This window comes from Coleofasciculus sp. (genome assembly GCF_046565525.1).
Classification (GTDB): Bacteria; Cyanobacteriota; Cyanobacteriia; order Cyanobacteriales; family Coleofasciculaceae; genus Coleofasciculus.
The window spans coordinates 1-57,671 of record NZ_JBKHUP010000036.1; the positions used below are offsets into that span (position 1 = coordinate 1).

At 46.5% G+C, this 57,671-nt stretch carries 50 protein-coding genes and 4 pseudogenes; 37 read left to right on the plus strand and 17 right to left on the minus strand.

Features of this window, described 5'->3' with window-relative positions:
* The 4 genes and pseudogenes from ACLGGO_RS14560 to ACLGGO_RS14575 form a co-directional block, all read left to right on the plus strand.
* A pseudogene (locus tag ACLGGO_RS14560) lies at nt 1-644 on the plus strand (hypothetical protein); the annotation flags it as partial.
* 148 nt (nt 645-792) lie between these two features.
* Nucleotides 793-1,275, plus strand: coding sequence for an NAD(P)H-quinone oxidoreductase subunit N (gene ndhN / locus ACLGGO_RS14565; RefSeq protein WP_446335797.1), 483 nt, complete (start codon nt 793-795; stop codon nt 1,273-1,275).
* A 203-nt stretch (nt 1,276-1,478) separates the two neighbouring features.
* Complete coding sequence (locus tag ACLGGO_RS14570; protein ID WP_446335834.1) at nt 1,479-2,084, plus strand: vWA domain-containing protein; 606 nt, start codon at nt 1,479-1,481, stop codon at nt 2,082-2,084.
* A 253-nt stretch (nt 2,085-2,337) separates the two neighbouring features.
* Nucleotides 2,338-2,790 carry a salt stress protein, Slr1339 family gene (locus ACLGGO_RS14575; RefSeq protein ID WP_446419841.1) on the plus strand — a complete coding sequence of 151 codons (453 nt, stop codon included), beginning with the start codon at nt 2,338-2,340 and terminating at the stop codon, nt 2,788-2,790.
* Between the two features lie 47 nt (nt 2,791-2,837).
* On the opposite strand, the gene ACLGGO_RS14580 is transcribed toward ACLGGO_RS14575, so the two are convergent.
* The gene (locus tag ACLGGO_RS14580) at nt 2,838-3,626 is read right to left on the minus strand and encodes a 2-dehydropantoate 2-reductase (RefSeq protein ID WP_446419842.1); all 789 of its coding nucleotides are present in this window, start codon (nt 3,624-3,626) and stop codon (nt 2,838-2,840) included.
* Between the two features lie 60 nt (nt 3,627-3,686).
* Complete coding sequence (locus ACLGGO_RS14585; RefSeq protein WP_446419843.1) at nt 3,687-4,877, minus strand: RNA-guided endonuclease InsQ/TnpB family protein; 1,191 nt, start codon at nt 4,875-4,877, stop codon at nt 3,687-3,689.
* Nucleotides 4,878-4,913: 36 nt separating this feature from the next.
* On the opposite strand from ACLGGO_RS14585, the gene ACLGGO_RS14590 reads away from it, so the two are divergent.
* Nucleotides 4,914-5,057 (plus strand): ribbon-helix-helix protein, CopG family, encoded by a 144-nt coding sequence (locus ACLGGO_RS14590; RefSeq protein WP_446419844.1) that lies wholly within the window; start codon nt 4,914-4,916, stop codon nt 5,055-5,057.
* A gap of 208 nt (nt 5,058-5,265) precedes the next feature.
* On the opposite strand, the gene ACLGGO_RS14595 is transcribed toward ACLGGO_RS14590, so the two are convergent.
* On the minus strand, nt 5,266-6,789 hold the full coding sequence (locus ACLGGO_RS14595) for a DUF1565 domain-containing protein (RefSeq protein WP_446419845.1): 1,524 nt from the start codon (nt 6,787-6,789) through the stop codon (nt 5,266-5,268).
* 172 nt (nt 6,790-6,961) lie between these two features.
* On the opposite strand from ACLGGO_RS14595, the pseudogene ACLGGO_RS14600 reads away from it, so the two are divergent.
* From ACLGGO_RS14600 to ACLGGO_RS14615, 4 genes and pseudogenes are all read left to right on the plus strand, one after another.
* Nucleotides 6,962-8,180: pseudogene (locus ACLGGO_RS14600) on the plus strand (RNA-guided endonuclease InsQ/TnpB family protein).
* A gap of 183 nt (nt 8,181-8,363) precedes the next feature.
* Nucleotides 8,364-9,443 (plus strand): thiamine phosphate synthase, encoded by a 1,080-nt coding sequence (locus tag ACLGGO_RS14605; RefSeq protein ID WP_446419846.1) that lies wholly within the window; start codon nt 8,364-8,366, stop codon nt 9,441-9,443.
* Complete coding sequence (gene thiS, locus ACLGGO_RS14610) at nt 9,440-9,661, plus strand: sulfur carrier protein ThiS (RefSeq protein WP_446353681.1); 222 nt, start codon at nt 9,440-9,442, stop codon at nt 9,659-9,661. The genes ACLGGO_RS14605 and thiS overlap by 4 nt, the downstream gene beginning before the upstream one ends.
* Nucleotides 9,662-9,886: 225 nt before the next feature.
* The gene (locus ACLGGO_RS14615; protein WP_446335803.1) at nt 9,887-10,837 is read left to right on the plus strand and encodes a DUF1517 domain-containing protein; all 951 of its coding nucleotides are present in this window, start codon (nt 9,887-9,889) and stop codon (nt 10,835-10,837) included.
* A gap of 134 nt (nt 10,838-10,971) precedes the next feature.
* On the opposite strand, the gene ACLGGO_RS14620 is transcribed toward ACLGGO_RS14615, so the two are convergent.
* Entirely contained in the window at nt 10,972-11,559 is a 588-nt protein-coding gene (locus ACLGGO_RS14620) for a TetR/AcrR family transcriptional regulator (RefSeq protein ID WP_446419847.1), read from the minus strand.
* Between the two features lie 316 nt (nt 11,560-11,875).
* Between ACLGGO_RS14620 and ACLGGO_RS14625 the strand changes: the two genes are divergently transcribed.
* The 3 genes from ACLGGO_RS14625 to mtnA are packed head-to-tail and all read left to right on the plus strand — an operon-like array spanning nt 11,876 to nt 14,224.
* A complete protein-coding gene (locus ACLGGO_RS14625; RefSeq protein ID WP_446419848.1) occupies nt 11,876-13,105 on the plus strand; it encodes an NAD(P)/FAD-dependent oxidoreductase in 1,230 nt (409 codons plus the stop codon).
* Nucleotides 13,102-13,227 carry a hypothetical protein gene (locus tag ACLGGO_RS14630; RefSeq protein WP_446335807.1) on the plus strand — a complete coding sequence of 42 codons (126 nt, stop codon included), beginning with the start codon at nt 13,102-13,104 and terminating at the stop codon, nt 13,225-13,227. Before ACLGGO_RS14625 ends, ACLGGO_RS14630 begins: the two co-directional genes overlap by 4 nt.
* A complete protein-coding gene (gene mtnA / locus ACLGGO_RS14635) occupies nt 13,169-14,224 on the plus strand; it encodes an S-methyl-5-thioribose-1-phosphate isomerase (RefSeq protein ID WP_446335808.1) in 1,056 nt (351 codons plus the stop codon). The genes ACLGGO_RS14630 and mtnA overlap by 59 nt, the downstream gene beginning before the upstream one ends.
* A gap of 482 nt (nt 14,225-14,706) precedes the next feature.
* Here mtnA and ACLGGO_RS14640 read toward each other — a convergent pair whose 3' ends face one another.
* Nucleotides 14,707-16,431 (minus strand): flavin monoamine oxidase family protein, encoded by a 1,725-nt coding sequence (locus ACLGGO_RS14640; protein WP_446419849.1) that lies wholly within the window; start codon nt 16,429-16,431, stop codon nt 14,707-14,709.
* Between the two features lie 235 nt (nt 16,432-16,666).
* Between ACLGGO_RS14640 and ACLGGO_RS14645 the strand changes: the two genes are divergently transcribed.
* Nucleotides 16,667-17,233 (plus strand): PEP-CTERM sorting domain-containing protein, encoded by a 567-nt coding sequence (locus ACLGGO_RS14645; RefSeq protein WP_446419850.1) that lies wholly within the window; start codon nt 16,667-16,669, stop codon nt 17,231-17,233.
* 417 nt (nt 17,234-17,650) lie between these two features.
* Here the strand turns inward: ACLGGO_RS14645 and ACLGGO_RS14650 are convergent, their stop codons facing one another.
* Nucleotides 17,651-20,830 carry a beta strand repeat-containing protein gene (locus ACLGGO_RS14650; protein WP_446419851.1) on the minus strand — a complete coding sequence of 1,060 codons (3,180 nt, stop codon included), beginning with the start codon at nt 20,828-20,830 and terminating at the stop codon, nt 17,651-17,653.
* A gap of 676 nt (nt 20,831-21,506) precedes the next feature.
* Entirely contained in the window at nt 21,507-21,899 is a 393-nt protein-coding gene (locus ACLGGO_RS14655; protein ID WP_446419852.1) for a hypothetical protein, read from the minus strand.
* A 102-nt stretch (nt 21,900-22,001) separates the two neighbouring features.
* Here ACLGGO_RS14655 and ACLGGO_RS14660 point away from each other — a divergent pair, with 102 nt between their 5' ends.
* Nucleotides 22,002-22,169, plus strand: coding sequence for a hypothetical protein (locus ACLGGO_RS14660; RefSeq protein ID WP_446419853.1), 168 nt, complete (start codon nt 22,002-22,004; stop codon nt 22,167-22,169).
* Nucleotides 22,170-22,176: 7 nt separating this feature from the next.
* Here ACLGGO_RS14660 and ACLGGO_RS14665 read toward each other — a convergent pair whose 3' ends face one another.
* Together ACLGGO_RS14665 and ACLGGO_RS14670 are read right to left on the minus strand one after the other, a co-directional pair.
* Nucleotides 22,177-22,401 carry a helix-turn-helix transcriptional regulator gene (locus ACLGGO_RS14665; RefSeq protein ID WP_446419854.1) on the minus strand — a complete coding sequence of 75 codons (225 nt, stop codon included), beginning with the start codon at nt 22,399-22,401 and terminating at the stop codon, nt 22,177-22,179.
* Nucleotides 22,402-22,420: 19 nt separating this feature from the next.
* Entirely contained in the window at nt 22,421-22,663 is a 243-nt protein-coding gene (locus ACLGGO_RS14670) for a helix-turn-helix transcriptional regulator (RefSeq protein ID WP_446335816.1), read from the minus strand.
* 301 nt (nt 22,664-22,964) lie between these two features.
* Here ACLGGO_RS14670 and ACLGGO_RS14675 point away from each other — a divergent pair, with 301 nt between their 5' ends.
* A complete protein-coding gene (locus tag ACLGGO_RS14675; RefSeq protein ID WP_446419855.1) occupies nt 22,965-23,447 on the plus strand; it encodes a hypothetical protein in 483 nt (160 codons plus the stop codon).
* Between the two features lie 114 nt (nt 23,448-23,561).
* On the plus strand, nt 23,562-23,813 hold the full coding sequence (locus ACLGGO_RS14680) for a hypothetical protein (protein WP_446419882.1): 252 nt from the start codon (nt 23,562-23,564) through the stop codon (nt 23,811-23,813).
* Here the strand turns inward: ACLGGO_RS14680 and ACLGGO_RS14685 are convergent.
* Nucleotides 23,714-23,959, minus strand: coding sequence for a helix-turn-helix domain-containing protein (locus ACLGGO_RS14685; RefSeq protein ID WP_446419856.1), 246 nt, complete (start codon nt 23,957-23,959; stop codon nt 23,714-23,716). The genes ACLGGO_RS14680 and ACLGGO_RS14685 overlap by 100 nt on opposite strands.
* Before the next feature lie 263 nt (nt 23,960-24,222).
* Between ACLGGO_RS14685 and ACLGGO_RS14690 the strand changes: the two genes are divergently transcribed.
* The 4 genes from ACLGGO_RS14690 to ACLGGO_RS14705 all read left to right on the plus strand — a co-directional run bounded on the left by ACLGGO_RS14690 (nt 24,223) and on the right by ACLGGO_RS14705 (nt 28,421).
* The gene (locus tag ACLGGO_RS14690) at nt 24,223-24,492 is read left to right on the plus strand and encodes a hypothetical protein (RefSeq protein WP_446419857.1); all 270 of its coding nucleotides are present in this window, start codon (nt 24,223-24,225) and stop codon (nt 24,490-24,492) included.
* A 161-nt stretch (nt 24,493-24,653) separates the two neighbouring features.
* Nucleotides 24,654-24,839: a hypothetical protein gene (locus tag ACLGGO_RS14695; protein WP_446419858.1), complete on the plus strand. Its 186-nt coding sequence runs from the start codon at nt 24,654-24,656 to the stop codon at nt 24,837-24,839.
* A 217-nt stretch (nt 24,840-25,056) separates the two neighbouring features.
* Complete coding sequence (gene proS, locus ACLGGO_RS14700; RefSeq protein WP_446419859.1) at nt 25,057-26,862, plus strand: proline--tRNA ligase; 1,806 nt, start codon at nt 25,057-25,059, stop codon at nt 26,860-26,862.
* Between the two features lie 20 nt (nt 26,863-26,882).
* Nucleotides 26,883-28,421 carry a hypothetical protein gene (locus tag ACLGGO_RS14705; RefSeq protein WP_446419860.1) on the plus strand — a complete coding sequence of 513 codons (1,539 nt, stop codon included), beginning with the start codon at nt 26,883-26,885 and terminating at the stop codon, nt 28,419-28,421.
* A 30-nt stretch (nt 28,422-28,451) separates the two neighbouring features.
* Here the strand turns inward: ACLGGO_RS14705 and ACLGGO_RS14710 are convergent, their stop codons facing one another.
* On the minus strand, nt 28,452-28,649 hold the full coding sequence (locus ACLGGO_RS14710; RefSeq protein ID WP_446419861.1) for a hypothetical protein: 198 nt from the start codon (nt 28,647-28,649) through the stop codon (nt 28,452-28,454).
* A gap of 311 nt (nt 28,650-28,960) precedes the next feature.
* Between ACLGGO_RS14710 and ACLGGO_RS14715 the strand changes: the two genes are divergently transcribed.
* The 7 genes from ACLGGO_RS14715 (at nt 28,961) to ACLGGO_RS14745 (ending at nt 41,649) form a co-directional block, all read left to right on the plus strand.
* Complete coding sequence (locus ACLGGO_RS14715) at nt 28,961-30,823, plus strand: NAD(P)H-quinone oxidoreductase subunit F (RefSeq protein ID WP_446419862.1); 1,863 nt, start codon at nt 28,961-28,963, stop codon at nt 30,821-30,823.
* A 306-nt stretch (nt 30,824-31,129) separates the two neighbouring features.
* Nucleotides 31,130-32,644 (plus strand): NADH-quinone oxidoreductase subunit M, encoded by a 1,515-nt coding sequence (locus tag ACLGGO_RS14720; protein ID WP_446419863.1) that lies wholly within the window; start codon nt 31,130-31,132, stop codon nt 32,642-32,644.
* 127 nt (nt 32,645-32,771) lie between these two features.
* A complete protein-coding gene (locus tag ACLGGO_RS14725; protein WP_446419864.1) occupies nt 32,772-34,094 on the plus strand; it encodes a CO2 hydration protein in 1,323 nt (440 codons plus the stop codon).
* A 443-nt stretch (nt 34,095-34,537) separates the two neighbouring features.
* Nucleotides 34,538-37,861: a PAS domain S-box protein gene (locus tag ACLGGO_RS14730; protein ID WP_446419865.1), complete on the plus strand. Its 3,324-nt coding sequence runs from the start codon at nt 34,538-34,540 to the stop codon at nt 37,859-37,861.
* Nucleotides 37,862-38,122: 261 nt separating this feature from the next.
* Entirely contained in the window at nt 38,123-39,148 is a 1,026-nt protein-coding gene (locus ACLGGO_RS14735) for a cytochrome c oxidase subunit II (RefSeq protein ID WP_446419866.1), read from the plus strand.
* A 66-nt stretch (nt 39,149-39,214) separates the two neighbouring features.
* The gene (ctaD, locus tag ACLGGO_RS14740) at nt 39,215-40,900 is read left to right on the plus strand and encodes a cytochrome c oxidase subunit I (protein WP_446419867.1); all 1,686 of its coding nucleotides are present in this window, start codon (nt 39,215-39,217) and stop codon (nt 40,898-40,900) included.
* A 116-nt stretch (nt 40,901-41,016) separates the two neighbouring features.
* A complete protein-coding gene (locus tag ACLGGO_RS14745; protein WP_446364775.1) occupies nt 41,017-41,649 on the plus strand; it encodes a cytochrome c oxidase subunit 3 in 633 nt (210 codons plus the stop codon).
* A gap of 547 nt (nt 41,650-42,196) precedes the next feature.
* Here the strand turns inward: ACLGGO_RS14745 and ACLGGO_RS14750 are convergent.
* The gene (locus ACLGGO_RS14750) at nt 42,197-42,697 is read right to left on the minus strand and encodes a hypothetical protein (RefSeq protein WP_446419868.1); all 501 of its coding nucleotides are present in this window, start codon (nt 42,695-42,697) and stop codon (nt 42,197-42,199) included.
* Between ACLGGO_RS14750 and ACLGGO_RS14755 the strand changes: the two genes are divergently transcribed.
* A complete protein-coding gene (locus tag ACLGGO_RS14755) occupies nt 42,696-42,821 on the plus strand; it encodes a hypothetical protein (protein WP_446362339.1) in 126 nt (41 codons plus the stop codon). The two genes, ACLGGO_RS14750 and ACLGGO_RS14755, sit on opposite strands and share 2 nt — an antisense overlap.
* Nucleotides 42,822-42,877: 56 nt before the next feature.
* Here ACLGGO_RS14755 and ACLGGO_RS14760 read toward each other — a convergent pair.
* Nucleotides 42,878-44,260, minus strand: a pseudogene (locus ACLGGO_RS14760) (tetratricopeptide repeat protein); the annotation flags it as partial.
* Nucleotides 44,261-44,636: 376 nt separating this feature from the next.
* Here ACLGGO_RS14760 and xth point away from each other — a divergent pair.
* Nucleotides 44,637-45,431, plus strand: coding sequence for an exodeoxyribonuclease III (xth, locus tag ACLGGO_RS14765; RefSeq protein WP_446419869.1), 795 nt, complete (start codon nt 44,637-44,639; stop codon nt 45,429-45,431).
* A 203-nt stretch (nt 45,432-45,634) separates the two neighbouring features.
* On the plus strand, nt 45,635-46,510 hold the full coding sequence (locus ACLGGO_RS14770; protein WP_446419870.1) for an SDR family oxidoreductase: 876 nt from the start codon (nt 45,635-45,637) through the stop codon (nt 46,508-46,510).
* Here the strand turns inward: ACLGGO_RS14770 and ACLGGO_RS14775 are convergent.
* From ACLGGO_RS14775 to ACLGGO_RS14785, 3 genes are all read right to left on the minus strand, one after another.
* Nucleotides 46,453-46,848 carry a hypothetical protein gene (locus tag ACLGGO_RS14775; RefSeq protein WP_446419871.1) on the minus strand — a complete coding sequence of 132 codons (396 nt, stop codon included), beginning with the start codon at nt 46,846-46,848 and terminating at the stop codon, nt 46,453-46,455. The genes ACLGGO_RS14770 and ACLGGO_RS14775 overlap by 58 nt on opposite strands.
* Before the next feature lie 337 nt (nt 46,849-47,185).
* Nucleotides 47,186-48,904, minus strand: a complete 1,719-nt coding sequence (gene hflX / locus ACLGGO_RS14780) for a GTPase HflX (RefSeq protein WP_446336215.1) — start codon at nt 48,902-48,904, stop codon at nt 47,186-47,188.
* Nucleotides 48,905-48,983: 79 nt separating this feature from the next.
* Nucleotides 48,984-49,106 carry a hypothetical protein gene (locus tag ACLGGO_RS14785; RefSeq protein ID WP_446336202.1) on the minus strand — a complete coding sequence of 41 codons (123 nt, stop codon included), beginning with the start codon at nt 49,104-49,106 and terminating at the stop codon, nt 48,984-48,986.
* 108 nt (nt 49,107-49,214) lie between these two features.
* Between ACLGGO_RS14785 and ACLGGO_RS14790 the strand changes: the two genes are divergently transcribed.
* The 7 genes and pseudogenes from ACLGGO_RS14790 to ACLGGO_RS14820 all read left to right on the plus strand — a co-directional run bounded on the left by ACLGGO_RS14790 (nt 49,215) and on the right by ACLGGO_RS14820 (nt 55,695).
* The gene (locus ACLGGO_RS14790; protein ID WP_446419872.1) at nt 49,215-49,913 is read left to right on the plus strand and encodes an MBL fold metallo-hydrolase; all 699 of its coding nucleotides are present in this window, start codon (nt 49,215-49,217) and stop codon (nt 49,911-49,913) included.
* 78 nt (nt 49,914-49,991) lie between these two features.
* A complete protein-coding gene (locus tag ACLGGO_RS14795; RefSeq protein WP_446419873.1) occupies nt 49,992-50,531 on the plus strand; it encodes a rhodanese-like domain-containing protein in 540 nt (179 codons plus the stop codon).
* An 88-nt stretch (nt 50,532-50,619) separates the two neighbouring features.
* Nucleotides 50,620-51,476 (plus strand): annotated as a pseudogene (locus tag ACLGGO_RS14800) (sulfite exporter TauE/SafE family protein).
* 121 nt (nt 51,477-51,597) lie between these two features.
* Nucleotides 51,598-51,900: a hypothetical protein gene (locus ACLGGO_RS14805; RefSeq protein ID WP_446419874.1), complete on the plus strand. Its 303-nt coding sequence runs from the start codon at nt 51,598-51,600 to the stop codon at nt 51,898-51,900.
* Between the two features lie 456 nt (nt 51,901-52,356).
* A complete protein-coding gene (locus tag ACLGGO_RS14810) occupies nt 52,357-53,256 on the plus strand; it encodes a ricin-type beta-trefoil lectin domain protein (protein ID WP_446419875.1) in 900 nt (299 codons plus the stop codon).
* Nucleotides 53,257-53,472: 216 nt separating this feature from the next.
* A complete protein-coding gene (locus ACLGGO_RS14815) occupies nt 53,473-53,799 on the plus strand; it encodes a hypothetical protein (RefSeq protein ID WP_446419876.1) in 327 nt (108 codons plus the stop codon).
* A gap of 249 nt (nt 53,800-54,048) precedes the next feature.
* The gene (locus ACLGGO_RS14820) at nt 54,049-55,695 is read left to right on the plus strand and encodes a GspE/PulE family protein (RefSeq protein ID WP_446419877.1); all 1,647 of its coding nucleotides are present in this window, start codon (nt 54,049-54,051) and stop codon (nt 55,693-55,695) included.
* A gap of 459 nt (nt 55,696-56,154) precedes the next feature.
* Here the strand turns inward: ACLGGO_RS14820 and ACLGGO_RS14825 are convergent, their stop codons facing one another.
* Nucleotides 56,155-57,618 (minus strand): glycosyltransferase family 39 protein, encoded by a 1,464-nt coding sequence (locus ACLGGO_RS14825; protein WP_446419878.1) that lies wholly within the window; start codon nt 57,616-57,618, stop codon nt 56,155-56,157.
* Between the last annotated feature and the right edge of the window lie 53 nt (nt 57,619-57,671).

Below are 57,671 nucleotides of genomic sequence, written 5' to 3' on the forward strand. Positions count from 1 at the left end.
TCGATCTAAATCCTAGTTCTATCGGTTGGGCTTATGTTGATGGTCAAGGAAATTTAAAAGCTCAGGGAACTCTTCCTGTTCAGACGGGTTTACCCACAGGTAAACAAGATGCTCAAATTGTAGATGTTTGTTTGAAATTGGCAGCTTTAGCCAGGGATTTGAAGATCCCTATTCTGTGCGAAAGCTTAGATTTTTCGACAAAGAAAGCTCAATTACGAGAGCGTGGAAAAAAATATGCTCGAATGCTTTCTGCCTGGGCATACAGTCGTTTTTATCAGATTTTGTCATCGATTTTATCCAACCGAGGAATAACTCTTTATTTGTGCAATCCAGCTTACACGAGTTTGATTGGATTGGTTAAATATAGTCGAATGTATGGACTATCGGATGATGTGGCTGCGGCCCTAGCAATTGCCAGAAGAGGAATGAATTTGAGTGAGAGATTGCCGCGCTCTGTGTCCGCCTATCTCGGAGTGAATCCGAGAAAGCACGTATGGAGCGCTCTATATCAATTTAATAATTTTATTGGTCGATGCCCTGTAGTCAATCGTAGACACGATTACTATAGTGTCTCTAACTGGGAGCCATTGGTTAAGGCTGATATCGAGCAACAATGCCGGGTATCAGCCAAGCGTAAGCGTTAACGGTTATCGACCAAAAGTTACACCGTGGACTTATACCAAGGCAGAATTACTTATGGGTAGGTTTGTCTAGGTTTTTAGAAGCGGTAATAAAGGCTATATAATTGGCTGATAAGAATTAACAAAACTTAAGGCGGAATCGGAGAAATAAATGGCACTGATCACCACCGGAAAGACGTTTATTAGGGATTTAGAACAGTCCGGCGCATTGGCATTATACGCTCCCTTAGAGGGAGGATTTGAAGGGCGTTATCGGCGACGACTGCGGGCGGCGGGTTATACGACGATTTCTTTCTCCGTGAAAGGATTAGGCGATCCAGCCGCTTATTTGACGGATGTTCACGGTGTCCGTCCACCGCATCTGGGCAAGAAAACAATTGGTCAAAGCGCTGCTGTGGGTCCGGTTTACTTTGTCCCGCCTATCCTGACGTATCAATTGGAAAATCTACCGGCTAAGTCGAAAGGGATGGTACTGTGGCTAATCGAGGGCGCTAGTCTGTCCCGCCAAGAAATTGAATATTTCATCACTTTACCTAAGCAGGAGAAGCGTGTGAAAGTGGCGCTTGAAATGGGAGGCGAGCGCTATTTCCGTTGGCAGCCGCTTCAGGAGACTGTATCCCAGTGGGCATCCTAACGCGGTAGAGACGTTGCAGGCAACGTCTGTACAACTTAAAAGGGCGGGCGCTCCTCTAGGAAAACGGTTTGTGCCAAAATGTTATCGGGAAAACCCGCCCCTACAGTCCGGCTCCCGAACTGTCGCCACCTTACAGTTTGCGATCGCCGATTTGTGGGTTTGATAATCTTGAGAAGGACTGTAGTAGATTTGGGAACGTTTTTATGCTAGAGAAACGAGATTATACCTTAATCATTGATAAAAGCGGCAGTATGTCCATTCGGGATCAGTATTCTGGGAAAAGCCGCTGGGATGTTATGCAAGAGTCTACCCTGGCTTTAGCGAATAAATGCGAAGAATTTGATCCCGATGGTATCACCATTTACCTCTTTTCTGGTCGTTTCAAACGCTATGACGGTGTGACGGCTAATAAAGTTATCCAGGTATTCCAGGAAAATGAGCCATCAGGGCGCACTGACTTGGCATCTGTCTTGCAGGATGCCCTTAACAACTATTTTCAGCGTAAGACTAGCGGTCAGACGAAGTTGAATGGTGAAACCATACTGGTGGTTACCGATGGGGAACCCGATGACCGCAAAGCTGTGATGAAGGTGATTATCGAAGCGTCACGCAAAATGGATAAGGATGAAGAGTTAGCCATTTCCTTTATCCAAATTGGCAGTGATTCTCAAGCAACGAAGTTCCTCAAAATTCTTGATGATGAACTCGAAAGTGCTGGCGCAAAATTTGACATTGTGGATACAGTAACCATTGAGGATATGGAGGATATGACCTTAACAGACGTGTTGCTCAATGCTGTAATCGATTAGGCAACCAAGTTTAGTGGGTTTTCTGACACAGGGGGTGCATTTACCTCATCTGTGAGTATTATGCCGTCTCCTGGTGGAGTATCCGATCCTTAACTCAGGCGATCATCGAGAGCAGGTGTCAAGGGATTCCGTGTCAGAGTGGGCAAAAGCAAAGCGGATTAGAATAGAAGATATACAGGACATGACCTTTTGGGATGTGTCCTTCACTATAATTGTTGATAACAACATCTCTCGTCACTGAGAGTCTAGTCTTATGGCAGAATCCCTTGATGACTTATTAGCCCAAATCAAAACAGAATATCAAGAAAAAGATCAGGGAAAACCCCCTGAAAAAAAACCTCTGTTGGATGATGACGACTTGAAGTCGCCCCCAACGAATTCGTCCACGTATCAACCCATTTCCTCATCCCCATCCTCGCGATCGCCTGTAGAAGATAGTATACTCTCAGAATTGAAGGCTGAGTTTGAGGAGAAAGAGCACGAAGCCCAACGGAAACGACAGCAGCAACTGCAAGAGGAACAAATCAAGGCAAAACAGCGACAACAGCGCAAACGGGAAGCCCTGAAGCAACAAGCCCAAGAATGGTTAAATAATTTAAAGCCCCATTCTGAGGAAGGGCTTTGGTTTGAAGAGTTTTCTTATAGCTATCCCTCCAAACTCGAAGCCGCGATGGATTATCTGCAAGCGCTGCGGGAAACTCCTTGATCGGGAGATGAGGGAGCTTGTAGAGGCGTTCCGCTGAAACGTTGATATTAATCACCAATCGTGATATTTCTGGTATCTAGGAATTTTAATTGTTGATAGAGTATGGTTATTTGGGGAACCGCAACCCCAACCGTTTGCGCCGCCCGGATTGGGTTGCCAAACATGGCTTCGACTTCCAACGGACGATGACAATCATAGTCGATCTTCATGCTGGTACGATAGGGTTTCATCTTCATCGTATAATCCAGCATCTTTTGAACAAAACTCTCTTTTATCTCTAAACCATACCCCGCCGCCCCGGCTACAACTTCTCGCATCAGTTGTTCCGTCATCTGATACCCATGACTATCCTTCATAATTGCATCAGTTGTGGCATCTAATACGACAGATAGACCATTACAGGGAATATTCCACACCAATTTCTTCCACCGGGAAAGGAATAAATTCTCAGAAAGCTGAATCGGAATATTGGCTTGCTCAAAGTCAGCCGCAATCTGACGCATTGTTGGGGTAATTCCTTGGGGTTGGTGGTTTTTGCTGTATGCGCCGAGCTGGATTTGACCATAATCAAGGTGATGAATTTGACCCAAACCAATTTTATTTGAACAGACAAAGCAGAGTCCCCCTAAAACTTCCACGGTTTCCCCAACTATGGCAGCAATTTCAGGTTCAATCCCTAAGCCATTTTGCAAGGTGAGAACTACGGTTCCAGCTTTGATAAGAGGCGGAAGCAGGTGAGGAAGGAGATGATTTTGGGTGGTTTTTAGGGCGATTAATACGACATCACTTGGGGGCATATCTTTGACATGGTTGTAGGCATTCACCTGGGTTGACATCCTCACCGCCCTACAAGGACGGTGATTCCCTACCAGTCGAACAGCTTTAACTGCACGTACTCAAGGGTGGGTTGACGGCTCACCACACACTGCCTCATCCGAGGTCTTACACGCACTCCCCGTCCGTTTAGAGTCGTGGGTCTGCCCGACCCCGACTTTTGCTCGAAGCCCTGCTTGTTCTATATTGACCGAGGCATTATCGTCTCGGTCATGTTCTACGCCACAGTTAACACAGACAATTGTCCTGACTGATAGGTCTAACTTCCCCCATCGGTACCCACACTCAGAACAAACCTGGCTGGTAGGTTCCCATCGGTTGATAACTCGAAAGTCCCGGTTGTGCTTGTCGGCTTTGCCTTCACACAATGACCGAAATTCATACCATCCAGCTTGGCTAATTGCCCGTGATAATTTGCGGTTTTTGACCATACCGCCAACGTTTAAGTCTTCTAAGGCAATGACTTGGTTTTCGTCTACTACCTTAGTGGACAGCTTGTGCAAAAAATCCTTGCGCTTATCCCGTATTTGGGCGTTAAGCTTGGCTACTTGAACCCGCATCCGTTCTCGCCGCTTGCTCCCCTTTTGCCGCTTAGCTAGTCGCCGTGAAGAGCGTTTCAGCTTGCGATAGAGAAGGGAACAGTTCGGGCTATCTATTCTTTCCTTGTTACTACAAGACGCAAAAACCTTTAACCCTAAATCAATCCCAATGGACGGATTCTTGGGCGGTTTGATTTCCGGTTGTATCTCTACAACAAAGCTGAGGAAGTACCTGCCAGCGCAGTCTTTAATCACCGTAACCGAGCTTGGTTCAGACGGTAGAGGGCGTGACCACTTGGTTTTAACTTCCCCGATTTTGGCTAGGTAGACTTTGGTGGCTTTGACTTTAAATCCACCCCTAGTAAACCGCGCCGTCTGACGATTAACTCGCCGCTTAAACCGTGGTGGGTTTACCTTTTTTCCTTTGCGCTTGCCGGAGCGGGATTGAAAGAAGTTTTTGAAGGCTACCCCCAAATCAGCAACCGATTGTTGCAGGGGAATAGCCGACACCTGTCCCAGCCACGCCCTGTCTTCAGTTTTCTTAGCCTGGGTGATGCATAGCTTCTGGAGTTCACTATTTTTGGGTAGCTTATCCGACTGCTTACACAACGCTAGGGCATCATTCCAGACTACCCGTACACAACCAAACAGTCGCGCCAATGACTGACGCTGACCAGGGGTGGGATAGATTCGGAACTGGTATCGGCTTTTCATGTTACTATGATAACATATTGCAGCCAATATTAAGCCATGAAGCATTTATCGATTAGATGTTCTGACGCGGAATTTGAACGACTAAGGCGGTATTGCGCCCAGACAGAAAGGACGCAAAATGATGTGCTAAGAGAGTTTATTCGGAACTTGCAAACTACCGATAAAAAGTCGCCCTTTTAGGGCGAGGCTTTAGACCCTATTTTCCGGTAAGGGTTTGAGTCCTGTTTACCCAATCTACCCTAAGTCTGGCATCCTGGGAATTTCTGGGGAAGCAAAGGTGCGATCGCACTTTCCTTTTCCCCTTCATCCCCTAACCCCAACTTCAATCCGCAACAGAAGAGGAAGCATCACTCCCCGTCTCCAGATTATCCCCTGTCCCCGTTAACAATTAGTCCTGAAGGGTTTCTATAGTAACGGTTAATCCCTGCTCCTTAAGCAAATCCAGAATCTGTTGGGCATTTTCGCGGCTAATAAATAATCCCACTTGCATCATCAACGTCCCATTGTAAGAAGTACGGAATGATCCAGGAATCAGCGATCGCACCAAGGTTTGTTGATCGTCAGTTTTGGCGGCGACTAATACCCGATAGCGCCCTCCCTGTAGGGTTTTTGGGGGCTGTTCCTGGGGAATAGCGGGTGGATTGTTGCTATTGAGTACGGGAACAGAATCCCGGCGGGGGAACTCTGGAGAATTAACCGTGACATCTCCTATTTCAGCTTCAGGTTCAGAGGCGGCTGGTGTGGACGTATCGGGTATCTCTGTCTCGGTTGGCGAGGGGACAGAAATATCGATGATCTGGGGAACAGTTGCGGCTGGTGTCGCTGGATTCGTTGGGTTCTCTTGAGACTGGAGACTAGAGGGAACCGGAAAAGACGCGGCGGAAATGGAATAGGTTGAGGGGGATAGGGCTGTTTGAGCCATGGCTGCGGGTTGAGTCTCGGTTAATTCTTTGGGATTCGCCGCCGATAGGGTTGTTCCGTTGGAGGGGAATGTGGTGGGGAGTATTTCTAACTGGGAGATACTCCTATCGGGTTCAACGATGGGGGAAACCTGTTCAGGAGTTGGGGAAGGATTCGCCGTGGTTTCAACGGGTTGAGATACCGATTCCGTTTCGGCAATACTTGGAGTCGTGGGGGATTCAGCTGGGGTTGAGGGAAGGTTGCGACTCAATTCCAAGCTAGGGTTATCCCGGTCAATAAACACATTTTCCCGTACATCTGCCTGTAATGTCCCCGCCACGAGAATACCCTCGCCACCATTGTTATAAAAGTAATTGCTGCGAATGGTTGGCGCACTATTTCCCTTCACCACAATTGCGGCGCTGGTATTTTCTGTAAAGGTATTATCCACCACCACCGGTGAACTTGATTCAATCCATAACCCATACCCTTGAGGATTGGGATTAGTAATCGTCACCCCGGTTACCGTAGCGGGGTTAGCTGCCAGAATAGTAATATTCTGCTGGGATAGGGTGGGACTCTCAAATAGACCTCCCCCTTGGATAATAATATTCTCCCCTCTAGTTCGGGGATTCCCTTGCAACGTGACGCCGGGGGGCAAAATCAAGGGAAAGGTTTCGCCGGTTTGGAAACTATAGATACCGGGCGCTAATCTTATCACCGTATCCGGTTGAGCCACTTGTAAAGCTTTGGCAATGGTTTTGAACGGGGAATCCATATTACCATTACCATTAATATCATCCCCAGTCATGGGGTTGACCAACAACACTGGGGTGTCTTGCTGATTCTGGGCAACAAGTCCCTGGGGAATCAAGGTTAACTGTGCCATAGCTTGGGGCAAACCCAGAGGAGTCAGGGTGATGCAGCCGAGAGAAACCACAGCAAGCGCACCGAACCCACACCGGACTAAGTGTGGGTGGCGAAACTGTTGAATTGGGTAGGGCTTAATCATTTCCGGCGCTGTGAATCTCAACCTCATGTTTTGAGTTTACAGTAAAGCGATGGTGAAAGCCCCCGCGTTTTAACCGGGGGATGAAACCGAGCTCGGCGTTCAGCCCAGCAACTTGAGTTGCGAGTGTGAGCTTGACTAGGGTATAATTCTACCCTAAGCTCAACGCGGTAAAATGATTGTCTACGAGGGTAAGCTAAAAGGTAAAGAGTATCAGTATAGAAGGCTCGATGAAGCCATTCGTACTGGTCTTTTTATTCGTAACGCTTGCCTTCGCTACTGGGAAGATGGTCAGGCTAAAACTCGTAATGACTTTTCTAAGTATTGTACGATTCTTGGTAAAAGCAAAGAGTTCCCCTGGGCGGGAAAGTTAAACTCCCAGGCTCGACAAGCCATGTCTGAGCGAACTTGGGCTAGCATTGCCAGATTCTTGGAAAACTGCAAAAAGAAAACCCCAGGGAAGAAAGGCTATCCCAAGTACAAGAAAAACCGCCTTAATCATGGCTCCGTAGAGTACAAAACATCCGGATGGAAGCTATCAGAGAATCGTGACTCGATCACGTTCACTGACGGGTTTAAAGCAGGGACATTTAAGCTCTATGGGACTCGTGACCTTAACTACTACCAAAAAAGCCAAATCAAACGAGTTAGAGTAGTTCGCCGCGCCGATGGGTACTACGCTCAGTTTTGTATCGACCATAACCGAACTGAGGAGAGAAAGCCAACGGGTAACACCATCGGGTTAGATGTGGGACTGAATCATTTCTATACCGACTCAAATGGCGAAACCGTTGATAACCCTAGATTTTTGAGGAAGTCAGAGAAACAATTAAAACGCCTCCAGAAGCGGGTATCTAAGAAGAAGAAGAAGGGGCAACCACAATCTAATAACTACAAGAAGGCTAAACAGAAGTTAGCCAAGGAACACTTGAAAGTTAGTAGGCAGCGTAAAGACTTTGCGGTAAAGACTGCATTGTGCGTAGTCCGGTCTAACGACTTGGTAGCTTATGAAGACTTGCAAGTGCGAAATATGGTCAAAAATCACCACCTAGCTAAATCGATTAGCGATGCCGCCTGGTCTGAATTTAGGCGGTGGATTGAGTATTTCGGGAAAGTGTTTGGGGTGGCAACGGTTGCCGTTAAGCCTCACTACACCTCCCAGAACTGTTCTAATTGCGGTTGTGTGGTGAACAAATCACTATCAACTCGAACACATAAATGTAAGTGCGGATGTGTTTTAGACCGTGACTGGAATGCTGCCATCAATATACTCAAGGAAGCACTTCGTACGCTCCGGGCATACAGGAACGCTCCAGGAATACTGGATAAACGCTTCGGGACAACTCGCCCTCTTCTGCATTGACTCTCGTCAATGCAGTAAGGTGATTGGATGAACGAAGAATCCCCCGTGCTTTCAGCCGGGGGAGTGTCAATGTACTTAGTTGCATTAGAATAACGAATCAACAACAGTTCTACAATTATGGAAAATTTCCAACACTTATGAACCACATCATACTCGGTCAAGAATTAAAAGCCGTCACCCTGTTAGGATAAGAAATAACGTGGAGCAGTTGGCGATGAGCGGGTACAACGGTTGGATGGGTCAAGAACCAGCAGTTTGCCGGATTTTAGATGCGAATTTAGACCGAGCCAGAGAAGGCTTACGGATTATAGAAGAGTGGTGTCGCTTTGGTCTAAATAGCGTGCAGATGGCAAGTGAATGCAAGCAGATGCGCCAAGAACTTGCCCGTTGGCATAGTCGAGAGATTCGCGCCGAACGGGATACCCCTGGTGATCTAGGGACGGAACTGTCTCATCCCCAGGAAGAACAACGTGCCAATATCCAACAAGTTTTGCAAGCCAACCTCTGTCGGGTTCAGGAAGCCTTACGGGTACTAGAGGAATATGGTAAACTGTATAGCCCCAGTATGGGAGTCGCTTGCAAACAAATGCGCTATCGGGTCTATACCCTAGAGAGTCAGTTGCTCATCTACCACCGCTATCAACTGCTGAAGCGATCGCAGCTTTATTTAGTCACCTTACCCTCAGACCAACTCTTACCCACGGTAGAAGCAGCGCTACAAGGGGGAGTGACGTTAGTTCAGTATCGGGAAAAGGGGGCTGAAGATTTGGTCAGACTCGCTCAAGCCCAGAAACTGCGCCAGATGTGCCACCATTACGGGGCATTATTTATTATGAACGATCGCGTGGATTTGGCTCTGGCGATTGATGCCGATGGCGTTCATTTAGGACAGCAGGATATGCCCATTGCTGTAGCGAGAAAACTCCTCGGACCTCATCGGATTATTGGTCGCTCTACCACAAATTCTGACGAAATGCAACGGGCAATTGCAGAAGGCGCCGATTACATTGGCGTAGGACCTGTTTATGAAACCCCCACCAAAGTCGGCAAAGCGGCGGCGGGTTTAGACTATGTGCAGTACGCGGCACAAAAGGCATCAATTCCCTGGTTTGCGATCGGTGGCATTGATCCGAATAATATTCATGAGGTCTTAGGGGCGGGAGCAAAAAGAGTCGCGATCGTGCGTGCGATAATGCAAGCGGAACAACCAACATTGGTTACCCAGTATTTCCTCTCTCAACTCACCAAAGAACAAAACCTGCGTCGTATTGAAGCCAGTACTCCTCAATTATGACCAACACTCGCGATCAAATTACTCTACAAGTGAATGGTGAATCCCGTACCTGTGCGGCTGACACCAAATTGCCTCAGCTTTTGGAACAGCTTGACCTAAATCCGCGCTTAGTGGCGGTTGAGTACAATGGTGAGATTCTCCACCGCCAGTTTTGGTCAACGACTCAGATTAAGGAAGGGGATCAGCTAGAAGTGGTGACGATTGTCGGTGGTGGGTAGGGGAGCACTATCCTGTTCCCTGACAAATGACGAATCGGTAATCTCGACTCTTAGGATGTTTGAGCTGATGAAAGAGAGCGATACAGTGGAAGTGTAGTCATTCATACCCACCCAGCTTGAGGTGATTCGTCTTCCTTAGTTTAGATTCAGGAGTGGAAAGAGACTGCAGATGGCTAATGTAAGCAGTTGGAAACTCACCTCAGTTGGGATAGTCTTAATTAACCTATGCGTAACCATCCTTTTTCAAAGCTCAAACCCCTTTTAAAGTCTCTGCTCGTTTTTGGTCTCATTTTTACCTTAGTCCTGGGGAATGCCAGTGACGCCTTAGCTGCTCGCAGTGGTGGTAGAATTGGTGGCGGTTCCTTCCGCGCTCCGAGTCGCACCTATTCTCCCCCTGGTGGAGGGTATCGCGCTCCCGGTGGCGGTTATGGATATGGTGGGCGAGGAATTGGTTTTCCCTTCCTCTTACCCTTCTTCGGCTTCGGTGGTATGGGTAGTCTGTTCGGGATTCTGATCTTCTTTGCGATCGCGAATTTCTTGGTACAGTCTTTCCGTCGTCTGGGTGAAGGAGGCGGAAATGATATCCCTAACACGATCAATCCCAAGGTTTCCGTGGGACGCTTGCAAGTGGGTTTACTTGCCAGTGCGCGTAATCTTCAGCAGGAACTTGACGAGTTAGCTCAACAAGCTGATACCGATTCACCTCAAGGACGAGCGCAAGTGCTGCAAGAGTCTACTTTAGCCTTACTACGCCATCCTGAATACTGGGTCTATGGTGCAGCGCAATCCCAACAGATTGCTTTAGACGCCGCCGAAGCCCGGTTTAATCAGCTCTCTTTAGCAGAACGCAGTAAATTTGCCGAAGAAACCTTATCTAATTATGAGGGTCAACTTCGCCAAGGGACTGCCAAAGCGGCTGAAGGGAATGGAGCCTTGGTTGAATCTCAAGCTCCCGGTGAATACATTATCGTCACCCTTTTAGCCGGCGTACAAGGGAAGCTGGAATTACCCACCATCAATAGTTCTGATGACTTGCGTCAAGCCTTGCGTCAGATAGGTGGTGTGTCAAGCGAGCGCTTATTGGCAATTGAAGTCCTCTGGACACCCCAAGCCGAAGGCGATACGTTAACCTCAGATGATGTATTAGCGGAATATCCTGATCTGAAACTGGTTTAACTCACATCTTGCACCGAGAGTCAGTAAGCCCGAAACCCGATGAGGAGTTCAAACTACCGGTTTTGGGCTAAGAGTTCAAGTTCATTCAAATGGACTCAAACTCTTATCTAGTTGTCTTTAGACAACTTTCGCTTTTAGCCTTGGGTTTCAACCCAAGGCGGTTTAACAAAGTCAACTAACTGGTTAATTAAACGGTCTTGTTCTATTGACAAAATTGACTTTCCTTGCATTACTTCTTGAAAAAGTACCAAAGAAGACATAGAACTCAAAAAAATATAAGCAGTCAACTCCGGATCACGAATTTGCCAGTCCGGATGGGACTCAAAATACTGCTTCAGACTATGACTTTCTTCCCCAATCACCCGGCGGATAAACAATTGTGCCAAGTGAGGAAAATGACCCGATTCAGCAATCAATAAACGTAGAAACGCCCCGTACTCTGGATGATTCATTTTCAATAGAAATGCCTCTGCCAGTCTGCGTAACCCTATTGCTGGCTCATCAGACAGTTCAGACTGGAACTCTGGCTGAAACTGCTCATCAATGAACTGTTCCACCAATTCGATAAACAATCCTTCTTTGGAGTGAAAATGATTGTAAATGGTATGCTTAGATACGTCTGCCTCGGTGGCTATCTGATCCATACTTGTTTCCCTGTAGCCATGCTGGATAAAAAGTTGCATAGCGGCTTGGGCAATTTGCTCACGTTTAGATGGTTTCATAAATAATTATGGAATGGTTCATTTGATACTCAGTGGCGTTTTGCAGCCCAAACGTCCCCTCCTAAAGGTAGAAGGAGGGATCAGGTTTGTCATTCAGGACTGAGTAATAGTTCAACTGATCATCGAGGATGTAACGTTTCCTCATCCCCGATTTCCAATCCTCTTTGAAAGCAGTAACAAATGGACAGGGTAAAGGAACAAGATGGAAAGGAAGCCTGTTTTACCTTCACCCTTTGCCCAAAAAAATTAACGGTTACCGCTAAAATTGCAACCTGGTATGAGAGACTGGACTCATGACACCCTTTACTAATATAGTATGCGAAATTTCGATGTTGTCGTAGTTGGCGCAGGTCCAGCCGGGGGACAATGTGCGAGGTGGTTAGCTAAATCCGGTTATCATGTTTTGTTGGTCGAGCAGCATGAAACCTTTGAAAAAAATGATTTTTCGAGTGCGGCTACGCCATTAGAAACCTTAGAAAAATTTGACTTGCCTGAGGATGTTGTCGGTAGTTTTTGGCAGAATTTGGTGATTGTTACCACTAATTTAACCCGAAATTGGGATTCTCCGCAAACCTTAGGGGCTGTCTTAAATTTCGCCAAGTTGAGAAAATTCCTGGCTGATGAGGTTAAATCTTGTGGCGGTGACGTTTGGCTGGGATATCGATATATGAAATATGCCCAAAAACAGGGCGAGACGTTGGTTGAACTGAAGCCGCGAGGGGGTGAACCCATTACTGTCACCACTCAGGTGCTGGTGGATGCGACAGGACCGGCTAGAGCACTCATTTATAGGAAAGAAAGCGAGAAACCTGCGTTCCTCAAGCCGTCTGGAATTGAATATTTAATTGAAGTCTCAGACAATGATTATGAGAAGTATGCTAATTCCCTCTGGTTTTTCTTGGGGCATAAATGGATGCCAAAAGGCTATTCTTGGATATTTCCGATGGAGAAGCCTCAGTTAAAGGTGGGGGCGGCATCCTATCGATTAGACCACAAACTTATTAAGCAAACGGAATCGATTCGATATTATATTGATTTACTGATTCACGAGTATATACAAGCCAAAGACTATAAAATTATCGATATTCATGGGTCAACCCTACATTATTCCAGTGGACTTCAGGATATTTACTATCGCGATAACATTATTGCCATTGGAGATGCGGTATCAATGGTAAACCTTTTGGGCGGTGAAGGGATTCGCCATGCCATGCATTGTGCTGAAATAGCTGGCAAGCATATTCAGAAGTACTTAAAGGGTGAATCAGCCAGTTTTCAGGATTATCAAAAAGAAATATATCAGAAATTTTCCCGGAGCTGGAATTTGTCAGAAAAGATTGGCATGAAACGCTATTTAATTGAAAGCGACCAAAAAATTGATGAAGGTGTATCTTATCTGGCGCCTCTAGAGACTCAAGAGATGATGGATATCCTGTTTTACTATAAATTTGAGAAACTCTCCAAGAGCTTGATCGTTTACCTGATGCGAAAAATTAGATCATGGTGGAAAGTTAAAGGGCAAGGACAAATGACAAAGGACAAATGACAAAAGACCAAAGCAGGTTAAACTATACTCAGTTTCCCTGGTTCGTTAACTCCCTTAGTAACTATGCCCAACAATCCGGTGTATCCCATCGTTTGGCGCGACGATCGCGTGCTACTGATTGACCAAACCCGTTTACCCCAAAACTATGCCGTCGTTGAAATTAAGTGCTGTGAGGATATGGCACGGGCAATTAGAACCATGATTGTCCGAGGGGCGCCGGCGATTGGTGTGGCGGCGGCTTACGGGATGTACTTGGGGGCGCGAGACATTAAAACAGACGATCGCGAGACGTTTTTAACTGAACTCGAAGAGGTTTCCAAACTCCTGCGTCAAACTCGCCCGACGGCGGTGAATCTATTTTGGGCGATCGCGCGGATGTTGAAAACTGCCCATGAAACCATTGGTTCAGTGGATCAGTTAAAAACCGCCCTGCTGGAAACCGCCCAAGGGATTCAGGTTGAAGATTTACAGATCTGTAACGCGATCGGGGATAATGGGTTGGCGGCGATGCCCGCGACTCCAGAAAAATTATGTATTCTTACCTATTGTAATGCTGGTTCCCTAGCCACAGCAGGCTATGGTACCGCCTTGGGGGTGGTGCGTTCAACGTGGCGCCAGCAGCGGTTAGCCAGAATCTATGCTTGTGAAACTCGTCCTCGGTTGCAAGGGGCAAAACTGACGGCTTGGGAATGTGTGCAAGAGGGAATCCCGGTAACGTTGATTACCGATAATATGGCAGCCCATTGTATGAATCGGGGATTGATTGATGCAGTGGTGGTGGGTGCAGACAGAATTGCCGCAAATGGGGATACGGCGAATAAAATTGGCACCTATAGTGTGGCATTACTCGCCAAAGCCCATAATATTCCTTTCTTTGTCGCCGCCCCTCTATCTACAGTTGATTTCGAGTTGCCCACAGGGGATTTAATTCCGATTGAAGAACGCCATCCCTCGGAAATTTATCAAGTTGGTGAGACGGTGATTTGTCCCACGGGTGTGGAGTTTTATAATCCGGCGTTTGATGTCACGCCAGCGGAGTTAATTTCAGCCATTATTACCGAAAAAGGAGCGATGCGTCCAGAGGAGTTGCAGCAGTTTCGCGTGAAGCAGTTGGCTTAATGGTTGGCTTGACAGGTGCTGGGTGAAAATGGTGCAAGATTATCGGTACACTTGAGAACTCGATGCCGTAAACGAATTCATTCAAGCTATCCGCACTCGTTGAGGGTAATTGTAATCTGGAATATAAGTAGTCGGACAAAATTAATAATTTTGACAATTTTAGAAGAAGGGTTGGACTTTAGACTAATGTCACAGATAGCGGTAAGTTTACAAAAATTTTCGAGCAACCACCCTATATGTGGTGTAGTTTTGAATTTAGTCTAAACTCCAGTAATAAGGGACGATGGAAAATTAGTCCTGGCAGTAGTAAGGCAAGATTAGCGATGAAAAATGAACTCAGTTTCAGCATGGTTTCCGCTTCTATCTACATTCACTGAAAATCGGAGCAAGGGAAGCAGGGGAATCAGGGGGAGCTGGGGAAGAGAAAAATAGGTAATCTTCTACCGGGAAGGGAATAGGAAGTTTGGATGGAAGCAGAAATCTTACCGACGCGGCTGAAGTGGCTGAAGCTGCTGTAGACGCTGTTGCCGTTGTTGCCGCCGCTGTTGCCGCTGCTGGCGATCAAACGGACGGAAGCGATCGCGCCTTAGGGGTACGCGGTTGACTCGAGTTCTGGGTGAAGCCCCGGCTAGATCTGCCAAGATTTCCTCAGCCGCACGTTCACCCGTTTCACAACCCCCTTCCATATAGCCTTGATATTCCAGGGAAGTGTGTTCGCCAGCAAAAAAGAGATTACCGACTCGTTCTCCTTCTGCGCCGTACATCTGAGTCCATTGTCCCACCAAATAGCACGAATAAGACCCACGGCTATATTGCTCACCGGGCCAGTAGGAGCGGACAGCTTTACCTGGAATCCGAGTGGCACTAATACCAGGGAAAATCTGCTCTAATTGCGGTAATAGTCTTCGGGCGTGAACTTCAGGCGTTGCTGTTCCGATCGCTAAGCCTTGGCGTCCTCCAGGTAAGTTAACGAGCAAGCCAGCACTCTGGGATGTAGAGATACTATGACTCACCTCGTTTATAGTTTGAAACCCTAGGTCAGCATAGACATTGCCGATGGATTCATAACGGGTTCGCCAAATTTTTTCCGTGTAGCCCGTGATTAATCTAGAATTCGTGCCATAGCCAATACTATTAATAGCTAACTGTTTCACTGGCGGTAAATCTACGTCCAGCTCAATGGTGCGTAGTACGCTAAATGGCAAAGTCAGCACAATCCGTTCATAGGTGCGCTCATCAGTTCTACCCCCAGATCTTAATCCTACCCGGTAACGGCCATCTGAGCGGCTCCTGATTGATTCTAAAACCGTCCCTGTTTCCACAGAACGCCCCAATAACTGTGCCAGTCGCCGGGGAATTTGCTGATTCCCTCCCTCAATGTAGAAACGCTCGTCACTTGTACCTAAAAGACTAAATTCACCCGGTTCAGTGCCGATCAAATACAGGAGATTTAAACAGGATTGTTCTTGGGCTTCTCGACCATATTCCACGGTGTAAGCCACCTCAATGAGCCGTTGGATTAGAGGTGTTGCACCAACACCTGTTAAATACGCGCTAATTGAAAGATTATCTAACGTTTTTATTGCTGGAAAGATGGTCGTGTAGTTTTCAAAATTGTCGATCGCCTCTAAATCGGCGTTCATCTGTTCCGCAACAGGTGCAAATTCCGTGATAATTTGCGCGATCGGAACTTGGCGTCCTTCAAAGAAGTAAATTTCTGGTATCAATCCTTGCTCACTGAGTTGTCGATCAACCAGGTTAAACCCAAGTTCTGTTGCCAGTTTTTTTATGTAAACGTGATCAGTATTGATAAATTCTCCACCCAGTTCTACCAGAAATGGGGTATCGATGGCATTAGGCACAGTCCGAATCCGACCGCCGACTTGGTTCCTCGCCTCAATCACATTCACGGGAACCCCAGCTTGCTGCAAGCGATAGGCAGCGGTCAATCCAGCAATTCCTGCACCCACCACCAAGACGGGGGATACACCAGGTTGTGCCACAGCACGATGCCCATCCCGCCGAAAAGTCGTAGCCGCAGCGGCTCCAGCTAAGGCTAAACCACCTTGTAACAAACGGCGACGAGATGTTTTCGTTTTCAGGTTCAGGTTGCCAATCACCTCAGCAGGGGGAATACCTGTTTTTCGGGATATCTGAGCAATTTTGTAGGCTTGACGCAGGATTTTGATCAGGGGAGATTTAGCCATTTTTTACCCTTACCTGTTTTAAATTTTTTTGATTCAGTTTTGATATTTATTAACTATATGGGCGTAGAGGAACACTTGTACATCCCGATTTTGTAAAGATTTTTGACCCTTTTATGAAGATTTTGTAAAGACTTGTTCTCCACCAGCCGTTATGGTGTTAAAGCTTTACGATAAAACAAATACACAGATTTAAGTTTTCTATCAGATTGCAACAGAGCCAAACTGGAGGAATAGGGTGAAGAACTACCAAAAATTAGCGATTGTTACTGCTGGATTAGCTTTGAGCTTTGCCGCAATAGAGGCTAACTCGGCACAAGCGGCGATCATTACCTACGATTTCACGGTGGATGTGACCACAGGTCTGTTGACCGATACCCAATATCAGGGATTTTTCAGCTACGATGACTCGACTTTAAACGGAAGTGGGGTCGAATCGGTGGGAATTGCAGAGGGATTGTCGATTTCCTTTGACTTTTTGGGGGTTACCTATACCGAAGCTGATGACAATCTAGTTGACTTTGGTTTTCCCTTTGTCGAATTTAACCAGGGAAGCCTAGTGGGATTGCAATATACAGTCTCGAATGGCGCTATTTTCTCCATATTTGGCGACAACCCAACTGGTTTGGGAGGAGGAGACGAGTTTAACTATATCGATGAAACCTCCTTTGAGGTGGGCAATGGCAATGTAACCTACTCCTTGCGTCCCCCCTCGGCTTCTGTTCCAGAACCTAGCGCTGTTTTAGGGCTTGGCATTTTGGGTTTTGGCTGGTTGGTAAGAACAAAGTTTAGGGTTCATCGTTGATTGTTAATGGTTCATCGTTGATTGCGGATTGCTATGAACCATGAACCATGAAGCTAGCTTAGTGTTTAAGGACTAGGTGCAATTCCCCATATACGAAAAACCTCAGCGCTTTCTGTGAAAGGCTGAGGACAAGTATCAGGGTGTATGCTTTTCTCCTTCAGGCAGAGTTATTTGGTTGATGACTGCATCTGGAGTCTTGCTACTTTTATAATGACTTATAAGCTATACGATCTTCTAGATCAGTTCTGGCACACTTCGCTGCTGATCTGAAACTGATCTTGACAAAATGGTCATTTGTTTTTCGTCATTGGTGGTTGGGGATTGGGCGAAGCATTCGCGTTGAGACTTTGGTAGAAAACCGGTAGATTTGGGCGCGAATGCTTCGCCCCTACGAATACCCCATCTCCCCTTCTACCTTCAATTACACTGGGGAACGGGGGTAAAATCATCCTGGCTGGGGGCAAAATTAATGGTTCCTGTATTACTTTGAGGGAGATTATCGAGATTAACGACCTTGAATGTGCCATCATTGCGCTGAAGCTGGAACTCTGTCGTGCTAATATTCTCAGTTAGGGCTAGGCAGAACGTGCGATCGCTATTGAGTACGGCATTAAATCCTGGGATAGCATTTTTGTCCAAAATTGTCAACTCAACATCAGCAATCGTTTGAGCATTGCCATTCCCTTGCAAAAATATACCTTGACCAACATTATCGGTAATCGTAGTATTATTGATCCGATAATCCTGCACCGCGACAGCATTTCCCTGGACAAAAATACCCTGACCCCCATCAGTTCCACTGGTAGGAATTGTACCCCTAATTGTACTGGTTTCAATGTCAAACTCTTGTCTGCTATTATTATTCGCGGATACAAAAATTCCCTGCCCAGTGCTATTAGTAATCTGAACATTGCTAATCTGAAACCGTTGCTGAGATTGCTGTTCTAGATTCTCTTCATCCCCATTCGCCGCGACAAAAATACCTTGACCCTGACTATCACTAATTTGGACATTATTAATCGTGAAGTCTTGTTGAGCAATACTATTAGCTTGGACAAAAACAGCTTGACCCCCACTGTCTAGAGCATTCAATTTTGTGCCATCAATTGTACTATTTTTAATCTCAAAGTTTTGAGAGCCATTATTATTAGCACTCATAAAAATACCCTGACCTGTACTATCAGTAATCTGGGCATCTGTGATGCCAAACTCTTGCCGCGACTGAACGCTGAGGTCGTTTGCATCCCCATTCGTGGCAACAAAAATACCCTGTCCAGCATTATTGGTTATCGTGGGACTATTAATCTGGAACTCCTGGACTGCCAAACGGTTACCTTGTACAAAAATCCCCTGTCCGCCTTCGCCTTGGGCATCGAGTCCAACATTCCTAATCGTGCTGCTGTCGAGATTAAAGACTTGTTCACTGTTATTGTTCGCGGCAATAAAAATACCCTGACCCACGGTATCACTAATTTGAGTGTTATTGAGTTGAAACTCCTGTCTTGATTGGGCAGTTAAGTCATTTTCATCGCCATTAGTAGCAATTAAAATACCTTGTCCAGCGCTATTGGTAACTGTGGTACTGTTGAGGATAAAGTCTTGAACCGCGACGCGATTTCCCTGAATAAAGACACCTTGACCCCCATCCCCATTACTGTCGGGGCGAGTCTGGTTAATTGTACTGGCATCAATATTAAAGCTTTGTTGACTGTTATTATTAGCCGCAATAAAAATCCCCTGTCCTGTACTTTCGCTAACGGTGGCATTGCTGAGGTTGAAATCTTGGACAGATTGCTGGGTTAGGTCATCTTCATTCCCATTTGCCGCGATAAAGATGCCTTGACCTGCACTTTCCGTAACCGTTAAGGTATCTAGGGTTAAGATTTGCTGGGCGCTGGCATTGGCTTGCAGAAAAAGACCTTGACCCCCATCCCCATTTGCATCGAGGGCGGTGTTACTAATGCTTGTGTTAAAAACCTCAAAAGTTTGGCGACTATTATTATTAGCAGCCAGATAAAATCCTTGACCAACACTATTACTAATTTGATTATTGGTTGCGGTTAATTGCTGTTGCACCTCGCCGGAGGCTTGAATAAAAACACCTTGAGCGCCACTATCACGAATTTGGTTACTATCGAGGGTGAGTTCTTGTTGAGTGGTTCCCGAAGCTTGAATAAAAATGCCCTGCTGACCGCTATTTGTGATACTATTACGGGCGATAGCACTGGTTCCGGTGACATCGATGAGACTAATCCCTTGTCCTGTGGCGTTAGCGATGCGGTTATCTTGAATCGTCACATTCTCAATATTCGCGCCTTGGATACCGTTGCCGGTGACATTCGCGATCGCAAACCCAGTAAGGGTGGTATTATTTCCTAGGGTCACCGTTCCCGTAACCGTGGGAAACTGACCGCTTCCAGATAAAGGTAACTGCACCGTACCCAGTTGCTGAGTATCAATCCGTTGGACTGAACCTGCTGAGAGTACCGCTACCCCATCAGCTAGCTGAAAACCCTCCATCTCGGAAGTTGTACCCACCTGTACATAGACAATCTCATTAGCCCCAGCCACACTCAATGCATTCTGCACTGTACCAAAGGGCGTTTCAAACGTACCATTTCCTGTACTCATCCCCAAGGTGACATGCTGAAACTGCCAAGGTTGACCGGTTTTGGGGTTTATCGCCGCGACTTGTCCATTTTCCGTTTGTTCATCAACAATAATAGTTGCAATACGTCCCACCGATTCTCCCATACGCGCCAAAGCGCTGGCGGGTTCAACCCCACGGGGGCGGGTTCCGGGGAAGGTTGCGCCTAAACTAAGGACAATCCGAGTGTCAAAAATTTGATCAGTTTGCACCGATAAGCCCAGATTCAGATAATCCGTGGGATGTGCTTCCAAGCGCCCTCGAATCCCAATGGTATTATCGGTTCCCTCCCCACCGTAATAATAAACCCCCGCATATCCCCGTAAATCTCCTTCCCCCAGTCGCAACAACCGTCCCCCCGCTTCAATATCAAATCCAGCCATCGCCGCTTCAAAGTGCTGGCGATGATTGAGGAGTAAATTATTCTGCCCAAATCCGCGCAGGGAGAACGACTCATCCACCTTTTGGCGGCGTTCACCGACTGGCAAATAAGCATTCACTCGCAAATCCCAATCCTCTCCTAGTCGTTCAAACCCCGCACCAATTTGGTGAAAGATGCTGTTTCCTGTATCACGGGTATCGTAGGAAAGGTAGCCTCCCAAAATCCGGTTTTGAGAGGAATTGTAGAACCGTTGTCCGAGGAGGATAGTTCCGCCCATCGTGGAGTCGGTTAACAGGCGTAATTGTCCCTCTAGAAATGTTAGGGTACTTCCGGGATTCTGAGTAATCGGAACAAAGCCTTCCAGACTAAAAAATGGGTCTTGATAGCCTGCGCCTTCAGTGGTAAACTCACCGCCTATACGGGGTAAAACTCTCAAATCTGTGGCAGTTCCCTGAGTTGGTAAACGTGGCGCATCGATTTCAGACTCAGGCATTTGGGCGATGACAGGGGACGTTAACCCTCCAGAAAATAGTAATCCAACACAGAGGGCTTGAGCGGAGATTTTCATTAATTAGAGGGTGATTACAATCGTCACCCCCTTTTACAGGTATTGGTTTTGAGAATCCGGTAAAGGGGATTCTGGTTTGAAGTTCTGTTAAGTTACATTGCTAAAAAAAAATCCCCGAAAGGGGACTTGTCCAAGGGTGGGAAAAAGATTTCATCTATGTTTTTATTATGGATGTAATTTGCCGGAGTTGTGTATAGCTGCGATGAAGTTTATATAAAAAATCGATAAAGTTTCTGTAAAGTTAGGTCATGCCTCCTTTGTCCGTTGTTATTGATCCCAAAACCCTATCCCTTTTGATTGAGCAAAATGGTACCATCCCTAAATGGAAAATCCCGTTCTCGATCCACTGAGAACGGGATAAGGAGTGAGATACACTAATTGCAACTTGGGAGTAAGCGATGTATATCGTCTTAACTAGTAGCATAACTGCTCCACAGAGGCTTCTGGGATAAGCGTTGATGAAGAATGGCTGGATTTATGTGAAAATTCTGTGAATCGTGTTTTCTGGTGTCAGAAGCTCCACCCTCATCCCCTAACCCCCATCCCCCCTTGAGATCCCCCTCCCGTCCCCCTTGAGATCCCCCTCCCGTCCCCCTTAAAAAGGGGGAAGCCAGAGGATGCTTCGCTCTTGTTGCACGGGGGGGAGAAAGGGGACACACTGTTTCTTAGTCTTGCTCTATCGCTGTTGCTGGCTAGTCTTGAGACACCGGATGAACGGATACGGCTTCAATGGATATGGTCGGGTAAGTTGCCGATTGACATTCCCGCTTTTTCTAAGAGTTCTTCCAGGTGTTTGATTTGTCGCCAACGGTATCTTTACACGTTTCAATCGTAAAGATACCGTTGGCGCGTCCTGCATCACTTGTTTAACTTCAGGGAGCAAATCCGCAACACCGAACACCTGACCAAGGGGTGATGTTTTGAGAAATTCTTGCCGTTGAGCATGACTCATAACAACTTTTGTCCCCGCCCTCACTTGATCACGACTCAAGAAGGTTTGGGACTCCCCATTCCCGTTCATGTCTTTGACAGAAGGTGGCTGCTGCTGTTCGTAAAAATCTGAAGGCATATCCATTCCTCTTCTGTAGCGGGAGAAAGCACCGCCAATTGCTCACCAGCAGATTGAAGTTGGACTTTTACTTGATAGGAGCCAATAGTAGTCAATTGAATTTTGAGCGCACCTAGATTAGGGTTAGACTCCTGTGATTATAAAGCAACGGTAACGTGGGAAAGCTTTTTGGAGCGATCGCACTCTACCCCAAAACACGCGATCGCACACCCTCTCTCAGCCTCACTCTATCGCTGTTGCTGCCTAGTCTTGAGACACCGGATGAACTGATACCGCCTCAGTCAATATCATCGGGTAAGTCATCAATTGACATTCCCGCCTGTTCCAGAAGCTCTTTCAAACGTTTGATTTGCCCTAAAGTCAGCTTCAGCTTGTGTTCTCCTCTTTCGTGACGTCCAATGGTTCTGGTTGTTGTCCCCAGTTCACGCGCAAATTCTTCCTGAGTCATATTCAGGCGTTCACGAACTTGTCTAAGAGTTGGCAAGTTAGAGTTTTGAGACATCCGATGAACTGATATCGCCTCAGTCAATATTATCGGGTAAGTCATCAATTGACATTCCCGCCTGTTCGAGAAGTTCTTTCAATCGTCGGATCTGAGCAAAGTTCAGTTTTATGACTCGTTCGCCTGCTTCATGACGGATGACTGTTCTGCGCGATATTCCCAAGCAGTCAGCTATTTGTTCCTGGGTCATTCCCAGTCGCTCTCTTACTTCCTTAAGAATTGGCAATTCTGGGTTGCGTTCTGAGTTTTTATAGTTTACCATTCTATTAGGTAAGTGACATTCGGTCACTTTAATGACCATAAACAAACACAAGTGATAGGGAAACGCATAAGGGAAGTCCCCATACTTCCTGTTTCCCTATCCCTCTATGGGTAGTTTCTCACACGAAGCACGTTGCCCTCATGTTCAAGCATGGGGCTGTACAAACTTATGTGTAGCTGCGATTTCAATCGCCTCGTGCGTAAGTCCGGAGAAAGCCTTCCATAGATAAGGGGCGATCGCATATTTACGTTTATGCCAAATGATCGCCCTTTCTCAAAAAACAATCACAATCATCATAACAATGAAACATTCTCAATGGCTTCGCCTGCAAGCTGAAGGCGACAGGATTGTTGCGTCTTTTCGTTCTGATGGGTTCAACTGCTGCAAACAGCCACGCCACCTGTCTTGGCACATTAGCAAAGATTCGATGACTTATCGGTTGGCTTGGCTACCCGCACCAATCAATGAGTGGAGTCTGTTACCTAATGATGGAACGCCACAGCGAGAGCGACTTTTAGCGATGATTCGTTCTATTTTGGAGCATCGGGGATGTGGGCGCACAACCGAACCATTCCCAAAGTCTAACAATAGCTTTTGGAATCAACAATATTATCCCTGGACACTGGTTAGGCTTTTGCCCAATGCTCAACATTATACGGTTGCTCGATTCTACAGCCGCACAGAAGCCCAAAATCACCAGCGCTTTTTGGCAAAGTGGATGCCTGATGCACAGTTTGAGGTGGTTTTTGATGCGGATGCGGTAACTTCTAGCGCTCAAGAGTGACATTGCATCCAATTTTGGTAGGGGCGCCTCGTCTTGCGCCCTCTCAAGTTGCGGTTCAATCCGATAATTTGATGGGCGTATGCCAGGAAGCCCCTACAGTCAGGTTGTTTTGTAATGTGGGAAGGAGAAAAGCGCGATCGCATTCTCCACCCCAAAACGCGCGATCGCATTCTCTACCCCAAAACACGCGATCGCACACCCTCTCTGAGTCTTACTCTATCCCTGTTGCTGGCTAGTTTTGAGACACCGGATGAACTGATACCGCCTCAGTCAATATCATCGGGTAAGTCGTTGATTGAGAGTCCCCCCTGTTCCAATAAAGCTTGTAGCCGCTTTATTTGGGAAAAAGTGAACTTAATGCGCTGATGTTGACCACGTTCATAGCGACTGATAGTACTAGCCGTTATCCCAAGTGCTTGTCCTAGTTCCTCCTGTGTTAACCCTAAGTACTCACGAAGTTCTTTGAGAGTTGTCAATTTAGGGTTGCTATTTGAGTTTGGATGTTCTACCATCTTATCAAGTGACTATGCGAAACGCACAGTTAAAGCAAAAAGGTGAATGGGAAACGCGCAAGGGAAGTCCCTATACTCCCTGTTTCCCTGTCTCTCTATGGGTAGTTTCTCACACGACGCCAGATTAGGAGGTGATGGGAAAGACGACGAGTTCTAATTCAAGGCTTTAACACCGGATGCGTATTTTCCAGAAATAACGGGCGATCGCATATTGTTTGTGCCAGATCGCCCTTTCTCAAAAAACAATCACAATCATCATAACAATGAAACATTCTCAATGGCTTCGCCTGCAAGCTGAAGGCTACAGGATCGTTGCGTCTTTTCGTTCAGATGGGTTCAACTGCTGCAAACAGCCACGCCGCTTGTCTTGGCACATTCGCAAAGATTCAGTGACTTACAAGTTGGCTTGGCTACCTGCGCCAATCAATGAGTGGAGTCTGTTACCCAATGATGGGACGCCACAGCGAGAGCGACTTTTAGCGATGATTCGTTCTATTTTGGAGCATCGGGGATGTGGGCGCACAACCGAATGAAAGGCAACCTACATACTTGGGCAATTTCTATACTACACCCCCGATAATTGAGTTCGGTGTTAAGTTTATGCTAGGTATATTAGAATCTTGCATTAACAATTTTGAAGCCGAATCCTTAAAGCTAGGCATAGATCCTGCTCCTAAATAATAATCTAAGTAGAATGGCACGCTCCTTAAGGCTGGTGGGCAATGCCCACCCTACTAGGCTGGCAAGCTTAAAGTTGTGGGTAAAATTTTTTCTGAATCGCTACTCTCATAAGGGTTTGAGAAAATACTTGACCACCGTTTTAACCTTGCCGATGTACTACACTCATGCTAACTTGCGATCGCACCGCACCTCATCCTGATTTTTCAGAGGAAGTCTCTAAATCGGCGAAAGTCGGGGCGGGTTTAGTCACATCTGGGTACAACCGAAAAGATAGTAGTGAAACCCGCCCCTACACAATCTCCCTTCATTGCGCCATATATTGTAGAAAGAAAGACCCAATCCCCTCTTCCCGCCTAACCCGGACAGCCAATACTCTAAACTGAGAGATCGATCATCACAAAAAAGGGAACCTAACGATGCGACTCTCTCAAATGCTACTCGTCACCCTCCGGGAAGACCCAGCCGAAGCCGAAATCCCCAGCCATAAACTCCTGGTTCGCGCCGGCTATATCCGTCGCATCGGTAGCGGAATCTACGCTTATCTCCCCCTGATGTGGCGCGTTCTCCAAAAAGTCTCCCAAATCGTCCGGGAAGAAATGGACGCCACCGGCGCACAAGAATGCTTACTTCCCCAACTCCAACCCTCTGACCTTTGGAAAGAATCTGGGCGCTGGGACACCTATACTAAAGCAGAGGGGATCATGTTCGCCCTCACCGATCGCCAAAACCGAGAACTCGGACTCGGACCAACTCACGAAGAGGTAATCACCACCATCGCCCGTGAGATGATCCGTTCCTATCGCCAACTTCCCCTCCACCTTTACCAAATTCAAACCAAGTTTAGAGATGAAATCCGCCCTCGCTTTGGACTGATGCGGGGACGAGAATTCATTATGAAAGATGGCTATTCCTTCCACACCGATGAAGAAAGCCTGAAAAAAACCTATCAGGACATGGATCAAGCCTATCGCAACATGATCACCCGTTGCGGTTTAGCCTTTCGCGCCGTAGAAGCTGATCCAGGGGCGATTGGCGGTTCTGGTTCCCAAGAATTTATGATTCTGGCGGATATTGGAGAAGATGAGATTCTCTACACTGAGGATGGTAACTATTCTGCCAACGTAGAAAAAGCCAGTTCCCTCCCGGCTGATGCTGAACCGTCTCCCTTTGAGACTTACGAAAAACGGGAAACCCCAAACACACCCACCATCGACTCCCTGTGTAAATTCCTCAACTGTTCCCCAACCAATGTCTTAAAAAACGTCCTCTATCAAGCCGTTTATGACAATGGGATGACAGTACTGGTAATCATCAGTATCCGAGGCGATCAAGAGGTTAACGAGGTGAAGCTGCAAAATGAATTAATTCGTTTAGCCGATCGCTATAAAGCCAACGCCCTCATCGCCCTAACCGTTCCCGACGCCACTACCCAGGCAAAATGGGCGTCTAAACCCCTCCCTGTCGGCTATATCGCCCCAGATTTAGAGGATGATTACATCCGCCCCAGTAGCGACGTAGCCCCCCAATTTTTACGCTTAGTCGATAATACAGGGGTTGACTTGAAAAATTTTGTCACTGGGGCGAACGAAACCAACTATCACGTCGTTGGTGCGAATTGGGGTGAACCCTTCGCCTTACCTAAACAGGTGGTAGATTTGCGGACAGCCAAAGCAGGCGATCGCGCGATTCATGACCCCAGCCAAATTCTACACAGCGCTAGGGGGATTGAAGCCGGACATATCTTCCAGTTAGGCACAAAATACTCTAAAGCCATGGGTGCGACGTACACCAACGAAGCCGGGGAAGAAAATCCCCTTTATATGGGATGTTATGGTGTAGGCGTATCGCGACTGGCGCAAGCGGCGGTTGAACAATCCTATGATCAGGATGGAATTATTTGGTCACCCGCGATCGCACCGTATCACGCGATTATTACCGTTCCCAATATCTCCGACGCCAAACAGATGGACGCCGCCGAGACACTTTACCAACAGTTATGGCAAGCTGGTGTAGAAACTCTATTCGATGACCGCGATGAACGGGCGGGTGTGAAGTTCAAAGACGCTGATCTAATTGGCATTCCCTATCGCATTGTCACTGGGCGATCGCTCAAACAGGGTAAAGTGGAAGTTGTAATGCGGGCAACTCACCAGTCTCAAGAATTGCCTTTGGATCAGGTGGCTTCTACGGTTAAACAATGGCTTGATACGGCATTAACGTAACCTCCACAATTAATACTGAAATGAATAAGGCAGCACTGACTCGATTCATTATAGTGGCACTTTATATTTCTGCCTTTATTGGTGTCATGTTGGGTCTAGTCGGTGGATTTCAGACAGGTATTGCCTGTACTGCCATTGTTTTTTTCTCAATTCTTTCCTATAAGTATCCCCGAATCGGATTATGGGGACTATTAATCTATCTTCCCTTTAGTGGTAGCATTATCTATTCTCTAGGCGATGTTTACCAATCAATGGGTGAGAGAATCACCTACTCCGAAAATCATCCCCTATTTCATCTGATTAAAGATGCGTTTTACCTTCCCGCCCTAATCGCCCTGATTCAGTCGCGGGAATCTTTCTGGAAACTACTACCGCAATCGATTTTCAAACCCTTATTAATCGCGATCGCACTTGTGCTAGCGGTGGCGTTAATTACCTTCGGGTTGGTTAATTTACCGCAGCAGTTCGATCCCCAGGTTCAGGGAAGTCCGTTTCTGATGGGAATTCTGGGTTTAAAAGGGCTGGTTGGGTATATTCCCCTACTTCTGTGTGGATATTATCTAATTCGCGATCGCACGGATTTATTTTTCCTGACTCGTTTGCACCTAATTGTGATCCTTATCTGCTGTAGCTTGGCGTTTCTCCAATATCTGTGGCTGGTTACAGGTTTATGTCCCAGTAACAATAGTTTGACGGGAGAAGCTGTCTACAGAGCCAGTTTACAGGCAAGATGTTTAGTCGGCGGTTCTCTGTTATACAATCCTAAAGTTGGGTTAATTCGTTTACCTGGAACATTTGTTGCACCGTGGCAATGGGGTTGGTTTCTCATTTCCAGCGCTTTTTTCACCTATGGGGCGAGTGTTAGTGATTCATCTCGTCGGTGGCGACTCGTGGGTTGGGTGGCGATGGTTGCAGTCTTGGCGGTGGCGGTAATTTCGGGTCAACGCATTGCTCTGGCGATCGTTCCGGCGACGTTTGTTCTGTTATTATTACTCACAGATCAGCATAAAGGATGGCTACCGATTAAATTAGGAATTGGTGTTCTTTTAGCGATTTGGATTACTCAAACCTTGGGAAAGGTGGAAGAACGGGTGATTAGTTTAGTTGATCGCTGGGAGGCGTCTCCACCTCCTACGTTTATGCTGAATCAATTTCAGTGGGTGTTGAGTAAACAACAGGGCTGGTTAGGACATGGTTTAGGACGAGCGACTAATGCGGCGCGTCGCTTGGGGGAAACTCAACTGATTGAAACTTTTTATGCCAAATTGTTTTATGAAATTGGTCCGGTTGGGGTTGTGGCTTTTCTGGCGCTGGTTTCATTGCTGACGTTTCTTACGTTTAAGACATATCGGTCGGTGCAAGATGCGTCTTTACAACGTTTAGGGTTGTGTCTTTGGGTGTTTGTTTTATTTATTAGTTATAACACCTATTATTATCCCTTAGCCGTTGATCCGGTGGAGGTTTATTATTGGTTTTTTGCTGGGGTTTTGCTCAAGTTACCTAAACTTGATGATCCGGTAGGTTCTGAAACACTACGTTCTGATCACAAAGACGCTTAGCCTAGAACACAGGGTAATACCAAATCCGGGTTAGCCACCCCCTTTATAAGCTATTACCCCATCAATACTCACGGCGGCTCGATACTGCCAATAATACTTGGCGGAGCGCTTGATACTCACGATACAAATCGAGTGATCCTTGATCATGTGACACACCGACGCCTCAGCCGGAAATGCCACAGTGCACGATAATATCAGTAATCCCAGTAAGCCTATCCATTTTCCCATATCTGAAGCGTCTTCTTCTATGCGATCGCGTCTGCATCTTGGCAGAGTGGGTGAGTTCTCTTAGCCTACTCCCAGACGTGCCATGGCGCGTCTGGTAAACCCTCGCGCTTTGATAGATGGGGATTATCGCTGCGATTGTCAAATTGTCTAATTGCTTTGTTTAAACTTTACCCTCGACCCATTACACTATACACTAAGCTTAGAAAACTTAAAAAAAATTAATCGTTAAGTAAAAATACCTGTCTATCAGGGTTTCTTCAGGTTCAATACCACTGAAGAGAGGCTTTGTATACACCCACGAGATCATACCGATGACTCAGTTTTTCCTTGACTCTGCCTGGTTAATACCTTGCTATGCCCTATTAGGCGCAATTTTAGCCGTCCCTTGGTCACCGGCGATTATCAATCGGACTGGACCTAGACCCGCAGGCTATATTAATCTGTTGATGACCTTCATTGCCTTTTTGCATGGGGTATTGGCATTACTCGCCATCTGGAATCAACCTGCCCAATCGGTTGTGATTCCGTGGCTACAAGTGGTTGATTTGGATTTATCCATTCCCCTAGAAATCTCAGCCGTCACGATTGGGGCGACGATGGTAATTACTGGCTTAAACCTCTTGGCACAAATTTATGCCATTGGTTACCTAGAAACCGATTGGGGATGGGCGCGGTTCTATTCCTTTCTGGCATTGTTTGAAGCGGGAATGTGCGCCCTTGTCCTTTGCAATTCTTTGTTTTTTAGCTACATTATCCTGGAAGTTCTCACTCTGGGAACCTATCTTTTAGTCGGATTTTGGTTTAATCAATCCTTGGTGGTAACCGGTGCCAGAGATGCATTCCTGACCAAACGGGTGGGAGATTTAGTCCTATTAATGGGGGTGATTGGTATCTATCCCCTGTCCAAAACCTGGGACTTTTCTCAATTGGCAGACTGGGCAAGTACCGCTAATGTTGATCCGAAAGTAGCCACATTGGTGGGTTTGGCATTAATTGCCGGTCCCATGGGTAAATGCGCCCAATTTCCCCTGCATTTGTGGCTAGATGAAGCCATGGAAGGACCCGTTCCCAGCACCATTTTACGGAATGCCGTGGTGGTTTGTACGGGGGCGTGGGTGTTGATTAAACTGCAACCCGTTATCGCTATATCTCCCGTTGCTATATCCGCCATAATTTGGATTGGTGGAGTGACAGCCGTAGGTGGTACGATGGTCGCGATCGCACAGGTTGATATTAAGCGTACCCTGTCCTATTTGGTGAGTGCTTATTTGGGATTGGTGTTTATTGCGGTGGGTACGGGACAAATCCAAACCGCCCTGTTATTAATGTTGACCTACGCCGTCGCCATGGGGTTATTGGTGATGAGTACAGGGGCGATTATTTGGAACAGTATTACTCAGGATGTGACTCAATTGGGCGGGTTATGGGCAAAACGCCCTGCTTGTGGGTTGTCTTACCTGGTGGGTGCGGCTGGCTTGATTGCGGTTCCACCTTTGGGAGGATTTTGGGCGTTTTTACAGTTGGGGGACTCTTTGTTTACCAATCACCCAAAGCTATTTGCCCTTTTGTTAGTCGTGAATGCTTTAGCCTCGTTTAGCCTATTCCGTGTCTTCGGTTTAGTCTTTGGTGGAAAGCCTCAACAAATGGCACAGCGATCGCCTGAGGTACATTGGCCCATGGTCTTCCCTATGATACTCCTGATGGGGTTTACCCTGCACGTTCCTTTACTCCTGGGAACCTGGCAACTTTTACCGGAATGGGTAAGCTTGAATCCGACGGTGGCGGGTTCGTTGGTGTTGTCAAGTGCGATTGGTGGCGGTGCGGCGGCTTATATGTATCTGAGTAACCAAGTTGAAAAGCCGATACGATTTGGTTCAAAGGCGCTGCAAGACTTTTTTGCTTACGATTTATATACCCAGAAGTTATATCGGGTAACGGTGGTTTTTTTGGTTGATTTGATATCGAGAACGATTTCCTGGGTTGACCGTTATATTGTGGATGGGTTGGTTAATTTAGTTGGGTTTATGACGGTGTTTAGTGGGCAAAGCTTGAAGTATAATGTTTCGGGTCAAACTCAGTTTTATGCCTTGACGATTTTGTTGGGTGTGGCGTTATTGGGATTTTTGTTGAGTTTGCCGATTCTTTCGCGTCTTTCGCTGATTGTTGGCGGATAATTGACGTTTTTGTCGGAGTTGTTGGTGGGGAAAGATGTGTTTTTTTAACGCAGAGGTTCGCAGAGGTTAGCGCAGAGGAACGCAGAGGGGTTTGGAAGATTGGGATGAGGTGTAAAGTGAGGTGATTAAGGATAAGGATGTGATTACGGTTTGGATGGATATTAAATGTAGAGATGTGCCATGGCGCGTCTTGAGGTTTGAGGTTTTCGGGGTGGGTTTAATTTGAATGGTTTCTGGTTACTTGGATACTGATAAACTCGCCCTAATTAAGTGGATGCGTTTTGAGTTGGAAATTTTGACAGGCTTATGCTGAGTACGCTGATTGGGTTACCTGTTTTTGGTGCGATTATTATTGGGTTTTTACCGGGAAAGGTGGCAAAAACTCGACTCCGGGCGATTGCTTTGGCGGTGGCGACGGCGATTGTTTTGGTGACGTTGTGGTTGGCTACGAAGTTTGATATCACTTATTCCGGTTGGCAATTTCAAGAGGAGTTGATGTGGATTCCTCAACTGGGTTTGTCGTACAAGTTGGGGGCGGATGGTTTATCGTTTCCGTTGCTGGCTTTGGGTAGTTTGTTGAATTGGGTGGTTATTTTTAGCAGTCGCATTGATGTTGAACGAGTTCGCCTTAAATATGCATTGATTTTGTTGGTGAATGCGGGGATTACTGGGGCGTTTTTGGCACAGAATTTGTTGCTGTTTGTTCTGTTCTATGAATTGGTATTAATTCCTTTGTACCTGTTAATTGCAATTTGGGGGGGAAGCAAGCGGGAATATGCGGCGATGAAGTTTCTTATCTATACCGCTGTTTCCGGAATTCTGATTCTGGCGGCGTTTTTGGGGATTACGTGGCTGAGTCATTCGACTAGCTTTAATTATGAGGCAATTCACACCCAAGGGTTATCGTTAAGTACTCAGTTGATTCTGCTGACGATTCTATTGGTGGGATTTGGGATTAAAATTCCCCTGGTTCCTTTACATACCTGGTTACCCGATGCTTATGTGGAAGCGTCTCCCGTGGTGGCGATTCTGTTAGGGGGTGTTGTGGCGAAGATGGGAACTTATGGGTTGGTACGCTATGGGTTACAATTGTTTCCGGAAACTTGGTCTTTGGTAGCGCCGGGACTGTCGATTATTGGCGTGGTAAGTGTATTGTATGGTGGGTTGAGTGCGATCGCGCAAAAAGATATTAAACGGATGGTGGCGTATAGTTCAATTGGTCACATGGGGTATATTGTTGTCGCCGCCGCTGCGCTAACGCCGTTGAGTCTTTTGGGGTGTGTGACTCAGATGGTGAGTCATGGCATTATCCTGGCAATTCTGTTTTATTTGGTTGGGGTAGTGGAAACTAAGGTGGGAACTCGCGAATTGGATGTGCTCAATGGGTTAATGAATCCCACACGCGGTTTACCGTTGGTGAGTGCCCTACTGATTTTAGGCGGAATGGCAAGTGCGGGTATTCCTGGTTTAGTGGGATTTGTGGCAGAGTTTCTGGTGTTTCAAGGGAGTTATGTGGTGTTTCCTTGGCAAACCATTTTATGTATTTTTGCTTCGGGTTTGACAGCGGTTTATTTTGTGATTTTGCTGAATCGAACTTGTTTTGGCAAGCTGGATAATAGTACGGCTTATTATCCGAAAGTTCTCTGGAATGAAAAAGCACCTGCGATTATTTTGGCGGTGATTATTTGCTTCCTGGGTATTCAACCAGTTTGGTTGGTTCGGTGGACAGAAACGACGACGAATTCGATTGTTTCTGCCGCGTCAACTCAGGTTGAGCAGAACGTGGCGCTGAAGGATGCGTCATTAGTCATTGGTCATTAGTAAAATAGTTCTTTTACGTAAATAAAGGGCGGGTTTAGTTACATCTGCGTGGGGCAAGAAACGATAGTTGTCAAACCCGCCCCTACATATTCAAAATTCAAAAGCCAACACTTAAACCTATTTAACCATGGTACAAACTCCAACAAAACCTGCAACTAAATTACCGCCGTCTCAGCATGAATTTGCGGATATTGTTCATCGCTTGGAAGCGGGGGGAGCGATGATTCCAGATACGCCGGAAAATCTGATGCAAATTATCGGAATATGGAAGGCGTATGCGGTGCCCATGGATTTCTATTGGCGCGATTTGCTCTATATTGGGGAACAAGTCTTTTTAAATCCGTTTCCTTTCTTTAAATATTTCCTGCCTAAAGAGTATTTAGAACGCCATAATCATTATGCCGGAGATGATGCGGATTTACGCATTTGGCGCGGTGAAGCGACGGCGCATCCGGAACTTGTGGCATTTATTGAGAAAGGGGAAACCCAGAAAATGCCTAAGTTATTACATCACTTGTGGCATGACCGGATTAATATGGAGTTTGCTGAAGCTTGTATGCGGGCAATGCTTTGGCATCGAAATATGTACGCCCCGGTGAATCAGTTTGATCCCTATCTGGATACTGAAGAATATAAGGACAATGCGAATCGGGCAATTGAGGCGTATTTTAAAGGCAATCCCGTCATGCTGGGATGGCATAAGCTGTTTCCAGAGATGTTTATCGAGCAGTGTCGTCAGGCGTCGTATTATAGTAACTTAGGGCTATTCTGGGAAGTAATGGCGCCGGTATTCTTTGAAGTGTCTGATCTCTATGATGAAGGGAAGATTACATCTGTCCCCGAGGCGATGAATTTTTTGGTGAATGGGATATTCGCGATCGCAGGTCGTCCGATCTATCATCATGTTTATGTAAAGGGGGAATGCTATGAAGTGATTCCCAAGTCGAAAGGGTTTACCTGGCTGTATGAAGCGGCGCTTCCTTATGTGGAGTCGGTATTCTATCGGACTGCACCCTTTAGGGGTACGAAGTCGTATAATGCCCAAGCGGGAGAAGTACCGAGTGATCAGAAGGACTTCCATTATGGTGTCCTCTATGCGGATAAATTCCCTGTGGGTTCTGCTGGAGTACCGCCGACATTGCTGATGCAGGATATGTTACATTTTCTGCCCCCCTATCTGCAAGCATTCTATGAAAAGCGTTGTCGCAGCGAAAGTGATATCTTAAATCAGATTGGCATCACCTTTCAGCGATCCATGTATTGTGTAACATCGGCGGTATTTCAAGCCTTGCGAACGGCACTGTTGTATCCCTTAGATGACCCCAACCCCAAGCATTTGCAGGCAAATCGAGCGTTTTTTGAGGCGCAATTAGACCGATTCTGTCGCCCAGAGTATGGAATCCGTGATGCGGCGCGGTTACGGAATATTCAGACAGCGGATTATCGGTAATTGACTGGCGATAAATTCTTCTACCTAATCCCTGATTTCTTAAAGAAGTCGGGGATTTATCATGAGAATTTGAACGTTTAAATTACGTTAAAGATTTATATCATGTCCGGTTGAATACCCATAATTACGGTGAGGGAGAGTAGGGGCTTGGTTACCAAGCCCGTACATGGTTAATCTCCGGGCAAAAAAAGCGCCGGGGCTTTCAACATCGCATTTGTGGTAAATATATCCATTGACATAGGTAAAACTACTTAAAACAAAGTTTCTCCAGTCCTAAAAAGGATTACGCTAAGTATTGAGTAGACCAATCCCAAAAAAGGAGATGGGCTTGTGTATGAAGATGACTAGACTTAATGAACTAATCAGTCAAGCGTCTAAAATCTAAAATAAGATACTCCCATCGAGTTTGAGTGATCACTCATTTGGTCAGAAAAAGTTGAACCATGAAAAACGAAGAAAATGAACACAACCCCCTTCTCGATCAAATGGTGGTATTACAACAACGAGTGGGCGAGTTGGAGGACAAGGTTAGTCAATATGAACAGCAACTGGCGCAGGAACGGGCGACTCGCCAGAGGTTAGAAACCAGCTTGCAGAAAACCGAAGAATGCCTGTCTTTAGTCCTGCGGGCGACGAAGGATGCAATTTATGATTGGCAGATTACCACAGATCGGGTGGAACGCACCGACGGACTCACCAGCATTTTAGGCTATTCCCTCACCGAAGCCGAACCCACTCTCAACTGGTGGCGCGATCGCATCCATCCAGATGACGTGGAACGGATGGATCAGGAGACAGCAACGGCGTTGAGTCAGGGAGACTCCTATCAAATCGAATATCGCGTTCTCCACAAAAGCAATCACTACATTCATATCTTGGATCAAGGACTGGTGGTGGCACGAGACAATCAAGGAAATCCCGTGCGGGTGATTGGTAGCACCATTGATATTAGCGATCGCAAGCAAACAGAAGCCGCCTTACGGGAAAGAGAACAGCGCTTTAGCACATTATTTAATGGCATGGAAGACTGGGTACTCGTTTATCCCCTCACTCCCGACAATCAACCGGGACAGTTTATTGAGGTGAATGAACCAGCCTGTAAACGGCTAGGTTATACCCGCCAAGAACTCCTCACCTTATCGATTGCGGATGTAGTGGACTTACCCTTAGCGGATCTTAAAGTCAGTTTCCAGAAATTGTTACAAGATAAACGAGTGGTTATCGAATCAGTACATCGCACCAAAGACGGTCAACGAATTCCCGTTGAAGTCAGTTCCACTCTATTTACACTTAATGGTTTGCCCACCGTTCAATCAATCTGCCGAGACATTACAGAACGACGACAAGCAGAGGAAGCCCTACGCCGTAGTAAAGAAAGATTTAAGGTTGCCCAAGACCTTTCTTTAGATGGTTTTACCATCCTGCAAAGCCTTCGCAATCCAGCCGGAAAAATCGTTGATTTTGAGTGGACTTATGTCAATCCCATGGCGGCAAAAATGCTGCAAAACTCAGTTGCTGGGTTACTGGATCAACGCCTGCTCCAAGTTCTTCCAGGAAACCAAACCAATAGTGACTTATTTGAGCGCTATGTCACAGTCGTAGAAACAGGAGAACCTCATGATATTGAAGTGCGCTACGAATCCGAGGGAATTGTCGGCTGGTTTCGGAATATGGCAGTTAAGTTAGATGATGGCGTAGCCATTTCATTTAGCGACATTACCGAACAAAAACAAGTCGAGTTAGCGGTGCGGAAAAGTGAGGCGGTTCTCAATGCCTTTATTGCCAGTTCACCCATTGGCATGGCATTTTTTGACCGTGATCTGCGTTATCTTTATGCCAATGAAGCCTTAGCGACGATGAATGGAGTCCCCCTGAGCCAACATGTAGGTCGCACTATCTGGGAAGTTTTGCCCCATGTAGCCTCTGAAGTGGGTCCAATGCTGTATGACGTTTTACAGCGTCGGCAACCTAAGCTGAACTTTGAATTCAATGGTGAAATTCAACCGGGTGTTTGTCGCCATTCTTTAGCCAATCACTTTCCCGTTTGCTTACCCGATGGTGAACTTTTGGGAGTGGGTGTCGCGGTTATGGATATCACTGAACTTAAGCGGGTAGAAGCCGCATTACGTATGAGTGAATCTTTTGCCCAAGCCAGAGTTCAAGAGTTAGAAACATTAATGGAAATTACTCCAGTTGCGCTTTGGATTGCCCATGATCCCCACTGTCACACTATGACCGCTAACCGTACCGCGTACAACTTAATGGGCATATCACCAGGTTCAGTAGCAACCGCAACCCCTGCCGATGGTTCCTATTCCCTTCCCTTTAAACAATATAAAAATGGACAAAAATATCTCCCCAAAGACTTACCGATGCAGCGTGCAGCCAGAACCGGACAAGAGGTTATCGATGAAATAGAATTTGTCTTTGAGGATGGAACAGTACGCTTCATCTATGGCAAAGCCGTTCCCCTGTACCACGACTCCGGTGAAGTGCGCGGCGTGATTGGGGCATTTGTGGATATCACCGAAAGAAAACAGGCAGAACGAGAGCGTGAACAACTCTTAGCACGAGAACAAGCCGCTCGTAAAGAGGCAGAATCGGCTAACCGGATTAAAGATGAATTTCTGGCAATTTTGTCTCATGAATTACGCTCTCCCCTGAATCCCATCCTGGGATGGACAAAGCTACTCCGCTCTCGTCAGTTTGATCAAGCCGCAACAGATCGGGCATTGGCAACCATTGAGCGCAATGCTACGATTCAAATTCAGTTAGTTGACGACTTACTCGATGTCGCCCGAATTCTGCGGGGAAAAGTTACCCTAACCCGTCATCGGGTTGATTTATCCATCACAATTAAAGCGGCGATTGAGACAGTGCGGTTGGCGGCACAAGCGAAATCAATTCAAATTCAGACCCATTTTAGGGGTACAGTGGGTTGCGTTGAGGGTGATTCCGGGCGGTTACAACAAGTGGTCTGGAATTTACTCTCCAACGCGGTTAAGTTTACCCCATCTGGGGGACAGGTTGAGGTGACATTAGCGGCGGTGGATGAGTTTGCCCAGATTATAGTCAGCGATACAGGTATCGGAATTTCTGCTGATATCCTCCCTCATATTTTCGACTATTTCCGTCAGGCGGACAGTTCCATAACGCGCCAATTTGGAGGATTAGGATTAGGGCTTGCGATCGCGCGTCATATTGTAGAATTACATAGTGGCATGATCGAGGCAGATAGCCTAGGTGAAGGACAGGGAGCAACGTTTACAGTTAGATTACCCCTCCTCCCAGATAAAAAGCAACGAATCAGACATGACGCCCATACTTACCCAAGAAAGTCTGACACCCCTCGTCTCAAGGGGATACGAGTCTTAGTTGTCGATGATGAGCCAGACACACGAGAACTCATCGCGCTCATATTACAACAAGCTGGGGCAGAGGTAATCACCATGGCATCCGCACAGGAGGTATTATCCCAGTTAAGCCAGTTAAACATTGATATCCTAGTGAGTGACATTGGTATGCCCCAGATGGATGGCTACTGTCTATTGCAACAGATTCGGGGAATGCCCTCAACCCAAGCCAAAATACCTGCGATCGCATTAACGGCTTATGCGGGGGAATCCCATCAGCAAAAAGCCCTAGCCGCCGGATTTCAACAGCATCTAGCCAAGCCTATCGCCCCCAAGGATTTAATTCAAGCCATCGCCTGGTTAAGGGAACAGGGCAATTCACATTGGGATGCAACCATTAATCGACGGGAATAATTAGGCGCTGCTGAATAAAACTAGCGATGGAGGTAGAAATTACCTCTTAAGTCTTATACATCCAAATCCTTTAACCACCTCTGCGCCCCTCTGCGAAACCCTCTGCGCCCCTCTGCGTTGAAAAATCATAGCTTAACCAAAGCCATAGCCCAAACAAGCGCGATAAAGAAATGTGAACTAGGATCAATTTAGTCAAGTTAGAATCAGGCAGCAATTTCACCGAACCTGAGTGGAGAGCTACTGCTGCCAAGGAGATAAGCCATGGAAAAAGAAAAAGTACCAAGTGCCATTATCACGCTGACCGCTGGTATTGTTATCACCCTGGTCAGTCTGTGGGTTGGTCAAAACCACGGCTTGATGCCAGAACAGGTATCAGAACAAGCGCCGTTAGTCGATAACTTTTTTGACGTGATGATGACTATCGGCACCGCCCTATTTTTGGTCGTCGAAGGCGCCATCGTGATTGCCATGATCCGATTTCGGCGACGCAAAGGGGATGACACCGATGCTGAACCCATCATCGGCAATTTACCCTTAGAAGCCTTTTGGACAGCCATTCCTGCCATTATCGTCATTGGACTAGGGATCTACAGCGTCGAAGTTTATCGAGACATGGGCGGTTTTGAACCCGCCCATCACCATGTCGCCAAAGCCGATACCCCAGCGCATATTGCAAGTATGCCCGGAAGTGCTATGGCGGCGCCTTTAGTTGCCGATACTGAGGGGATGGAGTCCGATGAAGCTGTAGCACCCAAGGGGGCTAAATACGGCTTTGGCGCAGCACCCCAACGGGAAGGACAGACGGCTGACTTGGTGGTTAATGTCACCGGTTTGCAGTTTGCTTGGATCTTTAACTATGCCGATAGTGGCGTTGTCGCTGGCGAATTACATGTTCCCATTGGCAAAGACGTGCAACTGAACATCTCCGCCCAAGATGTGATTCACTCCTTCTGGGTGCCTCAGTTCCGCCTCAAACAAGATGCCATTCCCGGTCAAGAAACGGAATTGCGGTTTGTTGCGACCAAAACTGGAACCTATCCCGTAGTTTGCGCTGAACTCTGTGGTGGTTACCACGGGGCGATGCGGACACAGCTTATCGTTCATACCCCAGAGGAGTATGACGCTTGGTTAGAGGAAAATCGGATAGCACAGCAGCAAAACCCTAATCAAACCGTTGCTGTGAACCCGGCTGATTTATCCGAGTCCGAGTTTCTGGAACCTTACGCGGCTAACCTGGGCGTTGATGAGAAAACGTTAACCCAGTTACACTCAATGCATGAATCCTAAACAGAAGCACATAACACTCAATTTGTCCATCTGGACAGGCTTCTTTAGTTGTCACAAGAAATTCTGATGACCCAAACCGAAATTGCACCTCAATCTCAAGCCACTTCACATAGCTCCCATCCCACGGCATGGAAGTGGTATGACTATTTCACGTTCAACGTTGACCATAAGGTCATTGGGATTCAATACCTAGTTACCTCATTTGTGTTTTATTTGATCGGGGGATTAATGGCAGTCGCCATGCGAGCCGAACTGTATACCCCCGATTCAGATTTACTTGATCCCAATCTTTACAACGCTTTTCTGACCAATCATGGCACGATCATGATCTTTTTCTGGGTCGTTCCGGCTGCCATTGGCGGGTTTGGTAACTACCTGATCCCGCTGATGATTGGTGCCAGGGATATGGCGTTCCCGAAACTGAATGCGATCGCGTTTTGGCTCGTGCCCCCAGCAGGTGCCCTACTCTTGGGCAGTTTCTTCTTCGGGGGCGCTCAATCGGGTTGGACATCCTACCCCCCTTTGAGCCTGATTACCGCCAGTACAGCTCAATCGATGTGGATTCTCAGCATTGTCTTGGTGGGAACCTCCTCAATTTTGGGTTCGGTGAACTTTATCATCACCATCTTTAAAATGCGGGTTCCCAGTATGCGCTGGGATCAGATGCCCTTGTTCTGTTGGGCGATTTTAGCCACATCCCTATTAGCCCTGTTTTCCACGCCAGTGTTAGCGGCTGGATTAACCCTGCTGTTGTTTGATATCAACTTTGGCACCAGCTTCTTCCGACCCGAGGCTGGGGGAAATGTGGTGGTGTACCAGCACCTGTTCTGGTTCTATTCCCACCCGGCGGTGTATCTGATGATTCTGCCGATTTTCGGGATTATGTCAGAAGTGATACCCGTCCACGCCCGTAAACCGATTTTTGGCTATAAAGCGATCGCGTATTCATCCCTAGCCATCTGTATCGTCGGTCTATTCGTCTGGGTACACCACATGTTTACCAGTGGCACCCCGCCCTGGATGCGGATGTTCTTCACCATATCCACGCTGATTGTGGCAGTCCCGACGGGTGTGAAAATCTTTAGCTGGGTGGCGACTCTCTGGGGCGGTAAAATCCGCTACACCTCGGCAATGCTATTTGCCATTGGTTTGTTGGCTATGTTCGTCTTGGGCGGACTAAGTGGCGTTACCCTGGGAACCGCACCCTTTGACATTCACGTCCATGACACGTACTACATTGTGGCTCACTTCCACTATGTTCTCTTTGGCGGTTCCGTGTTTGGTCTTTATGCCGGAATGTATCACTGGTTCCCCAAAATGACGGGTCGGATGTACAACGAAACCTGGGGACGGGTTCACTTTATTCTCACCTTTATTGGGGCGAATCTCACCTTTTTACCCATGCATGAATTGGGTTTAAAAGGAATGCCCCGACGGGTGGCGATGTATGACCCTCAATTCACGGCAATTAATCAGCTTTGTACCTTCGGTGCAATTCTGTTGGGGTTCTCTGTCATTCCCTTTGCGATTAATCTAATCTGGAGCTGGATGTATGGACCCAAGGTGGGTGATAATCCCTGGGATGCCTTGAGCCTGGAATGGACAACCAGTTCTCCACCTGCGATCGAAAACTGGGAAGTTCTGCCAGTTCTGAGCCATGGTCCTTATGCTTATGGCATGAATGGTCGCAATGGCAAAAAACTCAATCCCAGTGCGCCGACATCGGGAGAACCTGTTGTAGAAGCGAAGTAAATTTTGCAGGTTGTAGGGGCGGGTTTTACCGTTATCGTTTCCCGTTTACCCAGATGTAACTAAACCCGCCCCGACTTAATGTTCATCAGTTGTATATAGCGATAGGGAAAAAAATTATGCAAGGTTCAACCATTGACGAATATCAAGTCTCGCCTACCCCAGAACCCTCGGCTGAGGTAACTGTGGCGGCACATGAGGAACATCCCGATTATCGGGTTTTGGGGCTAATTGTCTTCCTCGCCTCTGAATCCTTGATGTTTGGCGGGATGTTTGCCTCTTACTTAATCTATAGAGGCGTATCCGCAACCTGGCCCCCCGAAGGTACAGAGGTGGAACTGTTACTGCCGACGATTAACACGATTATTCTGGTGTCGAGTAGTTTTGTCATCCATAAAGGAGATGTGGCGATTAAAAAGAATAATCTCTCCGGGATGCGGTTGTGGTATATCATTACCGCTGTTATGGGTGTGATTTTCTTGGGCGGTCAGGTGTATGAATATCTAAGCTTGGGTTATGGTTTGACCACCAATGTGTTTGCCAACTGCTTTTATTTAATGACCGGATTCCACGGATTGCACGTCACCATCGGAGTTTTACTGATTCTCGGCGTCTTGTGGCGATCGCGTCGTCCCGGACATTACGGTGAAACGAAGCATGTTGGCATCGAAATGGCAGAAATCTATTGGCATTTTGTCGATATTATCTGGATTATTCTGTTTACATTGCTGTACATTTTGACGCTGTTTTAAGTTAGGACTTACGCAAAGCCTTGATTTGTAGTGGCGTGGCACACCTTATTTGGTGGATTAGAATTGTAGGGGCGCACCGACGTGCGCCCGATTTAATCGTAAAATCTATGCCACCATTTTAGCTGTGTCAGTAGCGTAGGGTGGGCAAATTATGATAATTGAATGACTTGATCCAAAATTATATCCATTTGCCCACCCTACCTCTGCTTCCTAATCGATGTGTCTACTGCTATACCTCAGAGAGTCCCCTCACCACGCTCATAGCCTTAAGCGCGACGCTCATAGCCTCCCCCGATAACACTCAGAGAGTCCCCTCACCACGCTCATAGCCTTAAGCGCGACGCTCATAGCCTCCCCCCACGACAATCAGAGAGTTCCCTCACCACGCTCATAGCCTTAAGCGCGACGCCCAGAGCGTCCCCTCACAACACTCAGAGCGTCCCCTCACAACACTCAGAGCCTCCCCCACAACACTCAGAGCCTCCCCCCACGACACTCAGAGGGTTCCCCCACCACGTTCAAAGCCTCCCTCACCAGTCTTTTAGTCTCATCCATCACTCTTAGCGCTTGACGCATCTGCTGATGTACCCCCATTTCCTCTTGTTTTGACACCTTTAAAGCGTTCCTTTAACTGCTCCGCCACGCTTTTTAAGCCCGGTGTGGTTTTCGCTGCCATTTTCACGTAGTCATATACCGTTAAGCTGCTCTTCATCGCTTCACTGCCCACCGCTATCAGGGTATCATCTACCTTTTCAGCCAGTTGCTGGAGTCGGATGAGTAACTCGGAAAGACGCAACGCCAGTTGATAGTCGCGCTCGAGTTCCTCTGTGTTGAAATTGGTGGGGAGAATGCCAGGGTTCGTTTGGGCGGCGTTGAGGCTATTGTGGACAAAGGCTATACTTTTATCGCCCATTTTATACAGATCATGGCGTTCTTTCGGGCTAAGGGTAATCAAAAAGGGGAGTTTCTGTTCGATGGTTTGTAAGGCGGTGTTGATTTCCTCTAAATCGGTGTCGGAGAGGCTGGCACTAATATTCTGATAGGACATGGTACTGTCTCCTGATGTGAAGATTCTCGTTGCCCTGGCTATTGCTGAAAAGGGCAAGGCTTCTTTTATTTTAGTACGGGCTTGGTTACGGGGGGAGTTACTTCCCCTCGCCCACGATAAGTAAGCGTTGGTTTGACAGTTGTTCAGCGACGGGAGCGAGCAACAGTTGACTTAACGCCTGACTTGTCTAATATTATTGAGAGTTCTGGCTTCTCCCTCTCTATCTCCCACCGCCTGATATAGGGGCAGGGCTTGATTATAGTAGTCTAAGGCTTGCTGCTTTTGTCCTAATGAGTGGTAGACTGCGCCAATATTATTGAGAGTGGCGGCTTCCCCTCCTCTATCTCCCACCGCCCGTGTTAGGGGCAGGGCTTGGTTGTAGTAGTCTAAAGCTTGCTGCTTTTGTCCTAATGAGGAGTAGACTGCGCCAATATTATTGAGAGTGGCAGCTTCCCCCCCTCTATCTCCCACCGCCCGTGTTAGGGGCAGGGCTTGATTGTAGTAGTCTAATGCTTGCTGCTTTTGTCCTAATGAGTCGTAGACTAAGCCAATATTAGTGAGAGTGCTGGCTTCCCCCCCTCTATCTCCCACCGCCCGTCTTAGGGGCAGGGCTTGGTTGTAGTAGTCTAAAGCTTGCTGCTTTTGTCCTAATGAGTCGTAGACTGCGCCAATATTATTGAGAGTGGCAGCTTCTCCCCTTCTATCTCCCACCGCCTGAATTAGGGGCAGGGCTTGATTGTAGTAGTCTAAGGCTTTCTGCTTTTGTCCTAATGAGTCGTAGACTGCGCCAATATTAGTGAGAGTGCTGGCTTCCCCCCTTCTATCTCCCACCGCCTGAATTAGGGACAGGGCTTGATTATAGTAGTCTAAGGCTTGCTGCTTTTGTCCCAAATCGTCGTAGACTGCGCCAATATTATTGAGAGTGGCAGCTTCCACCCTTCTATCTCCCACCGCCTGAATTAGGGGCAGGGCTTGGTTGTAGTAGTCTAAGGCTTGCTGCTTTTCTCCTAATAAGTCGTAGACTAAGCCAATATTATTGAGAGTGGTGGCTTCTCCCCTTCTATCTCCCACCGCCTGAATTAGGGGCAGGGCTTGATTGTAGTAGTCTAAGGCTTTCTGCTTTTCTCCTAATGAGTCGTAGACTAAGCCAATATTATTGAGAGTGGTGGCTTCCTCCCCTCTATCTCCCACCGCCTGAATTAGGGGCAGGGCTTGATTGTAGTAGTCTAAGGCTTGCTGCTTTTCTCCTAATGAGTCGTAGATATAGCCAATGTAACCCAGAGATACAGCTTCATTACGTTGATTACCCGCTTGACGATAGAGTCTGAGGGCTTGCTCAAATTTAGGAATTGCCTGTCGCAATGATTCGGCTGTTCCTTGTTGAAAGAGTTCGACGGCTTCGCCATATATTTGGTCAGCCGCATCAGAGTTAGCCGTCTGTTGGGCTATCCTGGGAGCTATTGGCTCAACGGTTGTGGCGAAGACTGGTGTGCCTATCAGGAGACTGGTTAGCCCCGATAGGGAAATGAGTCCAATTAACCCTAAATGTCTGTGTTTCACGATAGAACCTTCAGTAGATGGACATTAACGTTAAAGGTGGAGAAGCAAGCTACGTCATTTGTCAGGGTTTGAGGGCTATTGACATCCTTACTTTTCACGGGATCTGGAAAACCTCTCTCCATCCCCCCTAGCCCCCATCCCCCCTAGCCCCCCTTTGAAAGGGGGGTATAAAGGGGGGTATAAAGGGGGGTATAAAGGGGGCTGGGGGGTTAGGTTTGATGTTGATTTTTCCAGATGGCGTGAAACGTCAGATTGACATCACTTAAAATAGTTCCACCGGAGACGTTCCACTGTCACGTCTGTACGAATCAAAGATGATGATGTAGGACTGATTGCTCCCCCTAACCTCCTCGCGAGTTAAATAAATATAGACAATATTATGAAAATCGCTACCTGGAATGTTAACTCAATTCGCACCCGCCAAGATCATGTCTGTCAGTGGTTAATAGCAAATCCTGTAGATGTGCTTTGTTTGCAGGAAACCAAAGTCGTTGATGAGCAATTTCCGCGATCGCGCTTTGAAGACTTAGGCTATCATCTCTATGTATCGGGGCAAAAATCCTATAACGGTGTGGCACTTTTTAGCCGTAAACCTTTAGATGCGGTGAGTATGGGGTTTACGGGGGTGTTGACGCCAGAGGAGGTGGGAGAATTGGACGGGCAGAAGCGGGTGATTACAGGTATCCTGGATGGCGTTCGGATTATTAATCTCTATGTTCCTAATGGTGCTGAGGTGGGAAGTGAGAAGTATGAGTATAAATTGCGCTGGTTGAAACTGTTACGGGAGTATGTGCGATCGCTCTTAGATACTCAACCCTATGAACTCTGTATCTGTGGGGACTTTAACATTGCTCCCGATGACCGAGATATTCATAATCCCCAGAATAAAGAAAAGCATATCATGGCATCGCCAGCAGAACGCCAAGCCTTAGAGGAGGTGTTGGCGCTAGGCTTAGGGGATGCGTTTCGCAAGTTTACTCAAGACGGGGGACATTTTAGCTGGTGGGATTATCGCCATGGTGGGTTTAGCCGTAACCGAGGTTGGCGAATTGACCATCATTATCTGACGCCGAAGTTATATGAAGCAGCAACAAGTTGTAGGATTGATGTAGAACCCAGAAAGCTGGAGAAACCGAGCGATCATGCACCTGTTATTGTTGAGTTTGAGAGTTAAGATGAATGGCACTCACTTAAAGCTGGGTTTGTAGTAGGCACTTTAGTGCAATAAGCGCTTGCATCGCTGACTACAAACTCTCAAGAATAACTCCAGAAACAGGGCGGGTTTAGTCACATTGAGGTGCAATCGAAAAGATAGTAGTAAAACCCGCCCCTACAGAGGATCGGATCGCCCTTTATGTTAACACAGAGGAGGTTTTTATGTATTTAGTCACAGGCGCTACTGGAGGATTAGGACGCCGGATTGTCCGGGTATTAAGGGAACGGGAATTGCCAGTACGGGCGTTTGTCCGGTTATCGTCGAATTATCAGGAATTAGAAAACCGAGGCGCAGAAGTTTTTATTGGTGATTTGCGCCACGATAGAGATATTGAAAAAGCCTGTCAGTGGGTTGATTATATTATTAGCGCCCACGGTTCTGGAGGTGATGCTCAAGCACTCGATTATCGAGCCAATCGAGAATTGATTGATCAGGCAAAAGTACAGGGAGTTAAACAGTTTGTTTATATTTCGGTATTAGGTGCACAACGAGAGTATCAAAATGCGCCAGTTTTTAAGGCGAAGCGAGCCGTAGAAAAGTATTTACAAGGAAGTGATATCACTTATACGATTCTTCGCCCTTCTGGTTTTGCGTCCAATCTTTTACCATTAGCAGAGCAATTTCGCCAAACTGGAGTTTATCTGCTCAACGGAAACCCCAAACATCGCTCGTCTATTGTGAGTACCGATGATTTGGCAAAAATTGCTGTTGATTCGATTAGCATTGAAGCGGCACACAATCAAATTTTCCCCGTGGGGGGAGCTGATATTCTGAAACGAGAAGATATCCCTCAAATTTTTGGTCGCGTATTTAATCGAGAACCGATTGTTATTAATCCGCCCTTGTTTGTCTTTGATGGGGTGAAAACGGCGTTAGAGTTGGTTAATCCAAAAGTTCGTAATGGGTTAAATACGTTACGAACCTTACTGACGAATGAGTTTTTCTGTACTTCGGAACAAATTGCTGAGATTGAGTCTATCTACAATTTGAACATGGAATCATTAGAAAGTTTTCTGAAGCGGTATTTAGTAACATAAGGATTCATTTCCTTCCTTCGTCCGTAGTAAGGGATGCGAACATTAGCATATTTCCTGCCAACTCTGTTGCTAGTCGCCTGACCTAAAATGCCAGAACCCAGCGACTCAAAATCAATGTTAATGTTGATGGTAACATCATCGATTAATAGATCAGACCAAAGCTCTCCAGCCGCCGTGAATCCATTGAGTGCCTGTTGAGAAGTTCCCGATGACGGACTAAAGTTAAATTGTAGGGCTTGTGCGGCGGTGCCAAAACTGATTTCTACGGCAAAGACAAGAGCTGTTAATGGTGTGAGTGATCGGACATACTGACCCAGATGTGAGGGCTTATGCTTCATAACTCGCCTAACTCAATAATGTTTGCTCAACGATGCACTCTGTATCCATCCCTTCAATAATCTGACACAACGGATATTTCGTCATTTATCATTCGGAAAAGAAGTATTGCATTCAAAACCATGTCTGACTAGGGAAGCGACAGATAAAGTCGGAAATTATACTGAGTCATTGGTCATTGGTCATTGGTCATTGGTCATTACGTGAAGTCGGGGCGGGTTTATTTACATCTGGGTATAACCAAAAAGATAGTAGTGAAACCCGCCCCTACACAATCTCCCCCATCTCCTGATAACTGATAACTGATAACTGACAACTGACAACTGACAACTCCCCCATCTACATTTGCGGTGCGATCGCATACTCAACTAACTGGGCTAATTTTTGCCGTAGGGTTTCTAGCCCTAACCGCTGGCTAGCAGAAATAAATACCCCTTGGGGAAATTCCTCTTGGGCTACGGCTAGGGTATCGCTGTCTGCTTGGTCAATCTTATTAAACACTACCAGAATCGGTCCGGGTGTCACGGGCATGTCTGCCAAAATGGACATGACTGAACGAATATGATTTTGCCATGCGGGATGGGATAAATCCACCAGATGTATTAAAGCATCGGCTTCTGTCACCTCTTCTAGCGTGGCGCGGAAGGAATCGACGAGGGGGGGTGGTAATTCGTGAATGAATCCCACGGTATCGGTTAGCAGAATATTAATCGATTCCCCTGTCTCCGTCTCGGTAATCGGTAGGCGTCGGGTGGTTGGATCGAGGGTGGCAAACAATTGATCGGCTGTGTAGACTTCGGCATTAGTTAATGTATTTAACAACGTCGATTTGCCAGCATTTGTATAACCAACAACAGAAATAGTCGGTACATCCTGCTTCTGGCGTCGTTGTCGCATCCGCGATCGATGTGCCTGCAACTGGTTCACCTCTTGTTGCAATCGGGCAATCCGGCGCTGAATTGCACGGCGTTCGGTTTCCAGTTTGGTTTCCCCAGGACCGCGAGTGCCAATTCCGCCCCCTAACCGGGACATAGCTTGACCTCGACCTGTCAGGCGTGGCATCATGTATTCTAACTGCGCTAATTCGACCTGTAATTTACCGGCACGGGATTGGGCGCGTTGGGCGAATATATCTAATATTACTTCAGTGCGATCAACGACTCGTACCCCGGTTTGGGCTTCTAAGTTGCGGACTTGGGCGGGAGATAAGTCTCGGTCAAATACAACCAGATTTGCCCCTAATGTCTGCACCGTCAGGGCAATTTCCTGCACTTTTCCCGCGCCGACAACGGTTTGGGGATGAGGGTGCGATCGCTTCTGTCGCATCGTCTGTAATACTTCCCCTCCGGCGGTTTGCACCAGTCGGGCAATTTCGGCTAACCCATCTTCAAAGCGTTCCTTGGTTATATCCCCTGTCATCACCCCCACAATCAACACCCGATCTTGATCGACATCGACATGTTGGGCGATAAATTCACGGCGAAATTCAGCTTCGAGTCCTTCGACTAAATCCAAGAAATCTTGTTTGGTCAACAGATCCAGACTTAATGGTGGGGACATAAGCCAATTGGGTTGACCATCACCATCTTGTCTGGAGGACTGAGTAACTGGAATCAGGTGGGCTAAATAGGTTTCTTGCACATATCCGGTGGCGCCACCACCCCGCCGTTCAAATCCCGACTCACTCACGGTGAGCATGACTAAAGCATCCAAACGCTGAATCGCCATGGCGGTTAAGTCGGCGTTACGCAGGGTATGTGATTTGAGTTGAGTCGCAATGCAGCGAATCCCACACAATCGTTCTGCACCATAGCGGGGTAATTCCAAGGGGGGGATTTTGGTTTGAGTTGGTGTTCCTACTCCTACCCGAATCACCTGTCCTCGGCGATTGAGGTAGGTACACAGTGGCTGTTTGATATCCGCGCTAATCGCTGCCAACCTTTGGGCAAATTCCGGCGTGGTCAAGTGATCGCCGGGTAAGCGCTGTTGATATAGGCGTTGCAGTTGTTTGAGTTGGCTAGGCTTTAAGCCCACAAGATTGCCATAGATCGTTTCGATAGGCGACTTCCAGTAAACTGGCTCCTGACTCTACTTTTGTTTATTTTAGCGAGTTTGGTCATTGGTCATTGGTCATTTTTCATTGGTCATTGGCGAACCGGGGATTGGCAAACCGGGGATTGGGTGAAGCATTCGCGTTGGGACTTTGGTAGAAAACCGATAGATTTGGGCGCGAATGCTTCACCCCTACGAATGCATGCATCTCCTCATCTCCCTCTTGACAGGTATCTCTGGGGTGAGATAATGTCAATATAGCTAAATAGTAATTTAGTAAATAAATAGATCAAAACAGTCATAGGGAGATAAGCCAATGCTATTTCGTCAACTGTTTGACAGTGAAACGAGCACCTATACCTACCTCATCGCTGATTTAACCACAAAAGACGCCATTTTGGTCGATCCGGTCAAAGAACAGGTGGATCGCGATCGCAAACTTCTCGATGAGTTGGGATTAACCCTACAGTATTGCCTAGAAACGCACATTCACGCCGATCACGTCACCGGAACAGCCCAACTGCGCCAGTTAACCCACTGTCAGGGTGTGGTTCCCCAAAATGCCTCTGCTGCTTGTGCTGACCGCTTTTTGGGGGATGGTGAGGTATTAATGGTGGGTTCAGTTGAGATTGTTGCGATCGCGACTCCGGGTCATACCGATAGTCATAACGCCTATTGGGTGAATCGCGATCGGGTTCTGACTGGGGATTGTCTGTTAATTCGGGGATGCGGTCGAACTGATTTCCAAAGCGGTGATGCAGGCACGTTATTTGATTCCATTACCCAAAAGTTATTTAGTTTACCCGATGCAACCCTGGTGTATCCCAGTCATGATTATCGGGGACATACCGTATCCACAATTGGCGAAGAAAAGCAATGGAATCCCCGATTAGCGAATCGCGATCGCGCCAGCTTTATCGAATTGATGAATAACTTAAATCTTCCTGATCCGAAAAAGATTATGGAAGCTGTTCCCGCTAACGAACGCTGTGGCAAAGTAGCGATTAAAGCATAAAAAAACAGGGATTACTGTAGAAATCTACACCAATAGGTTAAGTTAGAAACTTTTGCACATAGATAAGGAGAAAAACTCATGGTTTTAGCCAATGCCAACAATCTACAAGAAATTAATGCCCAAACCTTAAAACAAGGGCTGGATCGTCAACAAGTGATGCTCATTGACGTGCGGGAACCGGGAGAATATGCTAGCGAACATATTCCTGGGGCAAAATTAATGCCACTGTCTAACCTGAATCCCGCAGAGGTTAAACCGGAAACAGATCAACAGGTTGTATTGTACTGTCAAAGCGGAAATCGCTCAAAAAAAGCCGCCCAAAAACTCTTCGATTCGGGAGTTGAATCCGTGACCCATCTTCAAGGCGGATTGCCAACTTGGAAAGCGGCTGGTTATCAAACCCAGGTGAAGAAAAATGCGCCAATTAGTTTATTCCGACAAGTGCAAATTGTTGCAGGTACATTAGTCTTTACGGGAACCGTCTTGGGGGCGTTTGTCTCTCCTTGGTTTTTAATTTTGAGTGGTTTTGTTGGTGCAGGATTAGTCTTTGCTGGGGTGAGTGGAACCTGTGCGATGGGTATGTTACTGGCAAAACTTCCTTACAACCAACGAGTTTAAATGTGATAGGTTACTGATTTAAGATTGGTGGGCAATGCCCACCCTACAGGGTGTTGACCAATTAAAAATGACCAAGGACAAATGACAAATGACGACTTGGATAATTGGGCTAATTCTCGCCGCCGGAATTGGTATTAGTTTGGGGTTAATGGGTGGCGGAGGTTCGGTGCTAGCCTTGCCCATTTTAGTATATGTAATGGGGGTGGAAGCGAAAAGCGCGATCGCGATGACGTTGGTTATCGTGGGAACCGTTAGCCTGATTGGGGTTATCCCGCACTGGCGGCGAGGAAATGTGATAAAAAGGTCGGCGCGGCGACGATGTTAGGCGCGTTTTTGGGGGCAAAGTTAGCCTTTTTTGTCAGCGGAACATTTCAGCTTATTTTATTTGCGGTAATGATGATGATTGCGGCTGGATTTATGATCCGCAAAAGTCGTAAATCAACTAAACCCGATCACGACTTGCAGTATTATCCTGCACCAGTGTGTAAATATTGTTGGTTGTGGATGCTAACTGAAGGGCTAGGAGTGGGCGTATTGACGGGTTTAGTCGGGGTTGGGGGTGGGTTTGCGATCGTTCCAGCGTTGGTATTATTAGGAAATACCCCGATGAAAGAAGCTGTGGGGACTTCATTATTAATTATTGCCTGTAACTCGGTGGCTGGATTTCTGGGATATTTGGGACAAGTTCCCCTCGATTGGGGATTAATGGGTTCGTTTATTGTGGCGGCGAGTGTGGGGATTTTAGGTGGGGCGTATTTGGCGCAGTATGTAAAAGCTCAACAGTTACAAAAGATTTTTGGTTATTTTTTAATTGCCGTAGCTGCGTTTATTTTATTTCAAAATCGTCAGGTTTTTACCTCACAACAGAGTCAGACGGAATCAAGGGAGAAGCCGGGGGAGCAGATGATCAAGTCTCGTGTCGCTGCGGTTAACCACCCAGTTTAGGAAAAGTTTGAAGTTGATACCTTTTGATACCTTCGGGTAGGTTTTTCTAGGGACATAGGATATTTAATGGATTTAGTTGGACATATCGCCAGCAACAATCAGTATCCTAGAGGCATCAGTTATGTCATCCGATTCTACTACCCCGAATATCGATGAGTTCCTGCAACGCTTGGAGACAATCCTGCTTCAGGCGTGGAGTGAAACGGGTTTTGGACGTATAGAGGTGAGTAGCGAACGATTTAAGGAGGACAAAATCCGGGTGATTATTCAGGGTTCAACTTCTTACCGTTATGTGATTACGAATCAGGAAGTTGAACAGAAGGTGAACGGTACGTTTTCTCCTTTTTCATCAACTACAGTCGGAAACGGAATGTCATGCTCTAGTCAACCCGGATCGCGTCCAAGTTTACGACATTCCGCTTAAGGTGCGTGCCATTTCTCTTAAGTTAGTGGCAATCCATGATTGTAAAGAAATATAAAAGTTTCGTTTTCCGGAGGAAATTCATTGTTAGGATACGATCGTTCGTTAATTTGGCACTGGTGTTAGCGTTCTTGCTTTTCAAGTTTCCCCAGTAAGAAGCAGACCAGAAGAGAATTAAGCCAAAAATGGGGGATGCGATCGCGTAATCTCCCTCCCTAGTCTGTAACCCTTATCAGCTATAGGATTCAGCACAAAGTTTTGAGGATTGTCTCAGGTCGTGTCGCACGGTTGAGAGGACTGGCACTGCTGAGGCACAAGGACAAATCAGTCAATATCTGTTAGATACACCAGGCATTTGATGGGTGTGAGTCTCACGAAGCCGGTGAAGTGGATTTAAGTGATCCGCTTCTCCGGCTTTTTGCTTGTTTCGAGGCAAATTTTTATTGCAGGACAAGAATTATGAAGACTAAACGTTTCATTTCTGCGATCGCAGCAACTTCGATTTTCGCCTTAAGTGGATTAGGTGCAAGCATACTTCTCTCCACCGCTCCTAGTCAAGCTGCTCAACACTGTGAGTGTGTAGAGTATGTCAAAAGACGCTTTGGGCTTAGCGGTGCCGTTGGAAATGCAAAAGACATGGGACCAGCACTAGCTGCCCGTGGCTTTCGGCGAGTTTCACAGCCACAAGTTGGTGCTATTGCAATTTTCCAACCTGGGTTTTCCCGGTATACTTTTGTAAATCAAACCTATGGTCATGTTGGAGTAATTAGTCAAGTTCGCAATCTAGGAGACAAATGGCAAATTCTTGTCGATAATACTAACTTTGGGGGTCATGGCGTTTCGCTTAATTGCAACAATTTCAGTAAAAATTGGTACAACCCCTATCCGAAAAATACGAGTACGGTTTCTTACTGGGTTCGCGGAAACACGTCCAACCCTCCTAGTGGACAGAAAACCTACTTTATTGGTGACTACGCCCTGAATACGAACAATTACTTTTATCGTATTGATGGCTATCCGATTATGTCATCATGGCGACGCAATGATCGTGATCCAGACCAACATTTTGAACGGTTACGCGGAAACTGGGGAACGTTGTTAAAGAACAAATCCACAGGTAAATGTCTCAATGCTCATTATCTTTATAACGGCGCACGAGTAAATGTTTGGCCCTGCAACCCAAGTGATCCAGACCAAAACTGGGCTTTGAATGATTTAGGGGGTGGCTATTTACAAATCAAACGGGCTAATACTAACAAGAACTTCTGCCTGGATATGCCCGATCGCAAAGACGGTGGAAAGGTTCATTTGTGGGACTGTAATTCGGGTAATCCTAATCAACGTTGGCGCACTAACTAATCGTGAATCAGCATTCGATTGAGTCGCCATAATCTTTTAGCTTAGGGTTGACTTGGCGAAAATCTTGTCAACCCTGGCTCATCACCTATAACGGTTCTCCTTTTGGTGCAACACAGATTATCTGTAGGGGCGCACCGACGTGCGCCCTTTGCCAATGTGCGCCCTTTCCCCACTTATCTAATAGCAATCACTACCTTGACATCAGGAGTAAAAATTATGAATAGATTCTTGGCTACAAAGACAATATTTTGGAGCAAGATATTTTTGTTGAAATTGTTGTTCTTTGGTTTATTGGTGTCAAAGGCACAAGCGGGTGGAGGTTCTCAGCCAATCTATCCCGAATCACACTCAAGTCAATCCATTTCCTCAATTCTGGCTACACCCAATTGGCAAATCTGGAGTAAACCCTATTGGTTAAATGGGAACATTTGTCGAGAAAATCAGGCAAGTCTGGTTTGTTTAACGCCTAAACAAGCTCAAGAAAATCGATGGCTTATTCCTTCAGCCGAAACACAGGAAGCAAATCAGTTAAGCAAAGAGTAAAAGTAATCTGCTATATAAATTATGATTGCTAAATTAAGCTTAGAACACAGGGAATAAATAGCGCAGTTCGGTCTTATGTGTCAACTGAAGCTTCAAAAATAAAGCCATACCTTGATCTGACCCCTCCCTAACCCTCCCCTTGATCAGGGGAGGGAACCGGAAATCCGATTTGACAATCAAACGGCAATTCCGTTATTGTGAAATTAAGGGTTGTAAAGTTTTGTAAACAATAGAATTCAGAAAAACATTATGACGATTACTCCTTTAATGCCTAGCCAAAAGACGGCTTGGCAGAAATTAGTAAACCGAGAAATTAGCTGTGAATTTGCCCTCAACCTCTTAGTCGATAATCGCGGAATCCTCAACATCGATCAACTTGACGCCGAAGTCAGCACTCGCTTCTTTCGCCAACTCTCCAATCGCAGCGACTTACCCCCGGTGATTCCCCTGTTACTTTGGCGCGGTTGTTACTATTTGGGATGTCCCATCTCTCTGACACCAGAAGCGATTCAGACATTGTGCGATCGCACCCTGACGGAGGTTAAGATTATTCCTATAGCCCCCAAGAGTTATCGCACTTGGCATCTGAGTCAAACCTATAACGGTAATAATATCACATCCACGTCCCCAGTTAATCCGATTACTGGGGAGTCAGAACCCGAAGATATTACTGAAACCACCGAACTTTATCTCAAGAAAGCCGATAACCAAATTACTCGGATTAAAACCATTATCTCCGGTGCCCTCCGCAACCGCGCCAGCGATATTCACTTAGAACCTACACCGGAAGGATTGCGAGTGCGCTATCGGATTGATGGGATTCTCCGGAATATTACTACCCTACCCGCTGATATTAGTCGCCCTTGTATTGTCGCCCTGAAAGTAATGTCTAATATGGATATTGCAGAAAGTCGCCGCCCCCAAGATGGGCGGATTGGCGAACATTATACCTCTGGTGACGAAACGGATTTGGGATTGGATATGCGGGTGAGTACCCTTCCTTGTGTGGGAGGAGAAAAAGTAGTAATTCGCTTACTTCCCCGACGAAATCCCTTTTCGGGTTTAGCCGATTTGGGATTTTCACAGAAGAAACTGGATATCTATAAGAATTGGTTACAACAACCCCAAGGAATGGTTATTCTTACCGGTCCCACGGGTTCGGGGAAAACCAGTACATTGTACAATTCATTGCAATTTGTGGCAACTGAACATGTGAATGTGGTGACAGTAGAAGATCCGGTAGAATATGTTTTACCTCGGATTACTCAAACCCAAGTTCATGAAGCGGCGGGGATGACATTAGCGGCGGGTTTACGTGCTATTTTACGCCAAGATCCGGATATTATTATGGTGGGCGAAATCCGGGATAACGAAACGGCAGAAACGGCGATTCGTGCTGCATTAACGGGACATTTGGTTTTAACCACGTTGCATACTAATGATGCAGTGAGTGCGATTCCTCGGCTTAAAGATATTGGACCTGATCCGGGTTTAGTCAGTGATGCATTATTAGGGATTGTGGCACAGCGTTTAGTCCGGAAAATCTGCCCCCACTGTGCCGAACCTTACAATCCCACGGAAAATGATTTACGAAAATTAGGGGTATCGAGGGAGGAGGCGAATCCCCAAGCTTGGCGTCAGGGAAAGGGTTGTTCTAAATGCTTTAATTCTGGCTATTTAGGGCGGGAAGCGATTGTGGAAATTTTAAATGTTGATGATAGGGTGCGGCAGTTAATTTATGAGGGAAGTATGACGCAGTTACATCAGTATTTAGAGGAAATTAGTTTTGATTCGTTTCGGATGGCGGCAATTGAAAAGGTGACGCAGGGAGTTACTACGTTAACCGAGGTATTGCGGGTGTTACCGCACAGTGCTTTATACCGAAAGGTTCCCTAAAAGAGGCAATTAATTTATGGCTTTGTAGGTGTACCTCAGCCCTTGACTTTTTGGGTGGTTTGAGGTATTTTTTTATCATGGGAAAATGTGCCGCCCTATAAACCCCGATCAACCGCAACCAGTAGGGTGGGTTAGGCGGTGTTTAATTGAGGAAACAAACCCCTTAATTCCCTATCCAACCTAACCCACCAGGTTATCCTTGATCAGGAATGAACTAAAGACGAGAATTCCTCAACACAACTAAGAGTTTTCCCGGTAACGATAGTGGGGCGAGTCGGATAAATTAATGCATTTCCCCTTAAAGATAGTTCAGCGACTCGCCCCTACAGAACGAAAGGAAGATAGGACACATAAACTCAATCCCTAAGTTGATAGAGTTTGAGCGCTTTTGTTCGCTTCCGGTAGGCTCATCTCACAATATGGCTATGATCCTTTTTAATCGACCTAATAAGCCTTAATCTAATCCTGGGGCTTTGGTTTAACTAGAAATACATTCAAGCCACCGATTTTTTGTTCAAGTTCAAGATAAAATTTTTCTTCAATTCCCTGCCGTAGTACCTGATTAGTTGTATTGCCATAAACAATCCATAAACGTGATTCAATTGGTGGTAATTCGCGCAGCCAATTTTCCACATCGATTTTTTGAATGTCGTCTTTATTCGTTTCAAATTCAATTAAATTTTTGACATAAATGGGAGCAGAACCGCGATGGTAGTGTTCGAGCGGTAAAGCTAATTTATGAATAATTGACCAGACAATAATATCATTGGGTTTTTCATTTGCGTTGATGAGTTGGGCGACGCGGCGATAATGATCTGATGCTCCCATGTAGCGTTTTTGGGTGGTGTAATAGTAAAATAAGCCACTACTGACAGCAATAGCATAAACAACGGCTATCCCCCAAGCAATGGGACGCCACTGAGACCAAATCTCTCGAAATCCAATCGCTATAAGGATGAGAATGTACGGCAAGACAAGCATCACATAACGGGTATTCCAAATTGAGAAAAAGAGGTGAGAAAATACTAGAATGGTTGCTGTTGGCACAAATGCCCAAGCTAAAACCCAAATCAGCTTCTCTGATTGTCGTTTCTGGAAAACAGCAATCCCGATGACAGCCACCACCATGAGGATATAAAGTTGCAGAAAGCGAGTTAAATAAGGGGGAGGTGGCGGGTAGGAAAAAGCGGTCAATATTCTCAGTTCCCGTAACACCTCATTCACACCCGGAATCGGCAGAATTAGCCGATGCGCCCCGGATGAGTCTTGAACCGATAACCCAACAGGAATACTGGCGACGAGGATGAGCAAAAATGCTGTACCGAACTTGATGAGTCGGGAGGGATGCCGATAATATTTCATCCCGACTATAATGAGATCAGGAAATAACAAGGCACCATTTAGTGGTGTGGTAATGATTGCCATAAACCGGGTAAAAACCCACCAAAAGCGACTGGAAAGATTTGTCGGATGGTCAAGAGCATAAGCAAGTGCCAAGGTTCCCCCTAATCCCAAGCAAACAGTCATTGTGTAGTAACGGACTTCTTGGGCGTGATTGATAAATAAGGGCGAAAGGGTTAACATCAAAGCCGCCATTAAACCAATGGCGTCGGTAAATAAATAACGCCCCAGCCGATAAACCAGGAAAACACTGCCTAATGCAAAAATAATCCCTAGTCCTCGTAACCAAGCATCACTGTTACCGAATAGCATCCAGAAATGGAGCAGGATGTAATAGAGAAGGCGTCCCCGATTAAAACTAACATCTTGAGCATCGGCAATACTAATGAACTCATCAATCCACAGACCTCGTTGCTCAAGTTTATAAAGATATAGAATTGTCGCCAGTAGCATAATTAGGCTGATGGGAAGCCATTGTCTTAACCGACTGAAGTTAGACAATTTTTGTGATATTCTTAACATTTTCTGTTCTCAAAAAAATAATTATGGGTGGATTGTATCAGCAATATTCCTGG

What these genes read in the sequence shown, in the direction of transcription:
- ACLGGO_RS14795 (WP_446419873.1), top strand. Translation starts at nt 49,992, where the DNA reads ATGGTTTTAGCCAATGCCAACAATCTACAAGAAATTAATGCCCAAACC.
- ACLGGO_RS14625 (WP_446419848.1), top strand. Translation starts at nt 11,876, where the DNA reads ATGCGAAATTTCGATGTTGTCGTAGTTGGCGCAGGTCCAGCCGGGGGA.
- ACLGGO_RS14695 (WP_446419858.1), top strand. Translation starts at nt 24,654, where the DNA reads ATGGCACGCTCCTTAAGGCTGGTGGGCAATGCCCACCCTACTAGGCTG.
- ACLGGO_RS14690 (WP_446419857.1), top strand. Translation starts at nt 24,223, where the DNA reads ATGAAACATTCTCAATGGCTTCGCCTGCAAGCTGAAGGCTACAGGATC.
- ACLGGO_RS14755 (WP_446362339.1), top strand. Translation starts at nt 42,696, where the DNA reads ATGGTACTGTCTCCTGATGTGAAGATTCTCGTTGCCCTGGCTATTGCT.
- ACLGGO_RS14670 (WP_446335816.1), bottom strand. Translation starts at nt 22,663, where the DNA reads ATGGTAAACTATAAAAACTCAGAACGCAACCCAGAATTGCCAATTCTT.
- thiS (WP_446353681.1), top strand. Translation starts at nt 9,440, where the DNA reads ATGACCAACACTCGCGATCAAATTACTCTACAAGTGAATGGTGAATCC.
- ACLGGO_RS14665 (WP_446419854.1), bottom strand. Translation starts at nt 22,401, where the DNA reads ATGTCTCAAAACTCTAACTTGCCAACTCTTAGACAAGTTCGTGAACGC.
- ACLGGO_RS14725 (WP_446419864.1), top strand. Translation starts at nt 32,772, where the DNA reads ATGGTACAAACTCCAACAAAACCTGCAACTAAATTACCGCCGTCTCAG.
- ACLGGO_RS14815 (WP_446419876.1), top strand. Translation starts at nt 53,473, where the DNA reads ATGAATAGATTCTTGGCTACAAAGACAATATTTTGGAGCAAGATATTT.
- ACLGGO_RS14590 (WP_446419844.1), top strand. Translation starts at nt 4,914, where the DNA reads ATGAAGCATTTATCGATTAGATGTTCTGACGCGGAATTTGAACGACTA.
- ACLGGO_RS14820 (WP_446419877.1), top strand. Translation starts at nt 54,049, where the DNA reads ATGACGATTACTCCTTTAATGCCTAGCCAAAAGACGGCTTGGCAGAAA.
- ACLGGO_RS14655 (WP_446419852.1), bottom strand. Translation starts at nt 21,899, where the DNA reads ATGCCTTCAGATTTTTACGAACAGCAGCAGCCACCTTCTGTCAAAGAC.
- ACLGGO_RS14750 (WP_446419868.1), bottom strand. Translation starts at nt 42,697, where the DNA reads ATGTCCTATCAGAATATTAGTGCCAGCCTCTCCGACACCGATTTAGAG.
- ACLGGO_RS14770 (WP_446419870.1), top strand. Translation starts at nt 45,635, where the DNA reads ATGTATTTAGTCACAGGCGCTACTGGAGGATTAGGACGCCGGATTGTC.
- ACLGGO_RS14615 (WP_446335803.1), top strand. Translation starts at nt 9,887, where the DNA reads ATGCGTAACCATCCTTTTTCAAAGCTCAAACCCCTTTTAAAGTCTCTG.
- ACLGGO_RS14680 (WP_446419882.1), top strand. Translation starts at nt 23,562, where the DNA reads ATGTGGGAAGGAGAAAAGCGCGATCGCATTCTCCACCCCAAAACGCGC.
- ACLGGO_RS14705 (WP_446419860.1), top strand. Translation starts at nt 26,883, where the DNA reads ATGAATAAGGCAGCACTGACTCGATTCATTATAGTGGCACTTTATATT.
- ACLGGO_RS14570 (WP_446335834.1), top strand. Translation starts at nt 1,479, where the DNA reads ATGCTAGAGAAACGAGATTATACCTTAATCATTGATAAAAGCGGCAGT.
- ndhN (WP_446335797.1), top strand. Translation starts at nt 793, where the DNA reads ATGGCACTGATCACCACCGGAAAGACGTTTATTAGGGATTTAGAACAG.
- ACLGGO_RS14585 (WP_446419843.1), bottom strand. Translation starts at nt 4,877, where the DNA reads ATGAAAAGCCGATACCAGTTCCGAATCTATCCCACCCCTGGTCAGCGT.
- proS (WP_446419859.1), top strand. Translation starts at nt 25,057, where the DNA reads ATGCGACTCTCTCAAATGCTACTCGTCACCCTCCGGGAAGACCCAGCC.
- ACLGGO_RS14640 (WP_446419849.1), bottom strand. Translation starts at nt 16,431, where the DNA reads ATGGCTAAATCTCCCCTGATCAAAATCCTGCGTCAAGCCTACAAAATT.
- ACLGGO_RS14620 (WP_446419847.1), bottom strand. Translation starts at nt 11,559, where the DNA reads ATGAAACCATCTAAACGTGAGCAAATTGCCCAAGCCGCTATGCAACTT.
- ACLGGO_RS14785 (WP_446336202.1), bottom strand. Translation starts at nt 49,106, where the DNA reads ATGCATGCATTCGTAGGGGTGAAGCATTCGCGCCCAAATCTATCGGTT.
- ACLGGO_RS14715 (WP_446419862.1), top strand. Translation starts at nt 28,961, where the DNA reads ATGACTCAGTTTTTCCTTGACTCTGCCTGGTTAATACCTTGCTATGCC.
- ACLGGO_RS14790 (WP_446419872.1), top strand. Translation starts at nt 49,215, where the DNA reads ATGCTATTTCGTCAACTGTTTGACAGTGAAACGAGCACCTATACCTAC.
- ACLGGO_RS14630 (WP_446335807.1), top strand. Translation starts at nt 13,102, where the DNA reads ATGACAAAAGACCAAAGCAGGTTAAACTATACTCAGTTTCCCTGGTTC.
- ACLGGO_RS14745 (WP_446364775.1), top strand. Translation starts at nt 41,017, where the DNA reads ATGCAAGGTTCAACCATTGACGAATATCAAGTCTCGCCTACCCCAGAA.
- ACLGGO_RS14720 (WP_446419863.1), top strand. Translation starts at nt 31,130, where the DNA reads ATGCTGAGTACGCTGATTGGGTTACCTGTTTTTGGTGCGATTATTATT.
- ACLGGO_RS14580 (WP_446419842.1), bottom strand. Translation starts at nt 3,626, where the DNA reads ATGTCAACCCAGGTGAATGCCTACAACCATGTCAAAGATATGCCCCCA.
- ACLGGO_RS14825 (WP_446419878.1), bottom strand. Translation starts at nt 57,618, where the DNA reads ATGTTAAGAATATCACAAAAATTGTCTAACTTCAGTCGGTTAAGACAA.
- ACLGGO_RS14675 (WP_446419855.1), top strand. Translation starts at nt 22,965, where the DNA reads ATGAAACATTCTCAATGGCTTCGCCTGCAAGCTGAAGGCGACAGGATT.
- ACLGGO_RS14730 (WP_446419865.1), top strand. Translation starts at nt 34,538, where the DNA reads ATGAAAAACGAAGAAAATGAACACAACCCCCTTCTCGATCAAATGGTG.
- ACLGGO_RS14685 (WP_446419856.1), bottom strand. Translation starts at nt 23,959, where the DNA reads ATGGTAGAACATCCAAACTCAAATAGCAACCCTAAATTGACAACTCTC.
- ACLGGO_RS14710 (WP_446419861.1), bottom strand. Translation starts at nt 28,649, where the DNA reads ATGGGAAAATGGATAGGCTTACTGGGATTACTGATATTATCGTGCACT.
- ACLGGO_RS14805 (WP_446419874.1), top strand. Translation starts at nt 51,598, where the DNA reads ATGTCATCCGATTCTACTACCCCGAATATCGATGAGTTCCTGCAACGC.
- ACLGGO_RS14735 (WP_446419866.1), top strand. Translation starts at nt 38,123, where the DNA reads ATGGAAAAAGAAAAAGTACCAAGTGCCATTATCACGCTGACCGCTGGT.
- xth (WP_446419869.1), top strand. Translation starts at nt 44,637, where the DNA reads ATGAAAATCGCTACCTGGAATGTTAACTCAATTCGCACCCGCCAAGAT.
- ACLGGO_RS14605 (WP_446419846.1), top strand. Translation starts at nt 8,364, where the DNA reads ATGAGCGGGTACAACGGTTGGATGGGTCAAGAACCAGCAGTTTGCCGG.
- ACLGGO_RS14810 (WP_446419875.1), top strand. Translation starts at nt 52,357, where the DNA reads ATGAAGACTAAACGTTTCATTTCTGCGATCGCAGCAACTTCGATTTTC.
- mtnA (WP_446335808.1), top strand. Translation starts at nt 13,169, where the DNA reads ATGCCCAACAATCCGGTGTATCCCATCGTTTGGCGCGACGATCGCGTG.
- ACLGGO_RS14595 (WP_446419845.1), bottom strand. Translation starts at nt 6,789, where the DNA reads ATGATTAAGCCCTACCCAATTCAACAGTTTCGCCACCCACACTTAGTC.
- ACLGGO_RS14650 (WP_446419851.1), bottom strand. Translation starts at nt 20,830, where the DNA reads ATGAAAATCTCCGCTCAAGCCCTCTGTGTTGGATTACTATTTTCTGGA.
- ACLGGO_RS14575 (WP_446419841.1), top strand. Translation starts at nt 2,338, where the DNA reads ATGGCAGAATCCCTTGATGACTTATTAGCCCAAATCAAAACAGAATAT.
- ctaD (WP_446419867.1), top strand. Translation starts at nt 39,215, where the DNA reads ATGACCCAAACCGAAATTGCACCTCAATCTCAAGCCACTTCACATAGC.
- ACLGGO_RS14775 (WP_446419871.1), bottom strand. Translation starts at nt 46,848, where the DNA reads ATGAAGCATAAGCCCTCACATCTGGGTCAGTATGTCCGATCACTCACA.